Source organism: Actinopolymorpha alba DSM 45243, from assembly GCF_000373925.1.
GTDB classification, from domain to species: domain Bacteria; phylum Actinomycetota; class Actinomycetes; order Propionibacteriales; family Actinopolymorphaceae; genus Actinopolymorpha; species Actinopolymorpha alba.
Genome location: NZ_KB892766.1, coordinates 1 through 56,915, shown reverse-complemented (window position 1 = coordinate 56,915; position 56,915 = coordinate 1). Strand labels below are relative to the sequence as shown.

Annotated in this window: 55 protein-coding genes, 1 tRNA gene and 1 pseudogene (1 of these 57 running past the window's edge); 29 read left to right on the top strand and 28 right to left on the bottom strand. The window is 68.7% G+C overall.

Translation table 11 applies throughout. The features are described 5' to 3' along the window. On the bottom strand, positions 1-329 hold the 5' portion of the coding sequence (locus B141_RS0122305; protein ID WP_020577408.1) for an ankyrin repeat domain-containing protein. 64 nt of this gene lie to the left of the window's left edge; only the first 329 of its 393 coding nucleotides appear in the window; the start codon lies at positions 327-329; the stop codon falls past the left edge of the window. Between the two features lie 170 nt (positions 330-499). Here B141_RS0122305 and B141_RS45970 point away from each other — a divergent pair, with 170 nt between their 5' ends. The 3 genes from B141_RS45970 to B141_RS0122285 all read left to right on the top strand — a co-directional run bounded on the left by B141_RS45970 (position 500) and on the right by B141_RS0122285 (position 2,926). Next, complete coding sequence (locus B141_RS45970) at positions 500-1,186, top strand: histidine phosphatase family protein (RefSeq protein WP_085944473.1); 687 nt, start codon at positions 500-502, stop codon at positions 1,184-1,186. 154 nt (positions 1,187-1,340) lie between these two features. Next, complete coding sequence (locus B141_RS0122295; protein WP_020577406.1) at positions 1,341-1,994, top strand: class I SAM-dependent methyltransferase family protein; 654 nt, start codon at positions 1,341-1,343, stop codon at positions 1,992-1,994. 380 nt (positions 1,995-2,374) lie between these two features. Beyond that, positions 2,375-2,926: a GNAT family N-acetyltransferase gene (locus B141_RS0122285; RefSeq protein ID WP_040422024.1), complete on the top strand. Its 552-nt coding sequence runs from the start codon at positions 2,375-2,377 to the stop codon at positions 2,924-2,926. 102 nt (positions 2,927-3,028) lie between these two features. Here the strand turns inward: B141_RS0122285 and B141_RS0122280 are convergent, their stop codons facing one another. Together B141_RS0122280 and B141_RS0122275 are read right to left on the bottom strand one after the other, a co-directional pair. Then, the gene (locus tag B141_RS0122280) at positions 3,029-3,820 is read right to left on the bottom strand and encodes an ABC transporter permease (RefSeq protein WP_020577403.1); all 792 of its coding nucleotides are present in this window, start codon (positions 3,818-3,820) and stop codon (positions 3,029-3,031) included. Further along, positions 3,817-4,521, bottom strand: coding sequence for an ABC transporter ATP-binding protein (locus B141_RS0122275; protein WP_040422032.1), 705 nt, complete (start codon positions 4,519-4,521; stop codon positions 3,817-3,819). The genes B141_RS0122280 and B141_RS0122275 overlap by 4 nt, the downstream gene beginning before the upstream one ends. A 72-nt stretch (positions 4,522-4,593) precedes the next feature. Between B141_RS0122275 and B141_RS45965 the strand changes: the two genes are divergently transcribed. The 4 genes from B141_RS45965 to chrA are packed head-to-tail and all read left to right on the top strand — an operon-like array spanning position 4,594 to position 7,452. Then, on the top strand, positions 4,594-5,010 hold the full coding sequence (locus B141_RS45965; RefSeq protein ID WP_157181201.1) for a low molecular weight phosphatase family protein: 417 nt from the start codon (positions 4,594-4,596) through the stop codon (positions 5,008-5,010). Next, complete coding sequence (locus B141_RS0122265; RefSeq protein ID WP_040422023.1) at positions 4,997-5,500, top strand: Chromate resistance protein ChrB; 504 nt, start codon at positions 4,997-4,999, stop codon at positions 5,498-5,500. Before B141_RS45965 ends, B141_RS0122265 begins: the two co-directional genes overlap by 14 nt. Then, positions 5,497-5,928: a chromate resistance protein ChrB domain-containing protein gene (locus B141_RS0122260; RefSeq protein WP_020577399.1), complete on the top strand. Its 432-nt coding sequence runs from the start codon at positions 5,497-5,499 to the stop codon at positions 5,926-5,928. Before B141_RS0122265 ends, B141_RS0122260 begins: the two co-directional genes overlap by 4 nt. A gap of 57 nt (positions 5,929-5,985) precedes the next feature. Then, positions 5,986-7,452: a chromate efflux transporter gene (chrA, locus tag B141_RS0122255; RefSeq protein ID WP_237742772.1), complete on the top strand. Its 1,467-nt coding sequence runs from the start codon at positions 5,986-5,988 to the stop codon at positions 7,450-7,452. Positions 7,453-7,912: 460 nt separating this feature from the next. On the opposite strand, the gene B141_RS0122250 is transcribed toward chrA, so the two are convergent. From B141_RS0122250 to B141_RS0122220, 7 genes are all read right to left on the bottom strand, one after another. Further along, positions 7,913-7,988 (bottom strand) — tRNA-Ala (locus B141_RS0122250). A gap of 99 nt (positions 7,989-8,087) precedes the next feature. Further along, positions 8,088-8,726 carry a histidine phosphatase family protein gene (locus B141_RS0122245; RefSeq protein ID WP_020577397.1) on the bottom strand — a complete coding sequence of 213 codons (639 nt, stop codon included), beginning with the start codon at positions 8,724-8,726 and terminating at the stop codon, positions 8,088-8,090. After that, a complete protein-coding gene (gene rsfS, locus B141_RS0122240; protein ID WP_020577396.1) occupies positions 8,723-9,148 on the bottom strand; it encodes a ribosome silencing factor in 426 nt (141 codons plus the stop codon). The genes B141_RS0122245 and rsfS overlap by 4 nt, the downstream gene beginning before the upstream one ends. A gap of 76 nt (positions 9,149-9,224) precedes the next feature. After that, positions 9,225-9,824, bottom strand: a complete 600-nt coding sequence (gene nadD / locus B141_RS0122235; RefSeq protein ID WP_026257463.1) for a nicotinate-nucleotide adenylyltransferase — start codon at positions 9,822-9,824, stop codon at positions 9,225-9,227. A 49-nt stretch (positions 9,825-9,873) separates the two neighbouring features. After that, the gene (locus tag B141_RS50345) at positions 9,874-10,017 is read right to left on the bottom strand and encodes a hypothetical protein (RefSeq protein ID WP_020577394.1); all 144 of its coding nucleotides are present in this window, start codon (positions 10,015-10,017) and stop codon (positions 9,874-9,876) included. Positions 10,018-10,074: 57 nt separating this feature from the next. Continuing rightward, entirely contained in the window at positions 10,075-11,358 is a 1,284-nt protein-coding gene (locus B141_RS0122225; RefSeq protein ID WP_020577393.1) for a glutamate-5-semialdehyde dehydrogenase, read from the bottom strand. A gap of 101 nt (positions 11,359-11,459) precedes the next feature. Next, a complete protein-coding gene (locus B141_RS0122220; protein WP_020577392.1) occupies positions 11,460-12,245 on the bottom strand; it encodes a DUF4097 family beta strand repeat-containing protein in 786 nt (261 codons plus the stop codon). Positions 12,246-12,363: 118 nt separating this feature from the next. Here B141_RS0122220 and B141_RS0122215 point away from each other — a divergent pair, with 118 nt between their 5' ends. The 4 genes and pseudogenes from B141_RS0122215 (at position 12,364) to B141_RS50810 (ending at position 16,795) form a co-directional block, all read left to right on the top strand. Further along, positions 12,364-13,332, top strand: coding sequence for a hypothetical protein (locus B141_RS0122215; RefSeq protein WP_157181200.1), 969 nt, complete (start codon positions 12,364-12,366; stop codon positions 13,330-13,332). 67 nt (positions 13,333-13,399) lie between these two features. Further along, positions 13,400-14,116, top strand: a complete 717-nt coding sequence (locus tag B141_RS42120) for a MerR family transcriptional regulator (protein WP_020577391.1) — start codon at positions 13,400-13,402, stop codon at positions 14,114-14,116. Between the two features lie 46 nt (positions 14,117-14,162). Beyond that, a pseudogene (locus tag B141_RS51590) lies at positions 14,163-14,564 on the top strand (VIT domain-containing protein); the annotation flags it as partial. A gap of 638 nt (positions 14,565-15,202) precedes the next feature. Continuing rightward, positions 15,203-16,795, top strand: coding sequence for a VWA domain-containing protein (locus B141_RS50810; RefSeq protein WP_420313601.1), 1,593 nt, complete (start codon positions 15,203-15,205; stop codon positions 16,793-16,795). 73 nt (positions 16,796-16,868) lie between these two features. On the opposite strand, the gene B141_RS0122200 is transcribed toward B141_RS50810, so the two are convergent. From B141_RS0122200 to B141_RS0122165, 8 genes are all read right to left on the bottom strand, one after another. Then, the gene (locus B141_RS0122200; protein WP_020577390.1) at positions 16,869-17,234 is read right to left on the bottom strand and encodes a hypothetical protein; all 366 of its coding nucleotides are present in this window, start codon (positions 17,232-17,234) and stop codon (positions 16,869-16,871) included. A 12-nt stretch (positions 17,235-17,246) separates the two neighbouring features. After that, positions 17,247-18,407, bottom strand: coding sequence for a glutamate 5-kinase (gene proB, locus B141_RS0122195; RefSeq protein ID WP_020577389.1), 1,161 nt, complete (start codon positions 18,405-18,407; stop codon positions 17,247-17,249). After that, positions 18,404-19,765 (bottom strand): GTPase ObgE, encoded by a 1,362-nt coding sequence (gene obgE, locus B141_RS0122190; protein WP_020577388.1) that lies wholly within the window; start codon positions 19,763-19,765, stop codon positions 18,404-18,406. Before obgE ends, proB begins: the two co-directional genes overlap by 4 nt. An 86-nt stretch (positions 19,766-19,851) precedes the next feature. Continuing rightward, on the bottom strand, positions 19,852-20,106 hold the full coding sequence (rpmA, locus tag B141_RS0122185; RefSeq protein ID WP_020577387.1) for a 50S ribosomal protein L27: 255 nt from the start codon (positions 20,104-20,106) through the stop codon (positions 19,852-19,854). Between the two features lie 48 nt (positions 20,107-20,154). After that, a complete protein-coding gene (gene rplU / locus B141_RS0122180) occupies positions 20,155-20,469 on the bottom strand; it encodes a 50S ribosomal protein L21 (RefSeq protein ID WP_020577386.1) in 315 nt (104 codons plus the stop codon). 163 nt (positions 20,470-20,632) lie between these two features. Then, entirely contained in the window at positions 20,633-23,491 is a 2,859-nt protein-coding gene (locus B141_RS0122175) for an Rne/Rng family ribonuclease (protein ID WP_020577385.1), read from the bottom strand. 203 nt (positions 23,492-23,694) lie between these two features. Then, positions 23,695-24,489: a TIGR03936 family radical SAM-associated protein gene (locus tag B141_RS0122170; RefSeq protein ID WP_020577384.1), complete on the bottom strand. Its 795-nt coding sequence runs from the start codon at positions 24,487-24,489 to the stop codon at positions 23,695-23,697. A 48-nt stretch (positions 24,490-24,537) separates the two neighbouring features. Next, complete coding sequence (locus B141_RS0122165) at positions 24,538-26,469, bottom strand: TIGR03960 family B12-binding radical SAM protein (RefSeq protein ID WP_020577383.1); 1,932 nt, start codon at positions 26,467-26,469, stop codon at positions 24,538-24,540. Between the two features lie 157 nt (positions 26,470-26,626). On the opposite strand from B141_RS0122165, the gene B141_RS0122160 reads away from it, so the two are divergent. Beyond that, positions 26,627-27,739 carry a hypothetical protein gene (locus B141_RS0122160; protein WP_020577382.1) on the top strand — a complete coding sequence of 371 codons (1,113 nt, stop codon included), beginning with the start codon at positions 26,627-26,629 and terminating at the stop codon, positions 27,737-27,739. Positions 27,740-27,769: 30 nt separating this feature from the next. Here the strand turns inward: B141_RS0122160 and corA are convergent, their stop codons facing one another. Further along, positions 27,770-28,783, bottom strand: a complete 1,014-nt coding sequence (gene corA / locus B141_RS0122155) for a magnesium/cobalt transporter CorA (RefSeq protein ID WP_020577381.1) — start codon at positions 28,781-28,783, stop codon at positions 27,770-27,772. Positions 28,784-29,041: 258 nt separating this feature from the next. Here corA and B141_RS0122150 point away from each other — a divergent pair, with 258 nt between their 5' ends. The 7 genes from B141_RS0122150 to B141_RS0122115 all read left to right on the top strand — a co-directional run bounded on the left by B141_RS0122150 (position 29,042) and on the right by B141_RS0122115 (position 38,422). After that, positions 29,042-29,386 carry a hypothetical protein gene (locus B141_RS0122150; RefSeq protein ID WP_237742771.1) on the top strand — a complete coding sequence of 115 codons (345 nt, stop codon included), beginning with the start codon at positions 29,042-29,044 and terminating at the stop codon, positions 29,384-29,386. A 1,274-nt stretch (positions 29,387-30,660) separates the two neighbouring features. Next, entirely contained in the window at positions 30,661-30,750 is a 90-nt protein-coding gene (gene kdpF, locus B141_RS46840) for a K(+)-transporting ATPase subunit F (protein ID WP_020577379.1), read from the top strand. Then, entirely contained in the window at positions 30,751-32,412 is a 1,662-nt protein-coding gene (kdpA, locus tag B141_RS0122135) for a potassium-transporting ATPase subunit KdpA (protein ID WP_020577378.1), read from the top strand. 80 nt (positions 32,413-32,492) lie between these two features. Beyond that, positions 32,493-34,514, top strand: a complete 2,022-nt coding sequence (kdpB, locus tag B141_RS0122130) for a potassium-transporting ATPase subunit KdpB (RefSeq protein ID WP_202805871.1) — start codon at positions 32,493-32,495, stop codon at positions 34,512-34,514. Then, entirely contained in the window at positions 34,511-35,110 is a 600-nt protein-coding gene (gene kdpC / locus B141_RS0122125; protein WP_020577376.1) for a potassium-transporting ATPase subunit KdpC, read from the top strand. The genes kdpB and kdpC overlap by 4 nt, the downstream gene beginning before the upstream one ends. Before the next feature lie 94 nt (positions 35,111-35,204). Then, positions 35,205-37,736, top strand: a complete 2,532-nt coding sequence (locus tag B141_RS0122120; protein ID WP_020577375.1) for a sensor histidine kinase — start codon at positions 35,205-35,207, stop codon at positions 37,734-37,736. An 11-nt stretch (positions 37,737-37,747) separates the two neighbouring features. Further along, entirely contained in the window at positions 37,748-38,422 is a 675-nt protein-coding gene (locus B141_RS0122115; RefSeq protein ID WP_040422026.1) for a response regulator, read from the top strand. A 443-nt stretch (positions 38,423-38,865) separates the two neighbouring features. Here B141_RS0122115 and B141_RS0122110 read toward each other — a convergent pair whose 3' ends face one another. The 3 genes from B141_RS0122110 to B141_RS49510 all read right to left on the bottom strand — a co-directional run bounded on the left by B141_RS0122110 (position 38,866) and on the right by B141_RS49510 (position 40,800). Continuing rightward, positions 38,866-39,135 (bottom strand): DUF6406 domain-containing protein, encoded by a 270-nt coding sequence (locus B141_RS0122110; protein ID WP_020577373.1) that lies wholly within the window; start codon positions 39,133-39,135, stop codon positions 38,866-38,868. Between the two features lie 150 nt (positions 39,136-39,285). After that, the gene (locus tag B141_RS0122105) at positions 39,286-39,732 is read right to left on the bottom strand and encodes a helicase HerA-like domain-containing protein (RefSeq protein WP_020577372.1); all 447 of its coding nucleotides are present in this window, start codon (positions 39,730-39,732) and stop codon (positions 39,286-39,288) included. 261 nt (positions 39,733-39,993) lie between these two features. After that, positions 39,994-40,800: a hypothetical protein gene (locus B141_RS49510; RefSeq protein ID WP_020577370.1), complete on the bottom strand. Its 807-nt coding sequence runs from the start codon at positions 40,798-40,800 to the stop codon at positions 39,994-39,996. A 60-nt stretch (positions 40,801-40,860) separates the two neighbouring features. Between B141_RS49510 and B141_RS0122090 the strand changes: the two genes are divergently transcribed. Then, entirely contained in the window at positions 40,861-41,064 is a 204-nt protein-coding gene (locus B141_RS0122090) for a hypothetical protein (RefSeq protein WP_020577369.1), read from the top strand. Between the two features lie 95 nt (positions 41,065-41,159). Here B141_RS0122090 and B141_RS0122085 read toward each other — a convergent pair whose 3' ends face one another. Continuing rightward, on the bottom strand, positions 41,160-41,699 hold the full coding sequence (locus B141_RS0122085) for a DinB family protein (RefSeq protein WP_020577368.1): 540 nt from the start codon (positions 41,697-41,699) through the stop codon (positions 41,160-41,162). Between the two features lie 177 nt (positions 41,700-41,876). On the opposite strand from B141_RS0122085, the gene B141_RS42105 reads away from it, so the two are divergent. Together B141_RS42105 and B141_RS0122075 are read left to right on the top strand one after the other, a co-directional pair. Next, positions 41,877-43,844 carry an ATP-binding cassette domain-containing protein gene (locus B141_RS42105; RefSeq protein ID WP_020577367.1) on the top strand — a complete coding sequence of 656 codons (1,968 nt, stop codon included), beginning with the start codon at positions 41,877-41,879 and terminating at the stop codon, positions 43,842-43,844. Beyond that, a complete protein-coding gene (locus B141_RS0122075; RefSeq protein WP_020577366.1) occupies positions 43,837-45,627 on the top strand; it encodes an ABC transporter ATP-binding protein in 1,791 nt (596 codons plus the stop codon). Before B141_RS42105 ends, B141_RS0122075 begins: the two co-directional genes overlap by 8 nt. 111 nt (positions 45,628-45,738) lie before the next feature. Here B141_RS0122075 and tnpA read toward each other — a convergent pair whose 3' ends face one another. Then, positions 45,739-46,167, bottom strand: coding sequence for an IS200/IS605 family transposase (gene tnpA / locus B141_RS0122070; RefSeq protein ID WP_084678447.1), 429 nt, complete (start codon positions 46,165-46,167; stop codon positions 45,739-45,741). A 23-nt stretch (positions 46,168-46,190) separates the two neighbouring features. Between tnpA and B141_RS0122065 the strand changes: the two genes are divergently transcribed. The 4 genes from B141_RS0122065 (at position 46,191) to B141_RS0122055 (ending at position 49,268) form a co-directional block, all read left to right on the top strand. Continuing rightward, positions 46,191-46,364, top strand: coding sequence for a hypothetical protein (locus tag B141_RS0122065; protein ID WP_157181197.1), 174 nt, complete (start codon positions 46,191-46,193; stop codon positions 46,362-46,364). Between the two features lie 2 nt (positions 46,365-46,366). After that, positions 46,367-46,720 (top strand): zinc ribbon domain-containing protein, encoded by a 354-nt coding sequence (locus B141_RS52910; RefSeq protein ID WP_420313602.1) that lies wholly within the window; start codon positions 46,367-46,369, stop codon positions 46,718-46,720. Between the two features lie 76 nt (positions 46,721-46,796). Then, positions 46,797-48,440 carry a glutamate--tRNA ligase gene (locus B141_RS0122060; RefSeq protein WP_020577363.1) on the top strand — a complete coding sequence of 548 codons (1,644 nt, stop codon included), beginning with the start codon at positions 46,797-46,799 and terminating at the stop codon, positions 48,438-48,440. A gap of 24 nt (positions 48,441-48,464) precedes the next feature. After that, the gene (locus B141_RS0122055) at positions 48,465-49,268 is read left to right on the top strand and encodes a CPBP family intramembrane glutamic endopeptidase (RefSeq protein WP_020577362.1); all 804 of its coding nucleotides are present in this window, start codon (positions 48,465-48,467) and stop codon (positions 49,266-49,268) included. A gap of 28 nt (positions 49,269-49,296) precedes the next feature. On the opposite strand, the gene ndk is transcribed toward B141_RS0122055, so the two are convergent. The 4 genes from ndk to B141_RS0122035 form a co-directional block, all read right to left on the bottom strand. Further along, positions 49,297-49,707: a nucleoside-diphosphate kinase gene (gene ndk / locus B141_RS0122050; RefSeq protein ID WP_020577361.1), complete on the bottom strand. Its 411-nt coding sequence runs from the start codon at positions 49,705-49,707 to the stop codon at positions 49,297-49,299. Positions 49,708-49,845: 138 nt separating this feature from the next. Further along, complete coding sequence (locus B141_RS42100) at positions 49,846-50,190, bottom strand: DUF4233 domain-containing protein (RefSeq protein WP_020577360.1); 345 nt, start codon at positions 50,188-50,190, stop codon at positions 49,846-49,848. Between the two features lie 7 nt (positions 50,191-50,197). Continuing rightward, positions 50,198-51,583, bottom strand: a complete 1,386-nt coding sequence (locus B141_RS0122040) for a bifunctional folylpolyglutamate synthase/dihydrofolate synthase (protein ID WP_202805870.1) — start codon at positions 51,581-51,583, stop codon at positions 50,198-50,200. Positions 51,584-51,771: 188 nt separating this feature from the next. Beyond that, positions 51,772-54,468, bottom strand: coding sequence for a valine--tRNA ligase (locus B141_RS0122035; RefSeq protein WP_020577358.1), 2,697 nt, complete (start codon positions 54,466-54,468; stop codon positions 51,772-51,774). 65 nt (positions 54,469-54,533) lie between these two features. On the opposite strand from B141_RS0122035, the gene B141_RS0122030 reads away from it, so the two are divergent. The 3 genes from B141_RS0122030 to B141_RS42095 form a co-directional block, all read left to right on the top strand. Then, complete coding sequence (locus B141_RS0122030) at positions 54,534-55,064, top strand: GNAT family N-acetyltransferase (RefSeq protein WP_020577357.1); 531 nt, start codon at positions 54,534-54,536, stop codon at positions 55,062-55,064. A 1,114-nt stretch (positions 55,065-56,178) separates the two neighbouring features. Further along, entirely contained in the window at positions 56,179-56,427 is a 249-nt protein-coding gene (locus tag B141_RS49505; protein ID WP_157181196.1) for a hypothetical protein, read from the top strand. Next, the coding region (locus B141_RS42095) for a DUF222 domain-containing protein (protein WP_020577356.1) at positions 56,424-56,915 on the top strand (492 nt) is incomplete at its 3' end. The genes B141_RS49505 and B141_RS42095, both read left to right, overlap by 4 nt.

Genomic DNA, 56,915 nt, shown 5'->3' with positions numbered 1-56,915 from the left:
AGCGGCGTCTGTCCCGACTGGTTCCGTGCCAGCGGGTCGGCTCCGTGGGCCCGAAGCAACTCGATGACCTCGCCGCGTCCGCGGGAGTTGATGACGGCCGTGAACAGCGGCGTGTTGCCATAGCAGTTCCGGGCGTCGACAGTTGCGCCTGACGCCAACAACTCCCGCAGACAGTCAACGGCGTACTCCTGGGCGGCGAAGTGGAGAGGAGTGAACCCGTGGGAGTCGGCCGCGTTCGGGTCGAGGCCATCGTGGAGCTGACGGCGTACCTCAAGGACCTCGTTGTTCAGGGCGCAGTAGTGCATCGGTGTCCGTCCAGCAAAGTCCATATGCGCCTCGCAGCTCGTCCAACGCTGTACTTCTCTGCCGTACACCACGGCTCTCCCTCTGGCGACCTGGCCTTGGTCGGCGCCCTCGGCTCGTGTGGTGGTGGCCAGTTTGGATGCGCCGTTGGGTTACCGGACCGGTGCGGCCTGGCGAGGCTGCGAAGATCGCCGGCATGGCTGAGCTGCGCGAGCTTCCGAGTACCCGACTGGTCCTGATCAGGAACGGCATTCAGCGCTACCACGAACCCCCACGCCTGATCGACCACGACGACCTGGGGTTGTCAGACGAAGGCCGCCGAATGGCGGAGCGGTTACGGGATCGGTTGGCTGCTACCGGGGAGCTGGCCGGCGCTACCCGCCTGCTGTCCAGCAACGCGCGTAGATGTATCGAGACCGCGCAGGTCATCTCCCCTGCCCTCGGGAATCTGCAACCGGAGTCCGACTGCGGGTTCTGCGAGCCGCATGCGGGTGAGTGCGAAGGCATGGTCGTCGAGGAGTGGCTCGCCACACTTGGCGAGGAGCGGAAGGCGAACTGGTCCCCTTACGCCCCTAAGTCGCCGGGCGGTGAGTCCTACCGCGTGGCACTTGAGCGCGCCGCCAGGGCATTCATCGAGACTGTCCTGGCCAACAAGGGTGGGACCGTTGTGATCATCACCCAGACCGTGCCGCTGCGGGCGAGTCTGTGGAACTTTCTCGGCCTTCCGTTCCACGCGTCCTTCCTCTATCCAGAGATCACCGACACCGGAATCACCGAGTGGGTCGCCGACGGCTGGCTACCCGAGCAGCTCCAGATGAAGGCTCGACTAGTTCGGTACAACGACCACGCCCACCTTCTTCCGGGTGCCTGGGGGTCGCCCTAGACCAGGGATTTGGTCATCGGCACTGGGTCCCATCTCGGGTGACGCTTGGCAGTCGTGTCTCGGCTGATGCTTGACACTGGCCCGGTTCGGCAGCCTGAGTCGATGTACGTGCCCTTGCCACGGTGGTATTTCAATGTAACTACTGTGTGAGGGCATGGACTGGTACAGCTGGCATGACGGATACGACGGTCCGTCGGGTGGCCGACTCCAAGTGGTCCAGACTCAGATCGACGCTGCGCTGGCCACGATGACCGAGAGCCCGATCCGTGTCATCAGCATTTGCGCCGGCCAAGGTCACGACATCGTTGGCTCGCTTCAACGATTCGATCGCCGCAGGGATGTCGAGGCACTACTCGTCGAGCTGGACGAGCGCAACGTCGAAGCAGCTCGACGACGAATCGCCGACGCGTCCTTGACAGGTATCAGGCTGAAAGCCGCCGACGCCGGCGTTACTGACGTCTACAAAGGGATGGTCCCGGCAGACCTTATCCTTGCCTGCGGCGTGTTTGGCAGCCTCACCGACCAGGACATTGATCGGACTGTCGGACTGCTACCAACCCTGTCGTCGCCCAACGCGCAAGTCGTCTGGACAGCAAACCGTGCCGCGCCTGGACTCTGGGACACGGCCCTCACCGCGTTCGACCGGCATGGCTTCCGCGAGGTCTGGACCACCGACCGAGCGGAGGAACGATTCGGCATCGGTCGTCACCGACTCACAACTCAGCCCCGGCCTTTTGAGCCAGGCATGCAGATGTTTTCCTTTGCGGATGAGGACACCCTCGTGCGAATCGGCCGGATCAGCACCTAACCAGCGCCCGGTTGACGATCCGATTCATCCCGGCGGACCATCGCCGTCTTGTTCTTCGGGACCACGATGGCGATCGGGATCGGCGACCGCGGCACTGAGACACGACATTGGTCAGGCCATGGCTGGCGCTGCGCCAGGAGTTCGGGGAAGACGGTTTGCAGGACGCAGAACTCGTTACCCCAGGGGTTGCGCATGACCCAGAAGTCGTAGCCGTGTTCTTTCTGGTGGTCGTAGCGGGTCTCCCCAGGGCTTCGAGACGTCTGACCACGGCTTCCACGTTGTCTGTCTTGAGGGTAAGCAAGGGACGTTCGGGGGCACAGCAGGGGCATCGCCAGCAATTCGGCGTGTGCTGTCCGAGCAAGAGATGTCAGGCTGCTGTGATGGTGACAGTTAGAGTCGTGGAGCCCGAAGACCTGCCGGTCCTGTGGGCGATGGCCGTGCTGCCTCACATAGGCGCTACCGCCGATCCATCAGTCCCGATCCCACTGCCCACCGCTTGCTCTGCGCCGGAACAGTTCCCCGACCTCGCCGATCCGTTCTCCACCATCCTCGGGGTGGGTGGTGACTTCTTCGTGGCCGAGACGGACGGCCATCTTGTCGGCATGGCAGGGTTCCGCCCGACCAGCCTCCCGGCCCGGGTCGAGGTCGTGCATGTACGGGTCCACCCAGCCCTGCGACGACGCGGGATCGGCCGCGAGTTGATGACAGCAGTGGAAGCTGGAGCGGCGCGGCGCGGGTTCAAGGAAACATGGCTCGACACGGCCACGAACATGCCCATTGCCATGTCCTTCTACGAAGGCCTCGGCTACATCGAGGTGGGCCGCGAGACCCGGCCAGAATGGCACTGGACGCTCGTGTACTACGTCAAGCAGCTGCCGGCATCTGGGCCGAGGGCAAGCCAGTCGCCGGTTGAGGATCTACCCGCGGTCTGAAGAGTCGGAAAGAACTCGGGCACTCCAGGGCTCCAGTCGAGCATGGTTCGATCCTCGGGTGGGTCCGGGGATGAGGCTGGGCCGTTGGTGGGGTGCTTCCGCTTATGGGTGGGCATGTTGGATTTCAGCGGTTGGTGGGTGTAGCCGGTGGGCGTCGTCGAAGAGAGCGCGTTCGGTGAGGCGTGCCGCAGTCAGGGCGGCGAGCGCTGCTGCGGCGAGCAGCATGTACATCACCACGATCTGGTAGCGGATGGCGGTGAGGGGGGCGACACCGGCGAGGATGAGGCCGGTCATGGCACCGGGCAGACTGATGAGGCCGACGGTTTTGGTGGAGTCGATGGCGGGGATCAGTGCGGTGCGCAAGGTGGTGCGTAGGTGGGGTGCGAAGGCGGCGGAGGCGGACAGGCCGAGGCAGAGGCGGGCTTCGATGGCTGGGCGGCCGGTGCGAGCCTCTTCGCGCAGCCGCACCAGGACGAGGGCGGTGGCCTGCATTGCGCCAGCGACGACCATGCCGCCGACGGGGATCACGACCCGGCCCTGGGTGGCGATCACACCGAGCGCAAGCAGCGTGCCCATGGTCGTCGCGGTGCCAGCGGCGATCGCCGTGGTGGCGATGGGCAGCGCGTGGCGCAGCCCGGACGCGCGTCGGGCGGCGACTTGGCCGGCGATGAGCACCATCACGGCGAGCCAGCCTGCCGCTCCGGCGAGTCCGGTGTGGGTGAAGACCAGCAGCAGGATCGCGCCGACAGCGGCCAGCTGTACGCCGGCACGCAGCGCGGCGAGGGTGATCTCGCGGGTCAGGCGCAGCCTCTGTCGCCATGCCACCATGGCGGCAAATGCGACCAGGGTCAGCGAGGCGGCGACACCTGCCCAGCTGGGAACGGACGGGCTCATGTGCGCTCCCTGTGAGAGTCGATCTGGTTGAGGTAGTCGATCTGGTCGGCGGGGCCGGCGGCGACCAGCCGCCCTGCGTGCAGGACGAGGACCTGAGCAGCGATCCGACGTGCTTGTGCTGCGTCGTGACTGACCACCACCACCGACAGGCCCGCGGTAGACAGCTCGCTGATGATCGTCTCGATGGCTTTTGCGCTGTGCGGATCGAGTGCGGAGGTGGGCTCGTCCAATAGGAGCACTTCCGGCTCGACCGCCAACGCTCTGGCCAGGCAGATCCGCTGTGCTTCTCCGCCGGACAGTCCGGCCGTGGATCTGGAGAGCATCGCTTCAGGCAGGCCCACCCGGTCCAGCAATCCGGCCGCAGCGTCGTCGTCCAGCTCGGGACAGCCGGCCTGCAGATCGGCTCGCACGGTCTCGGTGAGCAAGACCGGCTGCTGGGCGACCAGCCCGACCCGGCTCCGGAGGGCCAGAACATCAATCTCGGGTAAGGGCTGGCCGTGGAAGCGGACGGTACCGGCGGTGGGCTCCTCTAGCCGGTTGAGTAGCCGCAGAAGTGTGGACTTGCCCGCACCGGACCGACCGACCAGCGCGGTGCACGCGCCCGTCGGGATCTGGCACGTCACAGCCTCAAGTAACACCGCTCCGCCGCGCCGTACCGTCACCTGCTCCAGGCCAAACACCTCGGCCCCGTTCGTGAGCATCTCCGCGTACGCCTCCACTCTAACAAAGCCTGTAACCATGGTTACGGTACTCTGTGTGAGGCCTGGTTCTTCATGGAGGAGAACGGAAGGTTTGCCATGAAAGGGTCGATACCGGTGACTGAGACCGTGAATACGGTGGTGTTCATCTGTCCTCACGGCGCGGGGATGAGCCGGCTGGCTGCCGCGTTTTTCAACGAGGTCGCGCCGGTCGGCTGGCAGGCGACATCTGCCGGGCTCGAGCCGGCGGAAGCGGTCAGCGCAGTCGCAGTCGCGTTGGTCGCCGGCAGCCCGACCGAGACCTACCTCGACCATGCCCGGCCGCGGCCGATGGCCCAGGCAACAGGCACTCGAACGATCGCGATCAACTGCACGGTGTCCGGCGCCGATCGGTGGGATCTTGCGGCGAACACGCTTGGCGAGGCGATGAGCAACGAGCTGCGCAGCCGGGCAGCGCATCTGGCGAAGGAACTCGCCGATGTCTGTCCGTAGGCCCGGTGAGTGGGTGCTGCTGTGCTATCGGCTGCCCCGCGAACCGTCCCGCCCTCGGATCAGCCTGTGGCGCAAGCTCAAACGCCTCGGGGTGGCCCAGCTAGCTGACGGGCTGGTCGCCCTGCCCGCTGACGCTCGTACGCGCGAACAGTTCGACTGGCTCGCCGAGGAGATCATCGAGGCCGCCGGCACCGCGGGAGTGTGGGTGGCCCGACCTGCCACTGCCGCACAGGAACGCGACCTGGCGGCCGGCATGGCCGGCGCCCGCGCCGCCGAGTACGACGCCATCCGCGCCGAAGCCGAAACGGCCGCCACCACCTCCAGCCTTGGACAGGCAGGAAGAGAACGAACCCAACGCCGGCTACGGGCAGAACTACGCAGGGTGGCCAGACGGGACTACTTCCCACCGCCCGAACGCGACCAGGCCCGCGCCGCCGTCGAGGCACTCACCCCCACACCCGAGACCGCGACCCCACAGGAACAGCTATGAAGTGGGCGACCCGCCCCGGGGTGCACATCGACCGGGCAGCGTGCGCGTGGCTGATCCGCCGCCACATCGACCGCGACGCGGAGTTTGTCTTCGCCGCCGATCCCGCCGAGGTGCCCACCAATGCGACACCGTTCGACATGCGTGGGGTGGAGTTGGGCCACCACTCCGGGGACTGCAGCTTCGAGACGATCCTGCGCCGCTACGAACTCACCGACCCGGTGCTGTGGAAGCTCGCCGAGATCGTCCATGAGGCCGACTTGGACGACGAACGCTTCGACGCCCCCGAAGCCCCGGGTATGGACGTCATGCTGCGTGGCCTGTCGATGGTCTGCGACGACGATCGTGTCCTCGAACTGACCGGCCCAGTCTTCGACGGACTGTACGAATACCACCGACGCGGCCTGATGCTCGGCCACGAACCTGCCTAACCACGGCACCGGAACCGGCCACCAGTCAAGGACCTCGAACAGATCCCGGGAGATACGGTGACCGGACACAACCTAGGCCCAGTCCCAGGCACTACGCCCGGCACCAGCCGTCCGGGCACGGCAGCGGCGGGCACAGCCGCCGAGTCGTTGCGGTCCAGCGAGCCGGTGCGGGATGTGATTCCGTTTCGCCGGGCTGTGCGGGCCTGGTTTGCGATCTCGTTGCAGACCTTCGGCGGGCCCGCGGGGCAGATTGCGGTCATGCAGCGCCATCTGGTCGACGAGCGGCGCTGGATCGGGCAGCGCCGCTTCCTGCACGCGTTGAACTACTGCATGCTCCTGCCGGGTCCGGAGGCCCAGCAACTGGCGATCTATATCGGGTGGCTGCTCAACGGCGTTCGCGGTGGCCTGGTTGCCGGAACCTTGTTTGTACTACCTGGCATGGCTGCACTCTTGGCGCTGTCAGGCATCTACGCACGCTACGGTGACACCACGATCGTTACCGCACTGTTCGCCGGTCTGGCTCCCGCCGTGGTCGCGATCGTGGCGCAGGCAGTCTGGCGGGTCGGTAGAAGAGCCCTGGCCAACAGGGCGCTCCTCGGATTCGCCCTCGCCGCGTTCGCCGCTCTCGCGCTGTTCGGGATACCGTTCCCGATCGTCATCACCGTCGCCGCAGCCGCAGGCTGGGCCTTGCACCGGCTTCGACCCTCGCTCACGGCCGCGAACAGCCATGGCGACAACGCCGCTTCGGATGGGTCGGCCCCGCTGATCCCCGACGACGTGCTCCACCACGACCAGCCTTCCGCACGCCGCGCGGTGACGATCCTCACGATCGGCCTGCTGGCATGGTTCACGCCAGTCGCTGTAGTCGCCCTCGCCACTGGGGTCGGCAGTATCTACACCCAGCAAGGCGTGTTCTTCTCCGGCACTGCCGTGATCACCTTCGGCGGCGCCTACGCCGTCCTCGCCTACGTCGCCCAACGCGCCGTCGAGCACTACACCTGGCTGTCTGCAACCGACATGGTGCGCGGCCTCGCCCTCGCCGAAACCACACCCGGACCGCTGATCATGGTCGTGCAGTTCGTCGCATTCCTCGGCGCCTACCACCACCCAGGCCTACTCAACCCGTGGGCAGCCGGCATCATCGCCTCACTATTGACCACGTGGGTGACTTTCGTCCCCTGCTTCCTGTTCATCCTGCTCGGCGCCCCTTACGTCGAACGACTCCGCAGCAACCACGCCATGTCCGCCGCATTGACCGGCATCACAGCCGCGGTCGTTGGCGTCATCGCCAACCTCGGCCTCTACTTCGCCGTCAACACCCTTTTCACCCGCAGCCACGACATCACCACCGGGCCACTCGACCTTCAACTGCCGGACCTCGCCACGATCCAGCCCATCCCCGCCGGCATCACCGTCATCGCCGTCGCGCTCACTTTCAAGCTGAAATGGCCGGTTCTCCATGTCCTTGGAGTCAGCGCCGTTCTCGGGCTGGCAAGCGGGCTTACCCAAACAGCCCTGACATGACCAACGTCGGATCGTCGGTCCCAGCCAAGATCCAGCCTCAGCCATGCGGGACCTCACATCCGGCTAAACCTGGCCGGGTTCGTGCGGGCTCGTACGGGCTCGTGCCTCTCGACGCGTTCCCCAAGGATCCAGCCGTTTGTTTAACCCTGGTTACGGGTCGGTGTGTGAGTGCGTATGACGCATGGACCTGACTACGCCGTCTCGCCTGTCACTCAAGCGGCTCTGACCTACGGAAATAGGAGTTACAAGTGGTGTGACGGGTAAGCATGCGCGGGGCTTCCTACCCTCTCCAAGTCACTGCGCCACTCGGCTAGCGCGTTGTTCCGGAGGCGCACCAGTAAGTGTTTCTGACCTGCCGCGGGGAGGGCGACCAGGGGCGTCCTGAGCGATCTCCGCTCTCATCTGACAGAAAGAAACGCCGGCCACGTTCGTGGTCGGCGCCTCTCACCTGCGGTTTCTCTGGTGGAGCTGAGGGGACTCGAACCCCTGACCCCCTCCATGCCATGGAGGTGCGCTACCAGCTGCGCTACAGCCCCTTCGCCCTCGCGGGCTCAGCGAGCATATCGGGTCGACGTACAGACAGTGAAACCAGGGCACCCCCCGGCTGGCACCTTCAGCCGACGCCTACCCGAAGATCAGCGATCGTCGCTGAGGACCGGCTCGGGCAGCGTCCCGGCGTTCCACTCGATGATCCGCCAACCCCGGCGTCCGGGCTCGCACACGACCCACGCGCAGTTGCTGAGGCCACCGAAGGCGCTCCAGTGAGCGGGCGGGAATCCGACCAACCGGCTGATACCGACCCGGGCCGCCATCCCGTGGCAGGCTACGACCACCGTCTCGCCGTCAGCGACCACGTCGACCGCGCGAAGGAGGCCTTTCTCAGCCCGCGCGGCGAGCTCGGCGGCGGTCTCGCCGTCGCCACCCCTGCGGACGTCCTCGCCGGCGTCCATGCGGGCATGGATGTCGGGGAATCGGGCCTGGAACTCCGTCTGCGTCAGGCCCGCCCACGACCCGACGTGGATCTCCCGCAGGTCAGGGTCGTAGGTGACCTCGAGCCCCGTGAGCCGGGCCAACTCCGCCGCCGTCTGAGCGGCCCGCTGGAGGTCGCTCGACACGATCGCGGCCGGACGCAACGCCGCGAGCCGGGCCGCCGCGGCCTTAGCCTGGGCGACTCCCACCTCATCGAGTGGAATGTCGGTCTGGCCCTGGAATTTGGCGTCCAGGTTCCACTTCGTCCGACCGTGTCGCCAGACCACCAACCGGCCGGCGCTCACGCGTCGGTCCCGGTGGGTCGGGCACCTTCGGCGAAACCATCGCCAGGCTGCCCGCCAGCGAACACCGCTTCGGGGAGGGGAATCTCGGGACAGTCCCGCCAGAGGCGTTCGAGGGCGTAAAACGCGCGCTCCTCGACGTGCTGGACGTGGATGACGAGATCGCCGTAGTCGAGGAGCACCCAGCGGTTGTCCCTGTCGCCCTCGCGGCGAAGGGGCTTCACGCCGGCTGCTCCCAGCCGGTCGACAATCTCCTGGACGATGGCACCGACCTGACGGTCGTTGGAAGCAGAGCACAAGAGGAACACGTCGGCGATGGCGAGCCGCTCGGATACGTCGAAAGCGACGATGTCGCGGGCCAGCTTGTCAGAAGCGGCCCGGGCGGCCAGCCGTGCCAGCTCGACGGCCTGAGTCGTTGCGGGCACGAGATCCTTTCTCGACGAACCAGGACATACCGCAGGCCCGTCGTGGGTGTTCGGCGTACTTAACCTCTCCAGGATCTCACGGCTCGAGGTACATATGCCTCTTGTTGATGTACTGAACGATCCCGTCGGGCACGAGGTACCAGATCGGGTGCCCGGTGGCGACCCGCTGCCGCACCTCCGTCGACGAGATCGCGAGGGCCGGGATCTCCAGCAGGGTCACGACATCCTTGGGAACCTGATCGATCTCGATCACGTGCCCGGGGCGGGTGCACCCGACGAAATGTGCCATCTCGAAGAGTTCGTCGACATCGCGCCAGGTGAGGATCTGGGTGAGCGCGTCCGCGCCCGTGATGAAGTAGAACTCCGCATCGGGACCGCGTTCCTTGCGCAGGTCTCGAAGGGTGTCGACGGTGTACGTCAGGCCGGGCCGGTCGATGTCGACCCGGCTCACCGAGAACCTGGGGTTGGACGCGGTCGCGATGACCGTCATCAGGTAGCGGTCCTCGGCGAGTGAGACCTCGCGGTCGCCCTTCTGCCAGGGCCGGCCGGTCGGGACGAAGATCACCTCGTCCAGATCGAACGACGCCTGCACCTCGCTGGCGGCCACAAGGTGTCCGTGATGGATCGGGTCGAAGGTACCGCCCATCACCCCGATCCGCGGCCGTCGCGCCGTCACGGCACCTCCCGGTGCTGCGCCCCACTCGCGTACATCCGGATCACCGAACTCAGACGTGCGGACGCCCCTTGCCGATGGCGAGCGTGATCAGCAACAACACCGACAGGAGCACGAACGCCACGAACCCGATCACCGGCGCCGGGACCGGAAGCTCGTGGTGAGTCTCCTGCGCGAGAAGGACGAACGACTCCATGCCGGGCAGCCTACCTGGGCGCCTTTACCCGGCCGACGCGAGCCTGGCTGTCGGGTGTTAGGTACGGATCTGGCCCTCACCCACGACGACGTACTTGGTCGACGTCATCTCCGGCAGCCCCATCGGTCCACGGGCGTGCAGCTTCTGCGTCGAGATGCCGATCTCAGCCCCGAACCCGAACTCCCCGCCGTCGGTGAACCGCGTCGACGCGTTGACCACGACGGCCGCGGAGTCGACGGCCTGGACGAACCGCCGCGACGCCGCCTGCGACCGGGTGATGATCGCGTCGGTGTGCCCCGAGCCATGCCGCCGGATGTGGCGTACGGCATCGTCGAGCGAGTCGACCACGGCTGCGGCGAGGTCGAGCGAGAGGTACTCCGTGGTCCAGTCCTCGTTGGTCGCGGCGACCACGTCGTCGGCGTATGCCTGGACCCGCTCATCACCATGCACGGTCACGCCCGCCTCCCGCAGCGCCGCGAGCGCGCGGGGCAGGAACGCGTCGGCGGCGTCGCGGTGCACGAGCACGGTCTCGGCCGCGTTGCAGACGCTGGGCCGCTGGGTCTTGGCGTTCAACAGGATCGACAGGGCCATCTCGATGTCGGCGTCACTGTCAACGTAGACGTGACAGTTGCCGACGCCGGTCTCGATCACCGGCACCGTCGACTGCTCGACGACGCTACGGATCAGACTGGCTCCCCCACGAGGAATGAGCACGTCGACGAGTCCGCGGGCCCGCATCAGGTGCTTGACCGAGTCATGGCTCTCGCCCGGAACGAGCTGGATCGCGTCGGCCGGAAAACCCTTGGCCGCAAGGGCATCCCGCAACGCCGCGACGATCGCGGCGTTGGACTCCCGGGCGGAGGAGGAGCCGCGGAGGAGTACGGCGTTGCCGCTCTTGACGCAGAGCCCGGCGGCGTCGGCGGTGACGTTGGGTCGGGCTTCGTAGATGATGCCGACGACGCCGAACGGCACCCGCACCTGACGAAGCTCGAGACCGTTGGGAAGGGTGTAGCCGCGAACCACCTCGCCCACCGGGTCGGTGAGCTGGGCGACCTGGCGCAGACCGTCCGCCATCCCCCGCACGCGCGTGTCGTCGAGCCGCAGCCGGTCGATGATGGCATCGGAGGTGCCGGCCGCACGGGCGCGTTCGATGTCGCCGGCGTTGGCCTTGACGATGTCGGGAGCCTGCGACTCCAGCGCCTCGGCCATCGCCTGGAGGACGGCGTCCTTGTCAGCGCGCGAACGGATGGCGAGGTCGACGGCAGCCTCGCGGGCACGCCGGGCAGTGTCGAGAACGGCGTCCTGATCAGAGGAGTGGGCGTCGGACGCGTGACCAGTCATGCCTTGATCCTAGGACCGCCCGCCGACCGAGGTGCTCCTCCAACCCGCACCACCCGGCGCGCCAGCAGGCAGAGCCGCCGCGCTGGTGGGGTGGCCGGTGCTCAGTCCTGCTGGATCTTGATGTTCCCGCTGCCGGTCCGCACGTCGAGCAGCGCGGTGGCGGTCGGGTCGTCCTCGACCGTGATGTCGCCGCTGCCGGATCCGCTCCGCTGGCGTACGCGGTACTTTCCCTCCGGAACCACGAGGTCGACGGACCCGCTGGCCGCGCTCGCCCGGACAGACTCCGGCGCGTCGAGGGCCAGGCGGATGTCTCCCGAACCGGCCTGGGCGGTCACGGGTCCGGCCAACTCGTCCCCACGGATGTTCCCGGAGCCGGTTCGAGCCTCGACCGCCGCGGACACGTCGTTGACCGTGAGGTTTCCGGACCCGGTGCGCGCATGGACGACCCCCGACGCGCCGTTCACCGTGAGGTCACCGGAGCCGAGCTCGATGTCCACCGCGTCCACGCCGGTCAGGTCGACGTCGCCGGAGCCGTTCTCACCGCCTACGGCGACACCTTCCGGCGCGACGACGTCGTACGACACCCTGCAGCGCCGCCCGCAGTTGGTGTCGAGGAGAAGTTCGGTGCCATCGATCCGGTAGGTCTCCTCCGGCGCGACACCCCGGTGGCGGACTCTGGACGTGATCTCCACGTCGGACACCGCGGCGGTGCGGACGGTGATGTCGCCCGCACCGGGTTCGAGCGTGATGCGGGTGATCCGCACCGGCTCGGTCCGGGCGATCTCCAGACGTTTGCTCACCAACCCGCAGGCGGTCGCTGTGGCGAGCGTGGCGGCGCTCAGGACAAGCACGCCCCAGGTCTTGGCGACGTTCCCGGAAACAGACATGCCGGCAGACTAGTGGGCCGCCAGACGCTCTCTTATCGTGCTGACCTCTTTACTCAGCGTCAGCATGCTATGTACGCTCGCTCTCGGTTCGCGACACCTCTACGAGAGGAGCCGATCCTTGGCGCGGCATCGGGAAAGACCTGGGCTCCGCAGCGCAGTCGAGAGCGCGGCACGCGCGTTGACGCCCGTCGTCGTCACCACCGCCCTGATCGGCCTCACGTACACCCAGCGCCCCGACCTCGTCACGAACGCCCTCACCGCATCGACCACGCCCGTCATCGGCGTTCTCGCCCTTCTGGTCGCGGCGACGGGTGCCGCCGTCCATGTCGCGACCGGCTCCCGGATTGCGGGCATCCTCGCACCGGCGGCCATCCCGCTGGCCGCGGCCGGCATCCTCCTCGCCCCCGCGATGCAGAGCCCCACCTGGACCGACGCGACCTCGCCGTACGTCGTGAACCCCGTCGCGGGGCCGTCGCCGCGACCAACGAGCGACGCCCGGATCGCGTCCGCGCTGCCGCGACCCTCGCCCACCCCGTCGCCGACCCACCCGGCCGGCTTCGCGCCGAGCCACCAGCCGCGACCTGACCGTGCGGTTCGTCCGCGGATCGCGATCCATCCGACATCGAGGCGCGTGCCGACGTCCGCACCACTCACGGCCACGCCGGCCCCGACGACCAAAGCGGGCGTGGCGCTCAGCCAGCCAAGCCAGACACCGGCCCCACGCGGCGAGGTGACCACCTCGAGCCATCCGTCCGGAACCCTCGAGCTCTCCCGAGCACAGCTGGTCGGCATCGGCCACCAGCTCAGCGGAACGGCCCGCCTGGTCACCTGGCCGGACGGCAACCAGCTGGTCGTCCTCGAACAGCTGACGTTCACGCCGACGCGCGGCTCGGTCAGCGTCTATCTGACGGCCCATGGAGCCACGGCGAAGCCGGCGTCCACGCCCCTCATCCTCCTCGGCGGGAACGCCACCAACGGGTACGTGTACGCGATCCCGGGCGGGCGCCGCGTGACCCGGCCCGCCGCCATCCTCCTCTGGCGCCTCGACCTCGACCGGGCGCTGGCCTCCGCCTCACTCACACCGTGACGCGGTGGACCCGGCAGATCCGCCAGACCATTTTGACAGTGTTATGTGACAGTGACAGCATGGCCGTATGGCGACAGATCCCTGGACGATCAGCGAGCTGTCTGAGCAGGTGGCCGCGGCACTCTCCGCCGCGTCATCCGCTCAGGCCAGCGGTCGTGTCCGGGAGGTTCCCGACGCCCGCACCATTCGGTGGTACCAAACGACCGGGCTCGTCGACCGACCACAGATGCGGGGCCGGTCCGCGAGCTACGGCGTACGCCACCTCCTCCAGGTGCTCGCGATCAAGAAGCTCCAGGGACGCGGCCTCGCACTCTCAGACATCCAGGCCGACCTCGCCGGGGCCTCTGACGAGACGCTCGCCCGGATCGCCGAGGTGCCCATCCCTCTCGAGCTGTCTTCGGAGCTGCCGTCCGGGCAGGATCGCGGGCTGACCGCCGATCTCCACGTCCCCAGTGGCGCCGCGGCTCGTACGCGATTCTGGGCGGGTCCAGCACGGGCGAGCGTCTCCGCCCACGCCACCGTCGCCGAGGTCGCCGAGGTCGCCGAGGTCGCTGACCAGCGGCCGGCCGACGCCGTTGCGGGAGTACGACTGGCAGACGGCGTTCTCCTCATCCTCGACGGGCTCCCGCGCACACCCGACGCCGCAGAGGTCGCCGCACTTCACGAAGCGGCGCAACCCCTGGTTGACAGGCTCCAGCAGTTTGGTCTGCTGCCTCCGGCGCGACTGACCGATCCGACTCCGGACGCCACCCGACGTTCCCCGACCGCCAAGGAGCAGGCATGAGCGAGCGCAGCGAGCGAATCATTCAATACAGCGCGCCTGGTGCCTCATGCGCGCCCGGAGCGAAGCGAGGACGCGCATGAGCATCTCTGTCAGCCAGCTACCCACGACCGCAGCACCACCGCAACCGTCCGCGGACGAGGGCTTCGGGACGCTCGCGACGGAGCGCGGCAACCTCCCACTCGAAGCGCTCGACGTTCGGCTCACGACCACCGGACTCGCGGTGCGCACCCACCTCAGCCAGCGCTTCCGCAACCCCTACCCGGAACCCCTGGAGGCCACCTACATCTTTCCGCTGCCCGACCGGGCGGCACTGACCGCGCTCCAGATGGAAGCCGATGACCGCATCGTCGAAGGGGTGCTCCGCGAACGCGAACGCGCCCGCGCCGACTACGACCAGGCCGTGAGCGAGGGCAAGCGCGCCTCGATCGCCGAGGAGGAGCGCCCGGGCGTCTTCACCATGCGGGTCGGCAACATCCTGCCCGGCGAACGGGTCACCGTGCGACTCACCCTCGCGGGCCAGCTGGCGTTCGACGACGGCACCGCCACGCTGCGGTTCCCGCTCGTTGTCGCGCCCCGCTACATCCCGGGCCATCCCCTGGACGACGAGCCGGTCGGCAGTGGGGTCAGCCCTGACACGGACGCCGTTCCAGACGCGTCCAGGATCACCCCACCCGTGTTGCTGCCCGGCTGCCATTCACCTGTGGCTCTGTCGATCGAGGTCGACATCGATCCGGCGGGCCTGCCCGTGACCGAGGTGGCGTCCAGCCTGCATGCCGTCGCCGTCGACGAGCTGGACGGCGGTCGGCTACGGGTGCGGGTACACCCCGGCGAACGCGCCGACCGTGACTTCATCCTGCGGCTCGGCCTCGGCTCCGCCGACGCGATCAGCAGCGCACTCGTCGTCATTCCCGACGAGCGGGCCACCGCGGGAGCCCCCTGGATGACACTCAGCCCGGCGAGGATCCCCACTCCCGGCCGCCGGAGGATCACGGCGACGGGACCTTTGCCCTCACCGTGCTCCCGCCCTCCTCGACCAGACCAGCACGTGCCCGCGATGTTGTCTTTGTGCTCGACCGATCCGGCAGCATGGGCGGCTGGAAGATGGTCACTGCCCGGCGGGCCGCCGCCCGGATCGTCGACACCCTGTCAGGCGCGGACAGGTTCTCGGTGCTGGCGTTCGACAACACCATCGAGACAGCCCCCACGCTGCCGGAAGGGCTCGTGCCGGCGACTGACCGCAACCGCTTCCGGGCGATCGAGCACCTCGCCCGTCTCGAAGCCCGCGGCGGCACCGAGATGCTCGCCCCGCTGGTCCGTGCGGCCGCGCTCCTCCGCGAGGGCAGCGACACCGACTCCGCGGACCGCGAGCGGGATCGGGTCCTGGTGCTCGTCACCGACGGCCAGGTAGGCAACGAAGACCAGATCCTGCACGAGCTCGCGCCCCAGCTACCAGGCATCCGCGTCCACGCCGTCGGCATCGACGTCGCTGTCAACGAAGCCTTTCTACGCCGGATCGCCGCGCTCGGAGGAGGTCACTACGAGCTGGTGGAGTCCGAGGATCAGCTGGACTCCGCCATGGAGGCCATCCACCGCAGGGTCGGCACACCACTCGTCACGGACCTGCGGTTCATACCGGCGGGTCTCGACATCCTGCCCGAATCCCTCACGCCGACTCCGCTTCCGGCGCTCTATGCGGGCGCTCCGCTCCTCGTGATGGGTCGCTACCGCGGAACCCCCACCGGTGCCGTTACGGTCAAAGGCCAAGCGGCCGGCGGTTCCGACTGGTCGACACAGATGCCGGTGACGCCGGGCACCAACACCGCGCTCGCGGCGGTGTGGGCTCGCGGCCGGCTCCGTGACCTCGAAGACCGCTACGTCACAGGTTCGAGCCAGCTCCCGCTGGCAGGTGAGGATCCCAAGGCGTTGGAGAGCCAGATCATCGCGACCTCGCTGCGGTTCGGAGTCCTGTGCCGCTTCACGGCGTACGTCGCGATCGACTCCCGCATCGTCACCGACGGCGGCACACCGCGCCGGGTCACCCAGCCGGTCGAGTTCCCACAGGGTTGGGACAGAGAGTCCACCTTTGGCACCGCCAGTCTGATGCCTGGAGGAGGAGCCGCGCTGATGGCGAGTGCGGGCCCGATGGGTGGCGGATTCGCCGGACCACGCCGCGCCCGGCTGCGGCCCGCGGCACCAGCTCGGGACATGACGGGCATGCCCGAGAGCGCGGCCCAGGAGTTCTCCGCTCAGCCCGACCTCGCTGGGCGCGAGCGGCTCGAGCCCAGCGAGGTCGCCGACGTACGCCGTGCTCTCAACGACGAACTCGCCCGGCTGGAGCAGGCGCCCGCCTCCAAACGCCCGCAACACCTCGCAGACCTGGCGCCACGGCTGGCCGAGTTGCTGGCAAGGCTGGAATCAGCGGGCGTCGACAGCTTTGCGCTCCTGCCACTCCGCGACCTGCTCGCAGACCTGCGGAGCTATGCGCGGGAGACCCCCACAAACGCCGTGGAGGCCGAGCGACTGTGGCTGCGGGTGCTCGACGTGTTCAGAGCGTTCGTCGCCGTCAATGACTGGCCATCCGGCAACCAGCCGACGGTCACGTCCAAGCCCCCACGGTCCAAGCCCTCGCGCGGCCCGGGCGGATCGCACCGACGGACGTTCTGGCGTCGAGGCTCCTGATCCGGATGGGCGGCCACACCCGGCGGGGTCAGCAAAACGCCTCAGCGGCCCGGCCCCTCTGGAGACCATCTGGTCAGAACCTTCGGACGGCTCCGCCGATCCCGGCGAACGGCGGCGGGGCCGTCCCCTCGTCCACCCGCATCGAGAAGGTCTCGCGATCAAGCACTTCCAGGCCGATGACTTCCCACTGAGGAAGCCCGGTGCTACCCCGGTGCTCGTTCCAGAGCCGTAGCGCCAGCGACGCCGCATCGAGAATGTCCGTCGCCTGTTCCCAGTAGCGAACTTCCGCACGGTCGGCCCGATAGCGCACGGTCAGCAGGAACGGCCGCTCCTCGACCAGGCGTTCCAGCCCGGCACGCACCCCGTCCAGGTCGTGCGCCTGGCCGGCGACCGTGACGGTGATGTGCCACATGCGTGGCTCGTCCTCGTGGCTCACCACCGCCGCCTTCCTCTAGTCCCGCGCGCCGTCGTGACGCCGCTGGGTGACCAGCGCGAGATCGTCGCGGTGCACGACCTCACGCTCGTACGCCGGGCCGAGCTCACGCGCCAGCTCACGCGTCGATCGGCCAAGCAGACCAGGCAGCTCCTGAGCATCGAAGTTGACCAGGCCGCGAGCGACAGTACGTCCTTCAGGATCAACGAGATCCACCGGATCCCCTACTGCGAAGTCTCCATCTACCTCAAGGATCCCCGCCGGGAGAAGGGACGCCCGGCGTTCACAGACCGCGCGAACGGCACCCGCGTCCAGCCGTAGCCGGCCTCGCGGCGTCGTCGCGTGGGCCAGCCACAGCAGCCGGGTGGGTCGACGCCGCCCCGTCGGGTGAAAGTGCGTGCCGACCACCTGCCCAGCAAGTGCGGCCGCCGCGTCAGACGCCTGCGCGAGAACGACCGGCACGCCGGCGGCGGTGGCGATCCGGGCCGCCTCCACCTTCGTGACCATGCCGCCCGTGCCGATGCCGGACCTGCCCGCCTTGCCGATCACGACGTCGCGCAGGTCCTCCTCCCCGCGGACCTCCGAGATCAGCTGGGTGCCGGGCCGGCGCGGGTCACCGTCGTACAACCCGTCGATATCAGAGAGCAGGACCAGCAGATCCGCATGGACCAGGTGGGCAACCAGCGCGGCGAGCCGGTCGTTGTCGCCGAACCTGATCTCCTCGGTCGCCACCGAGTCGTTCTCGTTGACGATGGGTACGACGCCGAGTTCGAGCAGGCGGGCGAACGTGCGGTAGGCGTTGCGGTAGTGCGACCGCCGGGTCACGTCGTCGACCGTCAACAGGACCTGGGCGACCCGGAACCCGTGCCGGCCGAACGCCTCCGTATACCTCGCGACCAGCAGGCCCTGGCCCACGCTGGCCGCCGCCTGCTGGGTGGCGAGGTCCCGCGGCCGACTCCGCAGACCAAGCGGGGCGATCCCCGTCGCGATCGCGCCGGACGAGACCAGAACGATCTCGATGCCGGTGGCCCGACGGTCGGCGAGCACCTCGACCAGGGCATCGATCCGGTGCGGGTCGATGGCACCGCGAGACGTCGTGAGCGAGGACGATCCGACCTTGACGACGACCCGCTGAGCGCGTGTCACATCTCCGCGCGACTCCGGCTTCCGGCCGCTCACCGACCCTCCAGGCGGCGGTCGGTGCCGCGGGGGCCGCGCAGCATCTCAGCCCTCGACTCCACCGTCGGGTCGAAGTCGAACACCACGGCGTTCTCCTCCTCCCCAATGACGACCGCATCACCGGGCTCCGCGCCGAGCTTGAGCAGCCGGGCCTCGACGCCGAGCCGGTTGAGCCGGTCCGCGAGATACCCGACGGCCTCGTCATTGCCGAAGTCGGTCTGGCGTACCCAGCGTTCCGGCCGGCCTCCCCGCACCCGCCACAGGTCCCGCTCGCGCGTGACGGTGAAGTCCTCCTCGTCAACAGCGCGCGGCCGCAACACGATCCGGGTCGGCTCCGGTGGCGGCGTGGCCGCCCGACGCTGCCGCACCAACCGGGCCATGGCGTACGTCAGGGACGCGAGCCCTTCGTGGGTCGCCGCCGACACCTCATAGACATCGAACCCGCGCGCTTCCAGCTCGTGGCGTACGAGATCGGCGAGCTCGCGCGCCTCAGCAACGTCCACCTTGTTGAGCGCGACGAGCCGCGGGCGGTCGTCGAACCCGCCATGCGCGGTGAGCTCGGCCTCGATGACGTCGAGGTCGGAGAGCGGATCACGGCCGGTCTCGAGGGTGGCGCAGTCGATGACGTGGCACAGGGCGCTGCACCGCTCGAGGTGCCGCAGGAACTCATGCCCCAGGCCGCGTCCCTCGCTCGCTCCCTCGATCAGGCCCGGCACGTCGGCCAGCGCGAACGTCGTGTCCCCCGCCGTCACGACGCCGAGGTTGGGGACGAGCGTGGTGAAGGGATAGTCAGCGATCTTGGGACGGGCTCGGGAGACGGCGGCGATGAGGCTGGATTTGCCGGCGCTCGGGAATCCGACCAGGCCGACGTCCGCGACGAGTTTGAGTTCGAGGACGACCGTCCGCTGGTCTCCGGGCTCCCCGCGGAGCGCGAATCCGGGAGCACGGCGGCGCGCGGACGCTAGCGCCGCGTTGCCAAGACCACCGTGGCCACCGGCGGCGATGACGTACGACGTCCCAACCCCGACCAGGTCGGCGAGCACCTCATCGTCCGACGTCTTCACGACGGTGCCGTCGGGAACGCGGAGGATCAGATCGGCACCGTCGGCGCCCGAGCGGTTGCTGCCCTGCCCCTGCTTGCCGTTGCCGCCGCGGCGGTGTGGTGCGTGGTAGTAGTCGACCAGCGTGGTGAGTCCGGGATCGACCTCGAGGATCACGCTCCCGCCACGGCCGCCGTTGCCGCCATCGGGTCCGCCGAGCGGTTTGAACTTCTCCCGCCGGATGGAGGTACAACCGTGCCCCCCGTCGCCGCCCGCGACATGGAGCGTGACACGGTCAACGAACGTGGGAACCGCCACGGCACACCTCCTTCTGTCTGGTTTTCGAAAGAAAGAGGGGCGGGCCCTCCGGCCCGCCCCTCCTCACTCTGCTCAGGGATGCGGCGTCACTCGCTCGGGACGATGTTGATGACCCGACGGCCGCGCCGGCTACCGAACTCGACGGCGCCAGCCGAGAGCGCGAACAGCGTGTCGTCCTTGCCACGTCCGACGTTGACGCCGGGGTGGAAGTGCGTGCCTCGCTGCCGGACGATGATCTCGCCCGCGTTGACAAGCTGGCCGCCGAAACGCTTGACGCCGAGCCGCTGGGAGTTGGAGTCGCGCCCGTTCCGGGAGGACGAAGCGCCCTTCTTGTGTGCCATCTGTCAGCCCTCGGTTGTGGATCTTGGGAGTCCAGGGGGGCCCTGGAACTAGCCCTGCCTGTTGATGCCGGTCACCTTCACCTGGGTCAGCTTCTGGCGGTGACCCTGGCGGCGGCGGTAGCCGGTTTTGTTCTTGAACTTCAGGATGTTGATCTTGGGGCCCTTGGCGTCACCGAGGACTTCCGCGGTCACCGAGACCTTGGCGAGCGCCGCGGCGTCGGAGGTGACGCTCCCGCCGTCAACGACAAGCACGGCGGGGAGCTCCACCGTCGCACCGGTCTCCTCGGCCAGCCGGTTGACCTCGAGCACGTCGCCCACAGCCACCTTGTGCTGAAGGCCGCCACTACGCACGATCGCGTACACCGCTGGTCTCACTCTCTTCGGAACGTTCAGGAGCGCGTCAGCTTCGGGGCGGACGCACGACAGACGGCGCGGACCCCGCGCCGACCGTAAAGACTACCCAACCACCGGCGGAGCGGCCAAACCAGGCCTACCGCCAGCGCACTACTTCGATCTACTGCTGGCTTCACTGCTCGACGGAGACCGCGCGCCTACGGCCGCGGCGCCGTGAGCTTCGCTCGCCGGAGCCCGCGCCCGGCTTCTCCGCCGTCGGCTCCGGCTCCACCGGCTCGACAGCGGGTTCGGGCGCGTCCACCACGCTCGCGGACGCGTCCCCCTCGCGCGGGCTGATCTGCTCGGCACCCTCCGGAGGAGTCGTGCCGTCCTCTGACGTGCCGCCCTGCTCGACCGCGGTCGACGCGGATGCCACGAGATCGGGCGATTCGCCGCCCTCCGGCGCCTCGGGCACCGCGGGCGATTCGGACTCCGACTCCGCTGCCTCGGGGTGGCCCGCCGAGCCTCCGCCGCCACCACGACGACGCCGCCGCGACCGGCGGTGGCCGTCTTCCTCGGCCGGGGCCGGGGTCGGGGCGCTCGCCGCGGCGGGCTCCACGCGTACCTTCACACCCCGCCCGTTGCAGGCCTCGCAGGGTTCGCTGAAGGACTCCAGCAGTCCCGTGCCGATCCGCTTCCGGGTCATCTGGACGAGCCCGAGCGACGTCACCTCGGCCACCTGGTGCTTGGTGCGGTCTCGACCGAGGCACTCGACGAGGCGGCGCAGGACGAGGTCGCGGTTGGACTCCAGCACCATGTCGATGAAGTCGACGACGATGATCCCGCCGATGTCGCGCAGGCGCAGCTGGCGGACGATCTCCTCGGCCGCCTCGAGGTTGTTCTTGGTGACCGTCTCCTCGAGGTTGCCGCCGGCACCGGTGAACTTCCCGGTGTTGACGTCGATGACGGTCATCGCCTCGGTGCGGTCGATGATGAGCGACCCGCCGGAGGGCAACCAGACCTTGCGGTCGAGCGCCTTCATGATCTGCTCGTCGATCCGGAACGTCGTGAACGCGTCCTGAGGGGAGTTCCACCGCTCGAGCCGGTCCGCGAGATGCGGAGCCACGTGGTCGACGTACCCCTCCACCATGTCCCAGGCCTCGTCGCCAGCCACCACGAGCCGACTGAAGTCCTCGGTGAAGAGGTCACGCACGACCTTGATCAGCAGGTCGGGCTCGGAGTAGAGGAGGTTCGGGGCCTGGCCGTTCGTGGCCTTCTTCTCGATCGCCTCCCACTGTGCCTGCAGCCGGGAGACGTCGCGGGACAGCTCTTCCTCGCTCGCTCCCTCGGCGGCGGTGCGGACCACGACGCCAGCCTCGTCGGGAACGATCTCCTTGAGGAGCTGCTTGAGCCGGTTGCGCTCCACGTCGGGGAGCTTGCGGCTGATGCCGTTCATCGAGCCGTGCGGGACATAGACGAGGTAACGGCCAGGAATGCTGATCTGGCTCGTGAGCCGGGCGCCCTTGTGGCCCACGGGGTCCTTCGTCACCTGGACGAGGACGGGCTGGCCGGACTTCAGGGCCGCCTCGATGCGCTTGGGATGCCCCTCGCGGCCCAGGCCGTTCCAGTCGACCTCGCCGGCGTACAGGACGGCGTTACGGCCGCGCCCGATGTCGATGAACGCCGCCTCCATGCTGGGCAGGACGTTCTGGACCCGGCCGAGATAGACGTTCCCGATCATCGACGACTGGGACTCGCGGGTGACGTAGTGCTCGACGAGAACGTCGTCCTCGAGAACGGCGATCTGGGTACGGTCGCCGTGCTGCCGGATCACCATGGTGCGGTCGACCGCCTCGCGGCGGGCAAGGAACTCCGCCTCAGTGAGGATCGGCGGGCGGCGGCGGCCAGCCTCGCGCCCTTCGCGGCGGCGCTGCTTCTTGGCCTCCAGCCGGGTCGACCCCTCCAGGATGGTGACCTCGTCGTCGGCTTTGCGCGGCTCGCGCACCTTGACGACCGTGACCTCCGGGTCGTCGGGCGACGGCTCGACGGACTCACCGCGCCGCCTACGACGCCGCCGGCGACGGCGCGATCCGGTCGAAGCCTCGTCCTCGTCCTCGTCCTCACCCGCGCCGGTGTCCGCGTCCGCCTCACCGGCCTCGACGTCGCCGTCGTCGGCCCGCTCAGTGCCGGCCGCCTCCTCGTCCGCCTCGTGGGCGTCTTCGTCCCGCTCGTCGGCGGCTTCCTCGTCACCGCCGGATTTGTTCCTGCGCCGACCACCCCGGCGGCGCCGCCGGCGGCGGCCACCCTCGTCGCCGTCGCCGTCGCCGTCGTCGTCGGTGCCGACCTCGGCCTCCGGCTCGCCCTGGGGCTCCTCGGCCTCCGTCACCGTGACCGGCGACTCGTCGGCCTCCGGCGTACCGCCAGAACGGCCACGCCGGCGCCGGCTGGCGGAGGGTTCGCCCCGGTCCTCTTCTTTCTCCGGCTGGGCGGCCTCGATCGCGGGTGACTGGAACAGGACTGTCGGCGGCTGGAAGGCCACGACCGGAACCGCCGGTGCACGGCGCGACTCGACGGGGGGCACGTCGCTCCCGGGCGCGCCACTCGCGTCGGTGTGGGGGGTTTCGTCCTGGAGTGGTTCGGATGCCGCGTCGAGACCAGCAGCATCGGTGTCACCAGGAGCATCGGTGTCAGGAGGTACGGATGGCCTGGATTCGGGCTGACCGGAATCGTCGGGCTCGACACCCTTGCGCCGGCTCGCAGCGGTGGCCTTGCGGGTGCGGCTACGCCTGCGCGGGGCCTCGACCGGGTTGGTGCCGTTCGACCCGCTTTCAGCCCCCTCGGTGCCGTTGGAGGCGGCCGGGCTCGCGCTGGCGGATTCCGCCGAGGTCTCGGCGGGCTCCTTAATGGACTTGGTCCTGCTCGTCCGCTTCCGGGTAGTCTTGCGGCCCGCGGCGGGTGGTGCGGCCTGCTCGGAGCCGGCCGGCTCCGCTGACAACTCAGTGTTCTGTTCGGGTTTGACGCTCGTGTCCGCGTCTTGCTCGTGTTCGAGCATGCAGTCTGTCTCCTTCAGCCCTCGGGCTCGCAAGCCGCGCGAGGGCCCCTGTCGGTCGCCTGCGCTGCAGCCCAGCAGCGCCGACGTAAGTCGTATTCGTCAGGTCCGACCGCGAGATCCCATCTCGCTCGCACCTGCGACGGCGCCATCGCCAGCAGCGCCACGACCCCAGGCGGTCGACCCAACCGCGGTAACGGCTCCCGTCATCCTGTGACGGCAGCGTCGCGGTCGGGCGCCAGCGGGTCGCCCACGGTGCCGCACTCCGCGTCCCATGGCCCCTGCTCCCGCCGGGTCGCACGAAGCGGCCGGGGTAGCTCGAGCCCAGACACTAGGCGGAGCCCAGCGAGGACGTCGTCGGGTCGTACAGCGGGCGTTCCATGCCGGACGACCACCTGCAGTATCGCACAGGGTTCGCTGAATCCCTCCGAAGCGTTGGTTCGCCCCGCCGTGACCACATCTGGATCATGAACCTCGAGCCGGACCACGGAGCCTCTGATGTCGAACACCCGGCGACCATTCTTGGTGAGGCGCTCGACCTCGACCGACCCTGTCGACAACAACGTCGAAGCCGCGGCCGCGAATTCCGCCTGGGCCGTCGCCGGCACCACGATCTCCCAGGTGGACGCCTCGAGCTGGTCGGCCAGCGAGCTGCCGCTGGCCTCCACCACCTCAAGGATGTCGAGCCCGTCGGGCAATGCCGCGTCCAGCTCGACGCGTACGGCTTCGGGTTCGCGGCGCGCGGACAGCCCGAGCTCGGCGTACTCCGCCTCGCTCGCCGCACCCGTGGGTGCCGCACCGGCGTAGGAGATCTTCGGATGCGGGCTGAACCCGGCGGAGTAGGCGATGGGCAGCCCAGCCCGCCTGATCGCGCGTTCGAGCGCGCGCTGGAAGTCGCGGTGGCTGGTGAACCGCAGCCGCCCCCGCTTGGAGTACCGCAGACGGAGCCGCTGGACGGTCGGCGGCGTATGGCGGTCTGGTGGCGTCGGCGTACGGCTCATGGTGGCGTCGACCCTAGCGCGCACACACCGGCGGCCCGAGCGTCGCCGTCAGCTGTGGGAGACGGCGGCGATCGGTAGGAGCTTCTGCCCGGTCGGACCGATCTGGATTTCGGTGCCCATCTGTGGGCAGACACCGCAGTCGTAGCAGGGCGTCCACCGGCAGTCCTCGACCTCGACCTCGTCGAGGGCGTCCTGCCAGTCCTCCCAGAGCCACTCCCGGTCGAGGCCGGCGTCGAGGTGGTCCCAGGGCAGGACCTCGGCCGCGTCGCGATCGCGGATGGTGTACCAGTCGAGATCGACCGGCTCCTCGGCGAGCGCCTCCCCCGCCGCCTTCACCCAGCGGTCGTAGGAGAAGTGCTCGCTCCAGCCGTCGAACCGACCTCCGGCGGCCCAGACTGCGCGGATCACCCGGCCGACCCGGCGGTCGCCGCGCGAGAGCAGGCCCTCGATCACCGACGGCTGCCCGTCGTGGTAGCGGAGCCCGATCGCCCTGCCGTACTCCCGGTCGGCGCGGATCGCCTTGCGGAGCTTGGCCAGCCGCTCGTCGACGGTCTCCCACGCGGCCTGGCCGGCCCACTGGAACGGCGTGTGCGGCTTGGGAACGAAACCGCCGATCGACACCGTACACCGGATGTCGCGTCGACCCGACACCTCCCGCCCGGTCGCGATCACCTTGCGCGCGAGGTCGGCGATCGCGAGGACGTCCTCGTCGGTCTCGGTCGGAAGCCCGCACATGAAGTAGAGCTTGACCTGTCGCCAACCGTTGGCGTACGCCGTCGCGACGGTACGGATCAGGTCCTCCTCGGTGACCATCTTGTTGATCACCTTGCGCATGCGTTCGCTGCCACCCTCGGGCGCGAAGGTCAGGCCGGAACGCCGGCCGTTGCGGGACAGCTCGTTCGCGAGCGTGATGTTGAACGCGTCAACCCGGGTGGACGGCAGTGACAAGGAGACGTTGCTGCCGTCGTACCGGTCCGCCAGCCCCTTGGCCACCTCACCGATCTCGGAATGGTCGGCGCTGGACAACGACAGCAACCCGACCTCCTCGAAACCGGACGCGTCGATGCCGCTGCGCACCATGTCGCCGATGGTGGTGATGCTGCGCTCGCGGACCGGGCGGGTGATCATCCCGGCCTGGCAGAACCGGCAGCCGCGCGTGCAGCCACGGAAGATCTCCACCGAGAACCGCTCGTGCACGGTTTCGGCCAGCGGCACCAACGGCTTCTTGGGGTACGGCCACTGGTCGAGGTCCATCAGGGTGTGCTTGACGACCCGCCACGGAACGCCGCTGCGATTGGGTGCGACCCGCTTGATCCGCCCGTCGGGGAGGTACTCGACGTCGTAGAACCTCGGGACGTAGACACCGCCGGACGCCGCGAGCCGCATCAGCAGCTCGTCCCGGCCGCCGGGGCAGCCCTCGTCCTTCCACTCCCGGATCACCTCGCTGATCGCGAGCACGATCTCCTCGCCGTCGCCCAGCACCGCCGCGTCGAGGAAGTCGGCGATCGGCTCGGGGTTGAACGCCGAATGGCCGCCGGCCAGCACGATCGGATGCTCGTCGGTGCGGTCCCGCGCCTCCAGCGGGATACCCGCGAGGTCGAGGGCGGTGAGCAGGTTGGTGTAGCCGAGCTCAGTCGCGAACGACACCCCCAGGACGTCGAACGCCCCGACCGGACGGTGCCCGTCGACGGTGAACTGCGGGATCTCGTGCTCCCGGAGCACCTTCTCCATGTCGGGCCACACCGCGTAGGTGCGCTCGGCCAGGATCCAGTCGCGCTCGTTCAGGACTTCGTACAGGATCTGCACGCCCTGGTTGGGCAGGCCGACCTCGTAGGCGTCGGGATACATCAGTGCCCAGCGGACCCGCGTCGCGTCCCAGTCCTTGACAGTCGAGTTGAGCTCGCCGCCGACGTACTGGATCGGCTTCTGCACGAGCGGCAGCAGCGGCTCCAACCGGGGGAACAGCGACTCCACGGCCATATCGTCGTACACCTTCGGTCGGGTTCGTGTGAAGAAAGGCACCAGGGTAACCACCTCTATCGCGTCTGCCGGACGGCAGAGTATGTCGGTGCCCTGCCCGCCCCACTCCGCCGAAGGGCCGATGTGCGGAGTGCGGGTTCGGCGCGAGGCTCGTGGCATGACCACAGGTGGCCCGCCAGCCGACCCGAACGCCCCCGCCCTTCCCAGGTCCGCGACAGGGATCAGACCGCCGTGGTTCGCGACATACGCGCCTGCCGCCGCACTCGCGTGGGGCCTGGGTTACGGCACCTTGCGGGCGTACTGGACGGTGACCGACAGCCGTCCGAACTTCCCGCCGTTCGGGGCGGATCTTCTGTCGTTCTCCGGGTGGGGCATCGTCGGGCTCTGCGCCGCCACCGTCGCGGTCACCGGACTGCTCGCCTGGCTGGTCGGTCCGCGCGTGACGCCACCCGCGGCGGGTGCCCACCGGCTGCTGGCGTGGGGCCTCGTCGCCGTCGCCTGGTGCGTGGCCGCCGGCATCGTCGCGGCGGCCTGCCTCGTCCTTCTGGACGCCATCGGCCTGCTCCTCCTCGGCGCGGGCATGCCCCTCTACCCCGGCCCGATCCTCAGCCGGGCCGGCTGCCTGGTGGGTGGCCTCGCGATGGGGGCGACGGCCTTGGCGTACCAACGCCGACTCCGCGACGGGTGCGCCTCCTGCGGCCGTCGGCACGACTCCCGGCCGCTCGCCGCCGGCCAGCAGGGTGTGAGCACGTGGTGCGCCGGGCGAGCGGCCCCACCCTGGTGGGCCTGGACCGGCGCCTACCTCGCGGTCGCCGGCTGCGTCGTCAGGTTCGCCGCCCAGGCCGCGCTGGGCTTCGGGGGACTGCTCGACGACTCCAATGGCACCGTGACCGTCGTGTCGGGGCTGGCCTTCCTGGTCGGCGTCGCGCTCGCCGGGACCGTACTCCCGCTGGCGTTGGTCCACCGGTGGGGGCTGATCTGGCCGCGCTGGACCCTCGTCCTCTCCGGTCGGAGGGTGCCGCGCTGGCTGGTGCTCGGCCCGGCGCTTGTCGTCTCGGTGGGCATGACGGCGTACTTCGGCACGGGACTCGTCCAGGTGCTGAGCGATCCCGGCCAGGCCGCTGGCAGCGGGGAGTACTCCCTGGCCTTCCTGTGGACCGCCATGACCGCCTACGTGCTCTGGGGAGTCGGGCTGGGGATCGCGGCGCTGTCCTACCTCGACCAGACCCGCCCTGCCTGCCGGTGGTGTGGAGCCGAGGCATCCGGCTGAGCTGGCCCCGCCGTCGCCGCACGGGAGCGCTTACAACCAGCCGCGGAACCTGAACACCACGTAGAGGATCACGCCGGTCAGGAGCATCAACGCGAGCGCGTACGGATAGCCCATCGCCCAGTGCAGCTCCGGCATGTGATCGAAGTTCATGCCGTAGACCGTGCCGACGAGGGTCGGAGTGAAGAGGATCGCCGCCCAGGAGGAGATCCGCTTCACCTCCTCGCTCTGCTTGAACGTCGCCTCCGTGAGCCGGGTCATCTCTTCGTTCTGGCGCTGCGCCACCAGCGTCGCGTTGACGGTGAGGACGCTCGCCAGCAGCTGGCGGAACGCCTCGACGCGTTCGACCACCCGCAGGGCGTGGTCGCGGACGTCACCGAGTTGGCGTCGTAGCTCGACATCGACGCCGTACTTGTCGAAGCCGACGTTCAGGTCGTCGAGGACGTCGAGCAGGGGCTGGGTGGCCCGCTGGAACTCGATCACCTCGCGGGAGAGTTCGTAGATGCGCCGGGAGACACCGGACTCACCGCTGAAAACCTGCGCCTCGATCTCCTCGATGTCAACGCTGAGACCCCGCAGGACCGGCACGTAGTCGTCGACCACGCGGTCGAGGATGGCGTACAACACCGCCTCAGGCCCGCACTTCAGCAGCTCCGGATGCGCCTCGAGCCGCTTACGAACCGGGCTGAGCTCCGGTGTCGGGCTGTGCCGGATGGTCACCACGAAGTCGGGGCCGAGGAAGACGTGGAGCTCGCCGACGTCGACAACCTCGTTCGAGTCGACGTACCGCGCCGGGCGCAGCACCACGAACAACGTGTCGCCGTACCTCTCCAGCTTCGGGCGCTGGTGAGCGTGGACCGCGTCCTCAACCGCGAGCTCGTGGAGGCCGAACTCCCGCGCGACGGACGCGAGCTCCTCCTCGCTCGGTTGGTACAGGCCGATCCAGCCCAACCCACCGCGCTCACGGAGGAGTTCGTACGTGAGTTCGAGCGACTCCGGCTCGATCCGGCGACCGTCGACATAGATCGCACTGTCCACCACGGCCATCGCGGACTCCCTTCCGCCACACGTCCGACCTCCCGCGAGAAGTACGTCGGCCCACGAGAGCTGCCAGCATGATTCCGGATCGGCAGGTCAGGAGCACGTCAAGGTACTCACCGAGGCGTAAGAGAGTCGTCAAGAGGCGTGACAGGGGTCGCTCGGAGGCGTTGCACTGGGGAGATCAACCGCGCCTAGCGAAGGACGTGTGAGGGGGACCTCGCATTGCACAAGCCGTTTGATCTCGCGCGGACCACACGCCGAGCCGTGCGCTCCCAGCCGTGGCCGATGATCGTCGGCCATTCCCTGGTCGCCGGCCTGATGGCCGTGGGGTTCAGCCGCGCCACGGACATGCCGCTGGCCGTCCCGTTCGGGGTTCTCGTCGTCGTGGCCGTGATCATGGTGACCGCCCTACCGCGGGTAATGGGCGTGGTCGCGGCCGCGCTGAACGGCGTACTCCTCGAGGTGTTCTACGCCGGGACGGCGTCGATGACGGCGGCCAGTGTCAACGGTGCCGTCGCGCGGGTCGCCGCCCTCGGCATCATCGCCGCGGTCGCCGGGTCGCTGTGGGCCCGGCGGAGCCGCCAGCCCACCGGTCAGGGAGTTCGATGAGCGAGACGTGCTGCGGCGTCTGGCCGAGCCGGCCTGGCGCTCCTGCTCCTGGGCGGATTCGCGCTGATGATTTGGGGCTCGGAGTGGATCTACGCCCACCGACGCGAACGCCGACCACGCCGCCCGCCACCGACCCGTTAGCGGCTTCTTCAAAAACCCGTCGCGCCTGGCAGCTTGCTGAAGGGCGGCCGGGGTGGGACCTGGCGACGATGTGGTGACGATGCGGCGGCCCGGGTGCCTGTGCTCGCCGAACCTTGCGTAGATGCCCACTTTTGCGCGGGAACTGGGCATCGACTCAAGGTTTCGCGCCGCGGCATCCTCGGCTCTGGGCACGATGTGGGACAAGGCGGGCGTTGTCTCACATTGTGTACACCTTCGTGGCGCGAGGCGGGGCATCTCCCCACCACGCAAGGCAAATTTGCCTAGTGAGGTGGTGACTTGCCGCGTAAGGTCCACCAAAGGTGTACACAATGTGGGACAAAAGGCCCGCCTTCTCACTATCCGATACAACCGGGTGTACGCCATTCGAGACAGCCGCCACCTCACGCGGCATCTCCCCAGGAAACACGCTGAATTCGCCTTTCCTGGTGACGGCTCGGCACAGGAGAACCCGAACTGGCCTCACATCCGCACTGCGGGTTGTCACAGGTTTCTCGGTCTCTTAGCCGAGAAACCTGTGACAACTCGGCAAGCTCAAGAGCCACCAAACTCGTTCAGCTCGAGATCGTTGAGCGTGTGAGCCATCCTGCCTCGACGGCACAGGCCCGCCCACTATCAGAGGCGGACGCAGGGTCCGGGTGCGGGCCAACCGTGACGGCTTGCGGCCTACGGGCCGTCTGATCCGTGGCGGGTGAGAAGAGTCGGAACTTGTGCTGAATCTGTGCCACCGAAAGCCGCGCATCTCGACCGCGTCAAGGGCCCGTTAAGACCACGGCGAGGCCCGTTAGAGGGCTGCTAACGGGGGTACATATCGCGCCCATTCTCCCCTTCACTGGGAACGACCGCAGGGCCGGACGGTGACGTCTGCCCCAGAAATCAATTGATGACTTCGGGGACGAGAAGGGAAGAGCGGGCATGCCGCATGGTACGTGCCAAGCCTGGGCATCAAGATCCACAGACGGCGACCCGTCCGTCGTATCCGACCCATCACCCTCACCCGCGGCATCCGCCCGTCTCGCTAAGGAGTGACCCATTGTGGCCGACGTCATCTTCGTCCTCCTGACGATCGTCGCCTTCGGCGTCGTCGTCGCCGTCATGCGGGGGGTGGCCCGGCTGTGAGCGTCGAGAACATCGTCGGGCTGGTGCTCGCCGTGCTGCTGATCATTTACCTGATCGTCGCCCTCATCCATCCGGAAAGGTTCTAGATGAGTCCGGGTCTTACGGCCGTCCTGCTGGTCGCGGTCCTGGTCACCCTGCTCGCCGTCGTACACCGTCCCTTCGGCGACTACATGGCATGGGTCTACACCAGCGAGAAGGATCTCAAGGTCGAACGCTGGCTTTACCGCGCGGTTCGCGTGAATCCGCGGTCCCAGCAAGGCTGGACCATCTACGCCGCCAGCCTGGTGGCGTTCTCCATTGTTTCGGTGTTGTTCCTCTATCTCCTGCAACGCCTCCAGTCATTCCTGCCGTGGTCAGTCGGGATGAAGCCAGTCCCGCCGGACGGCGCGTTCAACACGGCGGTGTCGTTCGTCACCAACACCAACTGGCAGTGGTATTCCGGCGAGTCGACGATGAGTTATCTCACCCAGATGGCGGGGCTCACCGTCCAGAACTTCCTGTCCGCGGCGGTCGGCATGGCGGTCGCCATCGCGCTGGTCCGCGGCTTCGCGCGGCGCAAGACCCGGGAACTCGGCAACTTCTGGGTTGATCTCACCCGCACGACTCTTCGCATCCTGCTGCCGCTTTCGTTCGTCGCCGCGATCATCCTGCTCGCGAACGGCGTGATCCAGAATCTCGCGGATCCGACAACGGTGCACACCCTCGCCGGCGCCACCCAACACCTGCCGGGCGGGAACGTCGCCTCGCAGGAGGCGATCAAGGATCTCGGCACGAATGGCGGCGGGCCGTTCAACGCCAACTCCGCGCACCCGTTCGAGAACCCGACCGGTTTTACCAACCTCTTCGAGATCTTCCTGCTCCTTGTCATTCCGTTCTCGCTGCCGGCGACCTTCGGCCGGATGGTCGGAAACCTCAAGCAGGGTTACGCGATTCTCGCCGCCATGGGCGTGATCTGGATCGGTGCCGTGGTGGCGATGTACGCCGTGGAGTTCGCCCACCCGGGTGCCGCACTCCAGGCGGCGGGTGGCGCACTGGAAGGAAAGGAAACCAGGCTCGGTGTCTCGTCGTCGCCGTTGTTCGCGGTATCGACCACGCTCACCTCGACCGGGGCGGTCAACTCGATGCATTCGTCGTACACCGCACTCGGCGGTGGGATCACGATCTTCGACATGGTGCTCGGTGAAGTGGCGCCCGGCGGCACCGGCTCGGGGTTGTACGGCATGCTCATCCTTGCTGTGGTGGCGGTCTTCGTGGCCGGCCTGATGGTCGGTCGTACGCCGGAATATCTCGGCAAGAAGATCGGCGCCCGGGAGATGAAGCTGGTCTCCCTCTATATCCTGACGACACCGGCGCTCGTGCTCATGGGGGCCGGCCTCGCCCTTGCGCTTTCGGCTGGTCGCTCGTCGATCCTGAATCCCGGACCGCACGGCCTCTCCGAGGTGTTGTACGCCTTCACCTCCGCGTCCAACAACAATGGTTCGGCGTTCGCGGGGCTCAGTGCGAACACGCCGTTCTACAACACCGCACTAGGGCTCGCGATGCTCTTCGGACGTTTCGTACCGATGGTGCTCGTCCTCGCGCTGGCTGGTTCGCTGGCCAGCCAGAAACCGGTGCCGGAGACGGCCGGCACGCTGCGCACCCAATCACCGTTGTTCGTCGGCATGCTCGCCGGTGTCGCGATCATCGTCGCCGGACTGACGTTCTTTCCCGCACTCGCGCTCGGACCCATCGCGGAAGGACTCCTGTGACCCGCACGCCCACCCGGACCGGAGCGACCCGGCCTCACCTGGCGCCTGAGTCGCTCGCCCTACCGGTTGCGCCCCATCGCATCTCGGGAGGTCTGTTCGACCCGCGGCAACTGGTCCGCTCGCTGCCGGACGCCTTCCGCAAGCTTGATCCACGCAGCATGGTGAAGTCGCCCGTGATGTTCGTGGTCGAGGTAGGTGCTGTCCTCACCACCATCCTGACAATCGCCACGTCGACGTTGTTCGGTTGGCTGATCGTCGTGTGGCTCTGGCTCACGGTGCTGTTCGCCAATCTGGCAGAGGCAGTCGCCGAGGGGCGCGGTAAGGCTCAGGCCGACACTCTGCGCCGCGCCAAGACGGAGGCGGAGGCCCGGCTGCTGCGGCCGGACGGCAAGGAGGAACGCGTCCCCGCGACCTCACTGCATGTCGACGACGTGGTGATCTGCGAGGCCGGCGACCTCATTCCGGGTGACGGCGAGGTGATCGACGGGATCGCCAGCGTGGACGAGTCCGCGATCACCGGCGAGTCGGCGCCGGTCATCCGCGAGTCCGGTGGTGACCGCAGCGCCGTGACCGGTGGCACGAAGGTGCTCTCCGACCGGATCGTCGTACGCATCACCAGCGAACCCGGCGAGACCTTCCTCGACCGGATGATCGCCCTCGTCGAGGGTGCCGGCCGGCAGAAGACTCCCAACGAGATCGCCCTCACGATCCTGCTGGCCAGCCTCACGATCATCTTCCTGCTCGCGGTCGTGACGCTGCAGCCGATGGCGGGGTACTCCGGCCAGCAGCAAAGCGTCGTGGTCCTGGTCGCGTTGCTGGTCTGCCTGATCCCGACGACGATCGGCGCTCTGCTCAGCGCGATCGGGATCGCGGGGATGGACCGCCTGGTCCAGCGCAACGTACTCGCGATGTCCGGCCGGGCGGTCGAGGCCGCCGGTGACGTGTCGACCCTCCTGCTGGACAAGACCGGCACGATCACCCTGGGCGCCCGCCAGGCGGTCGATTTCCTCCCCGTTGGTGGCAGCCGTCGAGAGGACGTTGCGGCCGCCGCGCAGCTGGCGAGCCTGGCCGACGAGACACCCGAGGGACGTTCCATCGTCGTTCTCGCCAAGGAGAAGTACGACCTGCGCGGCCGGGAACTCACCGGCGCGTCGGTCATTCCGTTCACTGCCGAGACCCGGATGAGCGGCGTAGACCAACCCGACGGCCGCGAGATCCGCAAGGGAGCCGCGAGCGCCGTCGCGCGCTGGGTCCAACGGCACAACGGCACGATCCCGCGCGACACCGCCGAGGTCGTCGACGAGATCTCGAGCACGGGAGGTACGCCGCTGGTGGTGGCCGAACGCCGTGACGGTAAGGCCCAGGTGCTCGGGGTCATCCACCTCAAGGACATCGTCAAGGAGGGCTTGCGCGATCGCTTCGACGACCTGCGCGCCATGGGTATCCGTACGATCATGATCACCGGCGACAATCCGCTTACCGCCAAGGCGATCGCGGACGAGGCGGGCGTGGACGACTTCCTTGCTGAGGCCAAACCCGAAGACAAGATGGCCCTCATCCGCCGGGAACAAGAAGGCGGCAAGCTCATCGCGATGACCGGCGACGGCACCAACGACGCACCTGCGCTGGCCGCCGCCGACGTCGGCGTCGCGATGAACACCGGAACGCCGGCCGCGAAGGAAGCCGGCAACATGGTCGACCTCGACTCCAACCCGACCAAGCTCATCGAGATCGTCGAAATCGGCAAGCAGTTGCTGATCACCCGGGGTGCGCTCACGACGTTCTCCATCGCGAACGACGTGGCGAAATACTTCGCGATCATTCCGGCGATGTTCGCGGCGGTCTATCCCGGGCTCGGGGCCCTCAACATCATGCGGCTCGCGACACCGGAATCCGCGATCCTCTCGGCGGTCATTTTCAACGCCCTGGTCATCATCGCGCTGATTCCGCTTGCGCTGCGCGGTGTGCGCTATCGCCCGACTTCCGCCTCGGCCATGCTGCGGCGCAACCTGTGGATCTACGGCCTCGGCGGAATCATCGCGCCGTTCATCGGCATCAAACTCATCGACCTGCTCATCTCGCATATTCCCGGAATTGGATGACAGCCGTGACCGCACTACTGCGACAACTCGGCACGGGCCTGCGTTTCCTGCTCGTCATGACCGTGCTCCTCGGCCTGATCTATCCCCTCGCCGTCTGGGCGATCGGCCAGATCGGCTTCCGTGATCAGGCCAACGGCTCGCTGATCCACAGCAACGGCCAGGTGGTCGGCTCCCAGCTGATCGGGCAGGAGTTCAGCGGCACCCGGTGGTTCCACTCACGGCCGTCAGCGACCGCCACCACCCCGTACGACGGGCTCGCCAGCGGTGGGAGCAACCTTGGTCCCACCAACCCCGAGCTGGTCAAGCTCGTGAAGGAACGCAAGGCTGAGGTCGCCCGGCAGAACGGCGTGCCCGAGTCCGCCGTACCCCCGGACGCGGTCACGGCGAGCGCCAGCGGGCTCGACCCGCACATCTCCCCGGCGTACGCGGACATCCAGGTCAATCGGGTCGCCAGGGCCAACGGGCTCTCCCCCGCGCAGGTGCGGGCACTCGTGGCCCAGCACACCGACCACCCCTCGCTGGGCTTCCTCGGCGAGCCGGGCGTCAACGTGGTCGAGCTCAATCTCGCGCTGGCGCGACTGAGCGGGACCAGATGAACCGGCACCAGCTGAGCGGGACGGAGTGAGCTGGTCCGGCCGCCGCCCGGGGCGGAACGTGAACCCCCGCCGCCCCGGGCGGACAATGGGAGGCATGGCGCGTGGAAAGCTGCACGTCTACCTCGGCGCCGCGCCTGGTGTCGGCAAGACGTACGACATGCTCGGCGAAGGGCACCGGCGGGCTGACCGGGGCACCGACGTGGTCATCGGGCTGGTCGAATGCCATGGACGGGTGCTCACCGAGCAGATGGCCGAGGGTCTGGAGCATGTCCCGCGACGCCGGATCCACTACCGCGGCAAGACGTTCACCGAGATGGACGTGGACGCGATCCTGCGCCGCCGGCCCGAGGTCGTGCTCGTCGACGAGATCGCCCATACCAACGTGCCGGGTTCGCGTAACGAGAAGCGCTGGCAGGATGTGGAGGAACTCCTCGACGCCGGCATCCGGGTCATCACCACCGTCAACATCCAGCACCTCGAGTCACTGAACGATGTCGTGGAGTCGATCACCGGCGTCAGGCAACGCGAGACCGTCCCGGACGAGGTCGTCCGCCGGGCCAACCAGATCGAGCTGGTCGACATGTCTCCGGAGGCGCTGCGGCGGCGGCTCGCACACGGCAACGTCTACGCGCCGGAGAAGATCGACGCGGCGCTTGGCAACTACTTCCGTACGGGCAACCTGACCGCCCTGCGCGAACTCGCCCTGCTCTGGGTGGCCGACCGGGTGGACGAAGGCCTGCGGAAGTACCGCGCCGACCACGACATCGAGGCCCAGTGGCCGGCCCGCGAGCGGGTGGTCGTGGCTATCACCGGCGGCCCCGAGGGCGACACGGTGATCCGGCGCGCGGCGCGGATCGCGGCCCGCGGTGCCGGTGGCGAGCTCCTCGCCGTCCACGTCATCCGGTCCGACGGGCTCGCCGGCGCCTCACCGACGACTCTGGCCCGGCAGCGCGCCGTGCTCGAGAGCGTGGGCGGGACCTTCCACCAGGTCGTGGGCGACGACGTACCCGACGCGCTGCTGGAGTTCGCCCGGGCGGTGAACGCCACCCAACTCGTCCTCGGCAGCAGCAGCCGCAACCGCTGGCAGCACCTGATCCGGCCGGGCGTGGGCACCATCCTGCCGCGCCTCGCGGGTGAGATCGACGTCCACATCGTTCCGCACGAGCATGCTCCGGCCCGGCTGCCGACGCTGCGGCGGACGATCGGCAGCCGCCGGCTGCTGGTGAGCTGGCTGCTGGCCCTGCTCGGCGCGCCAGCCCTGGCCGCCCTGCTCGCGACCTTCCCGGACTCCACCAGCCAGTCGACGCAGATGCTGCTGTTTCTCACACTCTCGGTGGCCAACGCCCTGGTCGGCGGCCTCCTACCGGCGCTGGTGTCGGCGTTGTTCGGGTCGCTGCTGCTCAACTACTACTTCACGCCGCCGCTGCACACGCTGACGATCGCGAATCCAGAAAGCGCGCTCGCCCTGCTGATCTTCGTCCTGGTGGCCGCGGCAGTGGCGTCCGTCGTCGACCTCGCCGCCCGGCGTACCAGCCAGGCCGCGCACGCCCGCGCGGAGGCGGCGACGCTGTCGACCCTCGCGGGCAGTGTGCTGCGCGGCGAGCACGGTCTGGAGGCCCTGCTCGAACGCGTCCGCGAGACCTTCGGGATGACCTCGGTCGCGCTCCTCGAACGCCAGGGCGAGAGCGAGGAATGGAAGGCCATCGGAAGTGTCGGCGCCGATCCACCCAGCAGGCCGGCTGAGGCCGATGTCGACGCCGCGGTGGGTGACACCTACATGCTCGTCCTGCGTGGCCGGGTCCTCCCCGCCGCCGACCGGCGGGTGCTCGAGGCGTTCGCCGGTCACACCGCCGTCGTTCTCGAACGCCAGAAGCTGGCCGAGCAGGCCGCCAGCGCACGCAAGCTGGCCGAGGCCAACCGCATCCGTACCGCCCTGCTCGCCGCGGTCTCCCACGACCTGCGCACGCCCCTCGCCGGCGTGAAGGCGGCGGTGAGCAGCCTGCGCCAGACCGACGTCGAGCTGTCCGAGGATGACCGCGCCGAACTCCTCGCCGGCATTGAAGAGTCCGCTGACCGTCTCGACCGGCTCGTCACCAATCTGCTGGACATGAGCCGGATCCAGGCCGAGGCCGTCACGCCGCTGCTGCGCGACGTGAGTGTCGAGGAGGTTGTGCCCGCCGCGCTGATCGGCGTACCCGCGGATACTGTCAAGGTGACCTTGCCCGAAGGACTCCCCACGGTCCGCGTCGACCCTGGGCTGGTCGAGCGCGCCGTCGCCAACGTCGTGGAGAACGCCGTACGCCACAACCCGCCCGGCCCGCCGGTCATGCTCACCGCCAGCGCCCTCCGCGACCGGTTGGAGATCCGGGTCATCGACCGCGGACCCGGCGTACCCGACAGCGACAAGGATCGCATCTTCGAACCCTTCCAGCGGCTCGGCGACGTTCCCGGCGGCACCGGGGTCGGGCTCGGCCTCGCGGTCGCGCGCGGCTTCGCCGAGGCGGTGGGTGGTTCGCTGTCCGCGGAGGACACGCCGGGAGGCGGGCTCACCATGGTGTTGTCCCTGCCGGCGACAGGTCCTGGTGCTGATCAACTCGCGGAGGTTCCAGCCGAGGTGACAATGTGAGCGGCCACGCGGTGCGGGTCCTCGTCGTCGAGGACGAACCCCAACTCGCCCGGGCCCTCGCGATCAACCTACGAGCCCGGCAGTACGCCGTGGATGTCGCCGCCGACGGTCGCAGCGCGCTGGACCTCGCGGCCCGCGCCCGTCCGGAGGTCGTCGTACTCGACCTGGGACTGCCCGACATCGACGGGATGGACGTCATCCGCGGGCTGCGCGGCTGGAGCCAGGTCCCGATCATCGTGCTGTCCGCTCGGCACTCCTCAGGTGAGAAGGTCAGCGCCCTCGACGCGGGCGCCGACGACTACGTGACCAAGCCGTTCGGGATGGACGAACTCCTCGCCCGGCTCCGGGCGGCCGTGCGCCGAGGCCAGCCCGGCGGGGACGGCGAGCCCGTCGTCACGACGGAGGCGTTCACCGTCGACCTCGCCGCCAAGCGGGTGACCCGCGACGGGACGGACGTACGCCTCACCCCCACCGAGTGGCACCTCCTGGAGACGTTGGTACGCGCACCCAACCGGCTCGTCGGGCAACGCCAACTGCTGCAGGAGGTGTGGGGACCCGGCTACACCACCGAGACCAACTACCTTCGCGTCTACATGGCGCAGCTGCGCCGCAAACTCGAACCCGATCCGGCGAACCCGCGCCACCTCATCACCGAACCCGGCATGGGTTATCGCTTCGAGCCGTAGGGGCGTGGAGCTGCGTGGAGGAGGCCGGGCTACGGCGGCTCGGCTGCCGGCGGGTGCGTGCGCGACTTGTCCGGAGGTGCTCCGCGCGGGTATCGATCTTTCGGACAAGTCTGCGATCTCTGCGGCGAGGACCCGCACGTCTCAGAATCCGGATGGCAGGGTGTATGCCATTCGAGACAGGTCGCCGCCTCACGTGGCAACTTTCCACGAAGCGCGCTGAATTCACCTTGCCTGGTGGGGAATTAGCGCGTGGGGTTCGGGCTGTCTCAAATGGCGTACACCTCGGCTATCCGGATGCCGAGAAATCCCGGCCTTGTCTCATATCGCGGGCAGAACCAGGCAGTGCCGCGTCGAACCTTCAGTAGATGCCCACTTTTCCCGCGAAACTGGTCATCTACTCAAGGTTCGACGAGACTCCGAGGCGGATCTCCCCCGAACTCACGTCAGTAAATGCGGCTGATCGTCGCGGCGAACTCCGCCTCATTCACAACCGAATCCAGCCGCCACACCTGGTCGCGCACCTGGAACGTCTCGCCGACGTTGACTTGGACCTCCTGCTCTTCCTTGTCCACCACCACAAGGAGTTCCGCCCCTCTGCTCTTGATGCCCTGCTCCGCAGGCAGCAGCCGAAGGACTGCCAAACTGGCGAGCCTGGAGTGATCGATCGTGCCACGACTAAGCTTGAGCTTCGTCCCCAACGGGGGCTGGGTCATAATGTGCTTCCTCCGGTGTACTTCTAGTCCTTAAGGGTCGCAACCATCCCGCGCGTATACGCGAGAAAATCGCTCGTGCTCCTGCGGTGTGGATGATAATCGCCCCACGGGTTACGTAGCTCAACCTGTCCATTGTTGACCTCCGTAACCTCATACGCGTGGGCACCGAAGAGCCTGTTCGGCAACTTGTTGTGTCGATCGGCACTCGGAATTGTTCCGACGAATCACTGGTTTACCGTGATCGAGGAGATCACGAAGAGTTGCCTCGGTCTTGGCTTCTGCGCCAGGCGTCGCGTCCAGTGTGATCACACCTGCACGTCGGCCGGTGAGCTGACCGAGCGCTTCAGAGATAGCCCATTCGTTGCCGCCCTTGCCGAGTCGGTCATAGCCGCGCTCGGCAACGGCCATCCGGCGGTACTCCGCCTTCGCGGGTTCGACGACCAGCCACGGGATGCCGGCCGCGGTCGCCTGCTCGAGAAGACTTCGGACGGTCTGTGACTTGCCGGCACCGGTCGCGCCACAGACGAACGTGTGGCGGTTCAGGCTTGGCAACGCGAGCGTCATCGGCAACGCCGGCCGGCGTTGCCGATCGAGCACCGTGCCGAGCCAGATGCGTTCGTTCACCGCACCGTTGCCGGCCGACGCCGGGTCCTCGATCGGCTCGGGAGTGACATCGAACGCCGAACGGGACGGTCAGCCGGATCCCGGGAATCTCCACCGCCGGCGGCCTGGTCAAGGCGGCCAACAGTTGCGATCCCACCAGGTCTGCGTCGTCGCCCGCGCCGACCGCGGGGAGACCACCGTCCGCGGGGAAGCCCCCGACCGAGAGGCCGGGAACCAGCGTGTACGCCTGATCGCCTAGGTCGAAGGACGCCACCACGAGCCCAGCCAGCGACCGGGCGGCCCGCTCGTCGGTGCCACCGGCGAGCACCCCCACCCGCCACAGCCCGTGACTCTCCGCGCCGCGGAGCTCGCGGTGCCAGGCCCGAGCCCGGTCGTACGCCACCGCATGGTCCGGCGAGGAGTCGGCCCGAGCCTTCGCCTGGCGGGCCAGGTCCGCGGCCTCCTCGACCAGGGGCACGAATTCCGGCGCACGAATTCCGGCGCGGGCACCGGCGTCGCCAACACCGCGACGACGAACGGCCCCTCCCACACACTGAGCAGGCCGGACTCGAGCGTCGCGGTGGAGGTGTGAGCGGGCGCCCGAGGGTGGGAACGGCTCCGTTGCCCGTCAGCCTCGACGCTGCGGAGCCCGTCGTGGCGGACCGAGATCGACGACCAGCAACTGAAGTCGCGCAGCCGACCCAGGAGCTCACCGGCTGGGAGGCACGACGTACGCGGGCCCGGCGGCAGCGGTGCCGAACCGGCAGCGATCACCTCGACCGGCGCGCCGACCGCGGGACGCCGCCAGACAAATGCCAAACCGGTCCGCCCCTGGGCGTGGTAGGCCGCGGTGATGGAGGCGAGCCGCTGCGGATCACCGTCCCCTGCCGGCGCGGAAGTGGCTCGCTGGTCATCAACCCGCCGCGGCGCCTCGACCAACTGGGCCGCCTCCGCGCCGCCAAGCCACTCCCACACCCGCGCGTATCCCCTCAGCCGGTCGGTCACCCACCGCAACCATGGCGGCGGCGTTTCCTGCTGCCGCAGCCTGATCGACAACGCCACGTCGCCACGTGAGCCCGCCTGCCGTCACGGGCCGCGAGCCCGGGTGGCACGATAGTCGCCATGGCCGCGTTCTTGTTGCTACCAACCGGCTCGGGTCTCACGCTTGCCGACGTCGAAGCCTGGGTCTCCCGGGCCCGCACCCTTGGCGCCCCTGACGACGCCCCGGTCCACATCGGCGAGCCACCGCTGGCGGACGAAAACACCGACACTGTCGCGCTCAGTGTTCCGGTGATCGTGACCCGCACCGTCCTTCCTGGTGCGTGACCCAGGTCCCCTATGAACGGGCCGCCAGGTAGTCCACCACCGTTCCGTGCCCGAAGAATTCCGCCCATCCCAGCGGCGTCCGCTGGTACGTCGGGTCAACGTGTGGCCTCTGCGCGGGTGGCTCGGTAGAGATCGCGTACGACACCGATCTCGGCGCCGTGATGGATGAGTTCGTCGAGGATGTGGAGGACGAACCCCGCTCCGCTTTCGGTGGCGTACACCCCCGCGATCTCGCCCATCGGCTCGGCCAGGTGGTCCGCTGTCGCCACCGTCAGTCGCCGGTGCCAGGCGGCGTACGCCTGGTCGAGGGCGTCCAGCGCCTGCGTCGCCGTGCCGGGCACCACCGGCTCACCGTCGGCGGGGTCCGGTCGAACACCGAGCCAGGTCGCGGTGCGTTCGGCCTGCAGCACCCAGATGAGGTGAGTGGTCCGCCAGGCGATCGTCGTGAACGGCGGCGGCTCGGGCTGGGGCAGCCCCCCGTCTGCGCGGTAGGAACCATCCTCCGCCGGCCGGACCGTCCAGCAGTCGGGCACAGGCTCCCAGAGGAACTCCTCGTCGGCGAGCCCTTCCATCCGACTCCGCAGCCGCTGCCAGGCGAAGTCTGACAGGGCGATCAGATCGCGCTTGATGTCCATGCGGGCACGCTAGACCTCATCACGGACAGATTCTGTCCGCGATTCTTCGCACCGCCTTTCCCCAGCTCCGCCTTCCCGACCGGACTGTCCGGATTTGGTCCACATCCCCAGCCCGATCGCGGGCGGCCGGGCAACCGTCTACCGTGCCCAGTGCGCGAACGACGGGAGGGTTCGGACATGCGGGATAACGCGGACGTGCGGGACGGCACCGGCGAGGAGCACACCAGCCGGCCAGAACCCGCCGCCCGGCAGCGGTCCACCCGTTGGTTGGCTGCCCGCAGGACGAGCCTGCGCCGGTGGTGTGCGCTGGGCACGCTGCTCTGGCGGGCCGGGCGCTGGCGCACCGCCGGCCTGGCCGCACTGATCCTCCTCAAGGGCCTGCTCCCGACCGGAATCGTCCTCGCCACCGGACTGCTCGCCGCGGCTCTACCCGACGCGATCCGCGACGGTCTCGAATCCCCCGCCGGGCGGCAGGCCCTCCTCGCGCTGAGTCTGGTGGTCGCGGGATTCACCGCGGGTTCGGTCGTGGGTGCCTTCGCCGACTACGCCGCGCGCGCCCTGGACGACCGCTACGCGCTCGCCGTCCACGAGGCCGTCGTCAACGCCACCGTGCGGACCCGCACCATCGAGGCGCTCGAGGACCCCTCGGTCGCGGGCGAGATCGCCGCGCTGGAAGAGGTCGAGCGGGCCGACGGTCACCTGACCACCGCCCAGAACCTCCGCGGTGTGCTCGAGTACCGCATCGGCGGTGTCGCGGCGGCCGTCGTCGTGTTCACCTTCGCCTGGTGGGCGCCGTTCGTACTCCTCACCGGCTGGGTCGTGCTCACCTCGGGATTCGTGCGGTGGGTGGAGAAGGGTGCGGAGTTGGGAGCGAAGCTGGGCGCCACGCGGATGCGGCGTTCCCGCTACGTACGCAACCTCGCCGTCGAACCCGCCGCCGCCAAGGAGATCCGGGTGTTCGGTCTCGCGGACTGGCTGGTCGGCAGATACGCCGACACCTGGACGGCCACGATGCGCGAGATCTGGCAGGGCCGCCGGCACGCGTCCGGGCGGATCATCGTCTCCGTTGGCGTACTGGTCGCGGCGCTCGGCCTGGTCTTCGGCTGGCTCGGCTGGTCGGTGGTGTACGCGGGGCTGTCACCGGCCCTCGTCGTTGTGTACGCGCAGGCGATTCTCAACACCAGCGGGTTCGGCGTACTCGGAGACATTCAGTGGGCCACCGGCCGCGCGCTCGTGGCGTCCAGTCAGGTGCTCGACCTGGAACGCCGGCTGGCGCCACGGCCGTCCCCCAAACCGCCACCGCCGTCCCGGAAACCGGCGCCGGCGGCCACCGCCACCGTCAACGGGCGACCACCGCGGCGGCCGATCGGCATACGGTTCGACGGCGTCCGTTTCGGCTATCGGGGTCGGCCGCAACCTGTCCTTGACGGCCTCGACCTGACCGTCCCTCCGGGTCAGTCGCTGGCGATCGTCGGGGAGAACGGCGCCGGCAAGACCACCCTGATCAAGTTGTTGTGTGGGTTGTACGAGCCGACGGCCGGACGGATCCTGCTCGACGACGGCGGCGATCCCGAGGCCGCCCGGCAGCGGATCGGCGCGATCTTCCAGGAGTTCGTACGTTATGAGCTTTCGCTGCGGCACAACGTCGCCTTCGGCAACCTCGCCTTGACAGCGGACGACGCGGCGTTGGAGGCGGTGCTCCGCGACGCCGGCGGCTCGGACCTGCTGGCAGAGCTGCGGTCTGGTTGGGGCACCGTCCTCTCCCGCGGCTACGACGGCGGCCAGGATCTGTCCGGCGGCCAGTGGCAGAAGGTCGCGCTCGCCCGCGCGCTGGCGGCCGTCCGCGGCGGCGCCGGCCTGCTGATCCTCGACGAACCCACCGCCGCCTTGGATGTGCGCGCCGAGACAGAGTTGTTCGACCGGTTCCTTGAGTTGACCCGCGACGTCACGACGATCCTGGTCTCGCATCGGCTGGCCAGTGTGCGGCACGCGGACCGGATCGTGGTGATCGCCGGCGGACGGGTGGCCGAGGACGGGACCCACGCGCAACTGATGGCGGACGACGGCGCGTACGCACGGATGTTCACGCTCCAGGCCAGCCGCTTCGCGGTAGCCGGTACGGCTGGGGAGGCCGCCGATGCGTGAGCAGCGGCGTGGCCTGAAACTCCTGCTGGGAACGGCGTTCCGCACCGGACGCTGGCTGATGGTGAGTACCCTCCTCGAACCTCTTGGCCGGCTCGTCAACCCGTTGTTCGCCATCCTCGTCGGCCTGCTCCTGGACGCCGCGATCCGCGGGGACGCTCGTGCCGCCACAGTCGCCATCGTGGCGATCCTCGCCTCGCAGGCGGTCTTCTGGGTGGTGACGTTCCTCGGCAGCGACCTGCGGATCACGCTGTCGGAGAAGGTCGGGTTCGCGTTCGACCACGAGATCGCCCGCCTGAGCGCGACGCTGCCCGGCCTCGACCACCATGAACGCGCGGACTACCAGGACCGGCTGGAGCTGCTCCGGCAGAACCAGGGTGTCCTCGGTGGCTCGATGAACAGCCTGGTCAACACCGCCAACGCGCTCATCGGCGCGGTCGGCGCGCTCGTCGCCGTCGCCTACCTCAATCCCCTGCTGCTCGGCCTGGCGCTGTTCGCCATCCCGGGGCCACTGGTCGCCGTCTGGAACCAGCGCTGGCAGAAGGCCGCCGAGGAGCAGTCCGCCGCGCCGAGCCGGCTGGCCCGACACCTGCGGCGGCTCGCGTACGACCGGGATGCCGGCATGGAGATCCGGGTCTTCGGCCTGCGGGAGGAGATCGCGTCCCGGGTCCGGGGTTCCTGGCTCGCCTCGCGGCGGCCCGCGCTCCTCGCTGCCCGGCGCGGGGCGTTGGCCAACGGCGCGCGGGACGTGATCTTCTCGGTGGGGCTCGGCGGCGCGATCCTCTTCATGCTCTGGCAGGCCACCCGCGGCGAGGCGACGGTGGGGGCGGTGGTCGCGACCGTCGTCCTGTGCCAGCAGGTCCAGATGTACGTGCTGTGGCCGGTCATGGAGCTCGCGAGGTTCGGCACCTCCCTCCGCGCGGCCGGCCGGCTCCTGTGGCTGCAGGACTACGCCGCGGCGCAGCGGGCACCGCTGGCTCGCCGGGAAGCCGGCCGTCCGCTCCCCGGACGCCTGGCCTCCGGAATCGTCTTCGACAACGTGTCGTTCTGTTATCCCGGCAGCGGGCGGTGGGTGCTGCGCAACCTCTCCTTGACGATCCCGGCCGGCTCGGTGACCGCTCTGGTCGGTGAGAACGGCGCCGGCAAGACCACGCTGGTGAAGCTGTTGACCCGCATGTACGAACCCACCGAGGGCCGCATCCTCGTGGACGGCATAGACCTCGCCGATCTCGACGTGGAGCGCTGGCGGGCCCGGCTGTCCGCGGCGTTCCAGGACTTCGCCCGGCTGGAGTTCGCGGCCCGCGAGAACGTCGGTGTCGGTGACCTGCCCCGGCGTGACGACGAGGCCGCGGTATTCGCCGCCCTCGACCGCGCCGGTGCCGCCGACGTCGTACCCACCCTGCCGGACGGTACGGCGACCCAGCTCGGGGCGAGTTGGGAGGGCGGCGTCGACCTGTCGACCGGGCAGTGGCAGAAGCTGGCGCTCGGCCGGGCGCTCATGCGGGCCAACCCGCTGCTGGTGTTCTTCGATGAGCCCACCGCGAGCCTGGACGCGCCGACGGAGCACGCGTTGTTCGAGCGGTACGCCGACGCCGCCCGGTCAGGATCGGCGTACGGCATGGTCACCGTCCTGGTGTCGCACAGGTTCTCCACGGTCAGCGGCGCCGACCTCATCGTCGTGCTCGACGGTGCCCGCGTCGCGGAGTCGGGAAGCCACGAGGAGCTGATCCGGCGCGACGGTCTCTACGCCGACCTCTACAGCCTCCAGGCCAACGGCTACCGCTGATCTTGCGAGAGTGCCCCGGCCTTCAGGCCGGGGGTGAATCGCATCCCTTGTCCGCTCCGACCTTGGCCGTGGGCATCCGCACTGTCCACCCGCGCCCACGGCTGCCCGCGCTCAGTCCGGCCGCTTCTGCTGAGCGATGTAGTCCTTGACCACCTGGAGCGGTGCGCCGCCGCACGAGCCCGCGAAGTACGAGGGCGACCAGAAGCGGCCGTGCATGATCGCCCGGTTGACCCGGCCGGTGAACTCCGCCCGCAGACGCCGGGACGAGACGCCCTTGAGGCTGTTCACCAGGTTGGCGAGCGCGACCTTCGGCGGGTAGTGCACGAGCAGGTGGACGTGGTCGGTCTCGCCGTTGAACTCCTTCAGTTCCGCGCCGAAGTCTTCGCAGACCTTGCGCATGACCTCTTCGCAGCGCGTCAGCATCTCGTCGTTCATGACTCCGCGCCGGTACTTCGTGACGAACACCAAGTGTGCATGCAGGTTGTAGACGACTATTCGACCCCTGCGGATATCGGGGTTCGGTTCCCATCGTGGTGACATAGGCCAATGGTAGAGTGATCGCGATGCAGCTTCGGTACAGCTTCCGCCTGTACCCGAGCGCCGGTCAGCTTCGCGTCCGCGAGGAGGCCCGCGCGGCGGGGCTGCCGTTCGTCACCTCGGCGGAGCTGTCGAAGCGCCTCACGGCAGCGAAGAAGGGCCCGGAGCGGGCCACGGCGCCGGATGGTCGGCGTTCGTGAACATGCTGGAGTACAAGGCCGCCCGGTACGGGCGCACCTTCGTGAGGATCGGCCGGCTCGAACCGACCTCTCAGGTGTGCACGGCGTGCGGCGTGAAGGACGGCCCCAACCACCTGCACGTCCGTACGTGGACGTGTGAGGCGTGCGGGGCGGTCCTGGACCGGGACGTCAATGCGGCCGTGAACATTGGCCGGGCCGCCGGACTGGCGGTGTCAGCCTGTGGAGCGCAGGTAAGACCGGTACCCGTACCGGCGCAGCGCAGTGAAGCAGGAACCCGCCCGAGGCGACCCACACGGCTCGTGTGGGTCGCAGGCGGGAATCCCGGGCCTTTAGGCCCGGGAGGAAGTCAACGCTGAAGTATCCTCGACCCCGACGTGGCCAGCTGGCCAGCCAACCGAAGCCAGTCCCAACCGAATGCGGGGACAACCACCGATGCTCGACCGCGCCACCATCGACTCCCTCTTTCCCGCTGACCTGCCCGACCCGGCGTACTGGGAAGAGCAGTACCCGCCCCGGCAGCTGCCCGAGGGCGCGAAGGTGGTCCGGGTGGCGCCGTCCCCGACCGGGTCCGCGCATATCGGTCTGATCTACGTCGCGATGATCGACCAGGACATCTCGCGCACGTCCGGCGGCGTCTACTTCCTGCGGGTCGAGGACACCGACCAGTCCCGCGAGGTCGAGGGAGCGCTGGCGCAGTTCGACCGGGCGTTCGCCTACTTCGGGGTCGAGCCGAGTGAATCCCGGGATGCCGGCGCCTACGGCCCCTACCTGCAGTCGCAGCGGTCGCGGATCTACATGACCTACGTCCGCGAGCTGCTGCGCGAGGACAAGGCGTACCTCTGCTTCGCCACCAAGGACGAGCTCGCCCAGATCACCCAGGCGCAGCAGAAGGCGAAGCTGCCGACGGGCTACTACGGCCGCTGGGCGATCTGGCGGAACGCGTCGGCCGAAGACGTCCGGGCCCGACTCGAGGCCGGCGAGCCGTACGTCGTGCGGTTCCGCTCGCCCGGCGAGCAGGGCCGCCGTACCCGCTTCGTCGACGCCATCCGTGGCGAGCTGGAGCACGAGTCCAACCGCAACGACGTGGTGATCCTCAAGTCCTCCGACCAGGAGCCGCGGCTGCCGACGTACCACTTCGCGCACGCCGTCGACGAGCACCTCATGCGGGTCAACCTCGTCATCCGCGCCGAGGAGTGGATCTCCTCGGTCCCGCTGCACCTGCAGCTGTTCGAGGCGTTGGGCTTCGAGGTTCCGGAGTTCGCCCACATCGCGCCGCTCACCAAGCAGGAGGGCGGGAGCAAGCGCAAGCTGTCCAAGCGCAAGGACCCCGAGGCGTCGGTCGACTACTACATGGAGGTCGGCTACCCCGCACCTGCCGTCGACTACTACCTGCGGGGTCTGGCCAACGGCCGGCTCGCCGACCTCCCGCTGGCGGAGGCGCTCGCCGAGCCGATCCGGTTGGAGGAGTTCGGGGTCGCCGGACCTCTGGTCGACCTGGTGAAGCTGGAGGACATCAGCGGCGACTACGTCTCCACCCTGGCCGGCGAGACGATCATCGAGGAGATCTCCGGATGGGCTTCCGACCATGACGCTGAGCTGGTGCGAATCCTGCGGGACGAGCGGGACCTCGCGCTCCGGGCGCTCGCGGTCGAGCGTGAGGGCGTGGAGAACCCCCGCAAGGACCTCCGCAAGTGGTCCGACTTCCGGCCGGCGTACGCATTCTTCTTCCCGGAGCTGTTCCCGGTCGTGGACGATCCGTCCGACGAGCGGCTCGGAGGGCTCGCGCCGGAGCTGGTCCGTACGCTCGCGCGGGAGTTCGCCGGCAGCTACCAACCACTGGACGACCCGCAGGAGTGGTTCGGGCAGATCCGCGACCTCGCGGGCCGGCACGGCTTCGCCAAGAACGCGAAGGAGTACAAACGCGACCCCGATGCCTACCCCGGCTCGATCCGCGAGGCCGCGCAGGTGATCCGGGTCGCGTTGACCGGCTCCACCCGGAGCCCGGATCTCTTCGCCGTCGCCCACGCGCTCGGCACCGACGAGGTGCTGCGTCGGGTGCGTGCGCTCGCCGGCTGAGGTTTACGCGGACAGCCTGGTGGGGTGAACGTGACCATCCGCACGGACGCCGACGCGGGGACCACCCCGCGGGTCACGACACCGCTGGCCATGGCGTTCGTCCGTACCCCGCTGATCCTGCTGGGCATGAGTGTCGCCTTCGTGGTGTTCGTGGCCCGCGGTTATCCCGACGCGCTCCCCCTCGCCGCCACCACGTCGACGATCGCCGTCACCGTGACCAACGTCGTCAACCTTGGCTTGCTCCGGCGGCTGCTCCACCGCGAAGGTCGGCGTGTCCGCGCGCTCATCGGCTTCAACCGGACCCGACTCGCGCGAGACGTCGGTTGGGGGTTTGTCTGGCTGTTCGCGTTCTATGCGCTCTTCGTCATACCTCTGGTCCTGGTGCCCCTGGCGATCTTCCAGCCCACGACCGCCGCGGAGTTCCAGGCGGCGTACGCGCAGACCTTCACCGGTCTGTACGCCGACCTCCAGACCACCAACGCCATACCCGCGTGGTTGGGCATCATCGTCGGGGTCAGCTTCCCGTTCCTCAACGCGCCGGTCGAGGAGCTGCACTATCGCGGGTGGGTGCAGCCCCGGCTCGCGGCGGCGACCGGGCGACTCTCCGTGGGGATCGCCATCGCGGCGCTCGGCTTCGGGCTCCAGCACATTCTCTTCGCCGCCAGCCTCGCCGGAGCCGTGACCTACTTCTTCGCGTTCGTCTTATGGGGTGGGGCAGCCGGACTCGTCTACCAGCGGCAGAAACGCCTGCTGCCGTTGATCGTGGCGCATTTCCTCACCAACCTGCCGTTCGGCGTTCTGCCCGTGGTCTTCAGCCTCACCGGCTGAAGACGGCGACCTTCCTGACCCTGGGCTCTCAGGCCAGGTGGGGGAACCACAGCGCGATCTCGCGCTTGGCCGCGTCCAGCGAGTCTGAACCGTGGACCAGGTTCTCCCGGTTGGACAGCGCCAGGTCACCCCGGATCGTGCCGGCGGCCGCCTTGCGCGCATCGGTCGCGCCGTTGAGCAGGCGGACGACCTCGATCGCCTCCTCACCTTCGAGCACCGCCGCGACCAGCGGGCCGCTCGTCACGAACTCCCGCAGCGGCGGATAGAACGCCTTGCTCACGTGCTCGGCGTAGTGCAGGTCAGCCATCTCGCCGTCGATGGTGCGCAGGTCCATCGCCACCAGCGTGAGACCCTTGCGTTCGTAGCGGCTCAGGATCTCCCCCACCAGGCCACGGCTGACAGCGTCGGGCTTGAGCAGGACCAGTGTGCGCTCGGACACGCGAACTCCTTCAAGGTGCGAGGTCAGGCGAGGCACGGCCGACCCCGTACAGATGGGGTACGAACCGCCCGCGCAGCGTAGCCGGTCACGGTTCGTGTTGGCGGAGTGTGGTCGCGCATCGCCCGCGCTGCCCTCCCGCTAGTCGGCGGGCGGGGCCGACTGATCGTGCGCTGCCTTCGACGCCGCGATCCGCCGGTCGAGCACCAGGAACCCGAACCACATCACGCCGAAGATCACACCAAGAACGAACATCAGGGGTACGACGAACCCCAGGCCGAACACCACCACCTGCAGCACCGATCCCAGCACCTTGCCCACCGGGAACCTCAGCAGCCCCGTCACCACCAGGCAGGTGACCGCCGCCGCCCCGCCGACCGCGCCGGCGAGTGCCGACGGCACCTCGCCCAGCGTGATCGCCACGGGGATCGCGAGTCCGATGATGATCGCCTCGAACACCAGGATCGCGGACAGGACAGAACGCACCGTAACCTCACCGGCCTCCGAAAAGGACCCGCGCCTCACCGGCGGTGATCACGGAGCCGGTGACGAGTACGCCGCCGCTCCCCATCGCCGTACTCCCCTCGTCGGCGAGCCGGACGCCGAGGTCCAGCGCGTCGTCGAGCCGGGCGGCAATATCCACCCGGTCCTCGCCGAAGACGTCGATCGCGAGCTCCGCGAGCTCGGCGGCCGGCATGGCGCGCTGGGTGGAGTTCTGGGTGCAGACGATCCGGGCCATGACCGGCTCGAACGCCTCGAGGACACCCTCGATGTCCTTGTCCTGCATCATGCCGACGACACCGATGAGAGGCTCGAACACGAACGCCTCGGTCATCGCCGCCGCGGCCGCGGCCGCACCGTGCGGGTTGTGAGCGGCGTCGAGGATGACGGTGGGGCTACGGCGGACAACCTCGAGCCGGCCAGGTGAGCTGACGTTCGCGAAGCCCTCGCGTACCAGGTCGGCGTCCAGGCCCTCGCCCTCGACGACCCCGCCGGCGAGGAACGCCTCGACCGCGGCGAGCGCGCAGGCCGCATTGTGTGCCTGGTGGACCCCGTGGAGGGGGAGGTAGATCCCGTCGTAGGTGCCGGTGAGTCCCTTGAGGGCGAGTTGCTGCCCGCCGACCGCGAGCTCCCGGTCGACGACCCCGAACTCCAGCCCCTCGCGGGCGACGGTCGCGCCCACCTCGGCGGCCCGCCGCATCAGCACTTCGGCCACCTCCAGCTCCTGCTGGGCGATCACCGCGATGGCACCGGGCTTGATGATGCCGGCCTTCTCACCCGCGATCTCGACCGGCGTCGCGCCGAGGTACTTCGTGTGGTCCACCGCGATCGGGGTCACGACCGCCACCTTGCCGGCGGCGACGTTGGTGGTGTCCCAGGTGCCGCCGAGCCCGACCTCCAGCACGGCCACGTCGACAGGTGCGTCGGCGAACGCCGCGAACCCCAGGCCGGTCACGACCTCGAAGAACGACATCGGCCGGCCCAACCGCTGATCGGCCAGGTCGACGAACGGCATCACCTCGGAGTAGATCTCGACGAACCGCTCCGGCGAGATCGGCTCCCCGGACAGCGTGATCCGCTCGCGGATCTCAGCCAGGTGCGGGCTGGTGAGCCGACCGGTCCGGAGCCCGAACGCCACCAGTAGCGAGTCGATCATCCGAGCCGTGGTGGTCTTGCCGTTGGTGCCGGTGAGGTGGATGACCGGCGCGGCCTGCTGGGGATCGCCGAGGAGTTCGCAGAGCAGGCGGATCGGCTCGAGCGAGGCCCCTTCGACGGACTTGTGCTCCGGCAGCCGGCCGAGCAGCGCCCGCTCGGTCTCGACGTACGCCGCCTCAGTGGAACGCGCCCGCGCCCCGTCCGCCGCTTCCCGCCCTGCCATCAGCGCCCTCGACTCTGCATCGTCGTCCACCCCGCACATTGTTCCGCCCCGCCGGATGACGGCCGCGCAAGGGGGGTTCGCCCTGGGGGGCCGATCGCGGGAGCGATTGGACGACATCACTCACCGAGACGTCAAAGCGAGCCTGCGAGCAGTCCGGTGAGGGATGTCGCCCCAATCGTTCCCGCCCGTCAGGATCCGGGCAAACCGGCCAGCTGGCCTTCGAGCCGGGCGATCTCGGCCTCGGCGGCCGCGAGCTGGCCCCGGACCTTCTCCACCACCGGCGCCGGCGCCTTGGCGAGGAACTCCTCGTTGCCCAGCTTGCGTTCGGCCTGGACCTTCTCCTTTTGGGCGTTGCCGAGGTCCTTCTCCAGCCGCTTCCGCTCGGCGGCCACGTCGATCGTGCCGGCGGTGTCGAACTCCACGGTGACCTGCTCGACCAGGAGGGAGGCGGTACGGGTGAACGCGGTGCCGGCCGGGTCGAGCCGCAGCAACGACCGGATCGCCGGCTCGTGCGGGGCGAGGACGGTCTCCTCGATCCCCACGAGCTGGGCCGGCACCCGTTGGCCCGGCTTGAGGCCCTGGTCGGACCGGAACCTCCGGACCTCCGTGACCAGTCGCTGCAGCGCGGTGATCTCCGCCTCCGCGGCCGGATCGACGTACGCCGGCTCAGCGGTCGGCCACGCGGCGACGACCAGCGACTCCGCCTCGCCGGGGGCAACCCCAGACGGACCGCGGGTCACCGCGAGCCACAGCTCCTCAGTCACGAACGGCATCACGGGGTGGAGGAGCCTCAGCAGCCGGTCGAGCACATGCCCCAGGACCGCGCGGGTGGCATCCGCGGCCTCCCCGCCCGCCGTCAAGGAGGTCTTGGCAAGCTCGACGTACCAGTCGCAGAACTCACTCCACGCGAACGCCTGGATCGCCTCGCATGCCTTGGCGAACTCGTAGCCCTCATACGACGCGTCGACGTCGGCGATCACCCGGTGCAGGCGGGACAGGATCCAGCGGTCGGCGCTCGACAACTGCTCCGCCGGCGGGACCGGCAGCTGCGCGGAGGCGCCGTTCATCAACGCGAACCTGGTGGCGTTCCAGAGCTTCGTCGCGAAGTTGCGCGAACCCTGGCACCACTCCTCGCTGACGGGCACGTCGGAGCCGGGGTTGGCGCCGCGGGCCAGCGTGAACCGGGTCGCGTCGGCGCCGTACCGGTCGATCCAGTCCAGCGGGTCGACGACGTTCCCGAACGACTTCGACATCTTCTTGCCGTGCGCGTCACGGACCATGCCGTGCAGGACGATCTCCCTGAACGGCACGCTGTCGACCGGCCCGCGATCCTTCATGGCGTACAGGCCGAACATCGCCATCCGCGCCACCCAGAAAAACAGGATGTCGTAGCCGGTGACGAGCACGCTGGTGGGGTAATAGCGGGCGAGATCGTCGGTCTCGTCGGGCCAGCCGAGGGTCGACATCGGCCAGAGTCCGGAGGAGAACCACGTGTCGAGGACGTCCTCGTCCTGTGTCCATCCCTCCCCGGACGGCGGCTCCTCGTCGGGTCCGACGCAGACCACCTCGCCGGCGGGGCCGTACCAGACCGGAATGCGGTGTCCCCACCACAACTGGCGCGAAATGCACCAGTCGTGCATGTTGTCGACCCAGGAGAAGTAGCGCTTGGCCATCTCGGGCGGGTGGATCGCGATCCGGCCCTCGCGTACGGCGTCGCTCGCGGCCTGGGCCAGCGGCTCCACCTTGACGAACCACTGCAGCGACACCCGGGGCTCGACGACCGTGTCACACCGCTGGCAGTGCCCGACCGCGTGGCGGTACGGCCGGACCTCCTTCTCGATCCGCCCCTCCGCCCGCAGCGCCGCGACCACGCTTGGCCGCGCCTCGAACCGGTCGAGGCCCTGGAACATCCCGTGCGCGGTGATGACACCGTGCTCGTCCATGATCGTGATGCTCGGCAGGCCGTGCCGCTGGCCGATCTCGAAGTCGTTGGGGTCGTGAGCGGGGGTGACCTTCACCGCACCGGTCCCGAACTCCGGGTCGACGTGCACGTCGGCGACGATCGGGATCCGCCGCCCGGTCAACGGAAGCTCCACCTCGGCGCCCACCAGGTGGGCGTACCTCTCGTCGCTCGGGTGGACGGCGACCGCCGTGTCGCCGAGCATCGTCTCGGGTCGGGTCGTGGCGACGACGACAGACGCGTCACCCTCGCCGTACCGGATGGAGACGAGCTCGCCGTCGTCGTCGGAGTGCTCCACCTCGATGTCAGACAGCGCGGTGAGGCAACGCGGGCACCAGTTGATGATCCGCTCGGCGCGGTAGATGAGCCCGTCGTCGTACAGCCGCTTGAACATCGTGCGGACCGCCTTGGAGCGGCCCTCGTCCATCGTGAACCGCTCGCGGCTCCAGTCGACCGAGTCGCCGAGCCGGCGCATCTGGCCGAGAATCCGGCCGCCCGACTCGACCTTCCACTGCCAGACCCGCTCGACGAACGCCTCCCGGCCAAGATCGTGGCGGGACAGGCCCTCCTTGGCCAGCTCGCGTTCGACGACGTTCTGTGTGGCGATCCCGGCGTGGTCCATGCCGGGCAGCCAAAGCGTGTCGAACCCCTGCATCCGGCGCCGGCGGACCAGGATGTCCTGGATGGTGTGGTCCAGCGCGTGCCCGACATGGAGCGATCCGGTGACGTTGGGCGGCGGGATCACGATCGAGAACGGCGTCGCTTCCGGCTCGCCCGACGGCGTCCCTGCGTCTTTGCCGGCGCGACCCCGGGCCGCGAAGTAGCCCGCCTCCACCCAGCGTTCGTACAGCTTTCCTTCCACCTCGCCGGGGGTGAAGGTCTGCGGCAGCTCGGGCGCGGATGGTTCGGGACGCTGGGCACTCATGCGGTGCAGTTTAGGGATCGGTTAATCGCTGGTGCTGCGGGCGGTGTGGGGTCAGACTCCTGCGCGTGAGCGAGACGAGATCTCCTGAGCACCCTTCCTACTCCCTGCGGCCCGCGACCGCGGCCGATGCCGGGTACCTGGGCGAGATGTTGCTGGCGGCGTTCAACTGGGACCCCACGTGGCCGGGGTTCACGCTGGCGAAGCTGCGCGCGGACCCGAAGCTGTGGAAGTACGTCGACGGCTGGCCGGCAGCGGGCGAGCAGGGAACCATCGCCGAGGCGACCAACACCGACGGGTCGGGCGCGCTGGTCGGTGCGGCTTGGTGGCGCTACTTCCCCGCGGAGCGACCGGGCTACGGCTTCGTCGCGGCCGACGTACCCGAGATCACTCTCGCCATCGCCGCGGACTGGCGCGGGCGAGGGGTCGGACGAGCGCTCCTCCGGGCCCTCCTTGATCAAGCTCGGGCGGCGGGTCTGACGCGGATCAGTCTGAGCGTCGAACGCGCGAACGCCGCGGCGGCCGGCCTCTACACCGCGGAGGGCTTCGAGATCGTTGGTGGGGACAAGGACGCCGACACCATGGTGAAGCACCTCTGAGTCCAGACCGATCACACCGCCGTGCCGTTCCTTACGCGTTGGAGAAGCGCGCGGCGTCGACCGGCGACCGCGGCCACCGTCAGGCTTATGCACAACCCTCGCGGCCTGAGTGGGGCGGGCGGGCGCCAACGTGGCTGAAGTGCGTCGGCTTCTTTGCGGAGGCTCCTCCGCCACGTCAGGGTTTACGTTGGTGGCCAATCTCGCATAGTGAGCGATCTTCGGGCCGGTTCATGATCAACTTGTGGAAGTCGCCCACCGTTCGCGCGATTCGTGGGCGTTTTCCGCAAGTTGATCATGAACGAGCTGCAAGTCGTCCGGTAAGCCGTCCGAAATGTGGACGGCCCGGGGGTGAGCTCCACCGAACCTTGAGTAGATGCCCAGTTCTGGGTCGAAAGTGGGCATCTACTCAGGTTCAATCGAGGCGGGCCGACCCGTCTCACATTGCGTATAGCTTCTGCGGTGCGAGGCGAGGCATGGTCCCACCATGCAAGGCAAATTGCCGCGTTGACGGCTCGCTGCACCGCGCGGCGCGGCAGCCTCGTGGTGGGCGGGTCATCTGCGATCGTGGAGATTCCGGGGTGCTATAACACCCCGGAGTTTCCACGGTCTTACTGAAGTACAGCAGCCGTCTCGAATGGCGTACACCCGGCCGTATCGGATAATGAGAAACCAGGCCTCTGTCTCACATTGTGTACACCCTTTGGTGGACCTCACGCGGCAAGTCCCCACCTCACTAGGCAAATTTGCCTTGCCTGGTGGGAACATGCCCCGCCTCGCACCAGAGAAGGCGTACACAATGCGAGACGCCGCCCGCGGCACGCCCCGACCTGGCGAAGGTGCGGCGCCTTCTTTGCCGGGACACTCCTACCGACTGCACCAACTCTCGGTCCGAAAGTCGGAGGACCTCCTCAATCGATAGTTCACCCCATGACTGTGGATATTCATTCCATCGTCGATTTCGACGAGCTACGAACTGTGGAATCTCTTGTGGATCCAGGCTGTGGATTTCGCGCTGCGAGCTCAGGCCATGTGGATACAGGCTGCGGATTAGAGCCTGACGAATTTAGCCGCTTCTTCGCTAGCGAAATGGATCACTGGGCCCTATCATTCGAATATGAGTTCGACGGGGAGTGTTGCCGAGTCGACGCTTACTTCTTTGGAGTCGGCCGCCCGTGCGGTGCTGGAGTTGCCGGTGCCGGATTCTGGTGCGGCGGCGTTGGAGCAGGCGGATCGGCTGATGCGGGTTGTTGATCTGGTGCGGCTCGCGTTCGACACTCGCGTTGGTGTGGTGCACGCGTTAGGGAAGCGAAGGCGGCGGGATTTTCGTCGACGTCGGCGTGGCTTCGCGCGGGTGGGCGGATGAATTCGTACGCCGCCTCGGTGCATCAACGCAACGGCAAGCAATTCCGGCGGCTTCAGGCGACGACGGCGGCGTTGGCTGCGGGAGCGATCTCCTACGGCATGGCCACCGCGATCACCGCGGCCGTCGACGTCCTGAAAAACGATGATGCCGCCCGGGTGGCCGAAGAGACACTGCTGAATCTGGCTCGCGATGAGTTTTCGACGGTGGAGAAGGTCGCGCGCGCCGGTAAATACCTGCGACAGGTTCTGGATCCTGATGGGCATCAGCGCGATGAGGAGAAAGCCCACCGCAACCGGTACTTGACAGCACANCTGGAAGACGACGGCAGCATCACAGGCTCCTACCGGCTTCCTCCCGAGGCGGCGGCCCGGTTGCAGGCGCTACTCGACAAGTACGCCCGCAAGAGTGGTTCTGATGACACCCGCACCCAGTCCCAGCGCAACGCCGACGTCCTGATTCAGCTGCTGGTCCAGGCCGTCACCGCCGAA

Excerpts from the sequence above, each read along its gene's own strand:
- B141_RS0122075 (WP_020577366.1), top strand. The coding sequence starts at position 43,837 with ATGCGTGAGCAGCGGCGTGGCCTGAAACTCCTGCTGGGAACGGCGTTC.
- B141_RS42105 (WP_020577367.1), top strand. The coding sequence starts at position 41,877 with ATGCGGGATAACGCGGACGTGCGGGACGGCACCGGCGAGGAGCACACC.
- B141_RS45970 (WP_085944473.1), top strand. The coding sequence starts at position 500 with ATGGCTGAGCTGCGCGAGCTTCCGAGTACCCGACTGGTCCTGATCAGG.
- B141_RS50810 (WP_420313601.1), top strand. The coding sequence starts at position 15,203 with ATGGGCGGCTGGAAGATGGTCACTGCCCGGCGGGCCGCCGCCCGGATC.
- B141_RS0122120 (WP_020577375.1), top strand. The coding sequence starts at position 35,205 with ATGGCGCGTGGAAAGCTGCACGTCTACCTCGGCGCCGCGCCTGGTGTC.
- B141_RS0122280 (WP_020577403.1), bottom strand. The coding sequence starts at position 3,820 with ATGAGCCCGTCCGTTCCCAGCTGGGCAGGTGTCGCCGCCTCGCTGACC.
- B141_RS0122090 (WP_020577369.1), top strand. The coding sequence starts at position 40,861 with ATGGCCGCGTTCTTGTTGCTACCAACCGGCTCGGGTCTCACGCTTGCC.
- B141_RS0122165 (WP_020577383.1), bottom strand. The coding sequence starts at position 26,469 with ATGGCCGTGGAGTCGCTGTTCCCCCGGTTGGAGCCGCTGCTGCCGCTC.
- B141_RS0122110 (WP_020577373.1), bottom strand. The coding sequence starts at position 39,135 with ATGACCCAGCCCCCGTTGGGGACGAAGCTCAAGCTTAGTCGTGGCACG.
- B141_RS0122260 (WP_020577399.1), top strand. The coding sequence starts at position 5,497 with ATGAAGTGGGCGACCCGCCCCGGGGTGCACATCGACCGGGCAGCGTGC.
- rpmA (WP_020577387.1), bottom strand. The coding sequence starts at position 20,106 with ATGGCACACAAGAAGGGCGCTTCGTCCTCCCGGAACGGGCGCGACTCC.
- B141_RS0122265 (WP_040422023.1), top strand. The coding sequence starts at position 4,997 with ATGTCTGTCCGTAGGCCCGGTGAGTGGGTGCTGCTGTGCTATCGGCTG.
- B141_RS0122035 (WP_020577358.1), bottom strand. The coding sequence starts at position 54,468 with ATGAGTGCCCAGCGTCCCGAACCATCCGCGCCCGAGCTGCCGCAGACC.
- tnpA (WP_084678447.1), bottom strand. The coding sequence starts at position 46,167 with ATGTCACCACGATGGGAACCGAACCCCGATATCCGCAGGGGTCGAATA.
- B141_RS49505 (WP_157181196.1), top strand. The coding sequence starts at position 56,179 with ATGAGTTCGACGGGGAGTGTTGCCGAGTCGACGCTTACTTCTTTGGAG.
- corA (WP_020577381.1), bottom strand. The coding sequence starts at position 28,783 with ATGGCCGTGGTGGACAGTGCGATCTATGTCGACGGTCGCCGGATCGAG.
- B141_RS0122060 (WP_020577363.1), top strand. The coding sequence starts at position 46,797 with ATGCTCGACCGCGCCACCATCGACTCCCTCTTTCCCGCTGACCTGCCC.
- kdpA (WP_020577378.1), top strand. The coding sequence starts at position 30,751 with ATGAGTCCGGGTCTTACGGCCGTCCTGCTGGTCGCGGTCCTGGTCACC.
- B141_RS0122170 (WP_020577384.1), bottom strand. The coding sequence starts at position 24,489 with ATGAGCCGTACGCCGACGCCACCAGACCGCCATACGCCGCCGACCGTC.
- B141_RS45965 (WP_157181201.1), top strand. The coding sequence starts at position 4,594 with ATGGAGGAGAACGGAAGGTTTGCCATGAAAGGGTCGATACCGGTGACT.
- B141_RS0122285 (WP_040422024.1), top strand. The coding sequence starts at position 2,375 with ATGGTGACAGTTAGAGTCGTGGAGCCCGAAGACCTGCCGGTCCTGTGG.
- B141_RS0122220 (WP_020577392.1), bottom strand. The coding sequence starts at position 12,245 with ATGTCTGTTTCCGGGAACGTCGCCAAGACCTGGGGCGTGCTTGTCCTG.
- B141_RS52910 (WP_420313602.1), top strand. The coding sequence starts at position 46,367 with ATGCTGGAGTACAAGGCCGCCCGGTACGGGCGCACCTTCGTGAGGATC.
- kdpC (WP_020577376.1), top strand. The coding sequence starts at position 34,511 with ATGACAGCCGTGACCGCACTACTGCGACAACTCGGCACGGGCCTGCGT.
- B141_RS0122225 (WP_020577393.1), bottom strand. The coding sequence starts at position 11,358 with ATGACTGGTCACGCGTCCGACGCCCACTCCTCTGATCAGGACGCCGTT.
- B141_RS0122160 (WP_020577382.1), top strand. The coding sequence starts at position 26,627 with ATGACCACAGGTGGCCCGCCAGCCGACCCGAACGCCCCCGCCCTTCCC.
- B141_RS42120 (WP_020577391.1), top strand. The coding sequence starts at position 13,400 with ATGGCGACAGATCCCTGGACGATCAGCGAGCTGTCTGAGCAGGTGGCC.
- B141_RS0122040 (WP_202805870.1), bottom strand. The coding sequence starts at position 51,583 with ATGGCAGGGCGGGAAGCGGCGGACGGGGCGCGGGCGCGTTCCACTGAG.
- B141_RS0122275 (WP_040422032.1), bottom strand. The coding sequence starts at position 4,521 with ATGCTCACGAACGGGGCCGAGGTGTTTGGCCTGGAGCAGGTGACGGTA.
- B141_RS0122065 (WP_157181197.1), top strand. The coding sequence starts at position 46,191 with ATGCAGCTTCGGTACAGCTTCCGCCTGTACCCGAGCGCCGGTCAGCTT.
- B141_RS0122175 (WP_020577385.1), bottom strand. The coding sequence starts at position 23,491 with ATGCTCGAACACGAGCAAGACGCGGACACGAGCGTCAAACCCGAACAG.
- B141_RS0122085 (WP_020577368.1), bottom strand. The coding sequence starts at position 41,699 with ATGGACATCAAGCGCGATCTGATCGCCCTGTCAGACTTCGCCTGGCAG.
- B141_RS0122295 (WP_020577406.1), top strand. The coding sequence starts at position 1,341 with ATGGACTGGTACAGCTGGCATGACGGATACGACGGTCCGTCGGGTGGC.
- B141_RS50345 (WP_020577394.1), bottom strand. The coding sequence starts at position 10,017 with ATGGAGTCGTTCGTCCTTCTCGCGCAGGAGACTCACCACGAGCTTCCG.